At 76.6% G+C, this 56,022-nt stretch carries 53 protein-coding genes and 1 riboswitch (2 of these 54 only partly in view); of the genes, 23 read left to right on the forward strand and 30 right to left on the reverse strand.

Annotated elements, in window-relative coordinates; genetic code table 11:
- Positions 1-91, reverse strand: the start of a protein-coding gene (locus EDC03_RS05580; protein WP_123379186.1) for an Fpg/Nei family DNA glycosylase. The gene continues 734 nt to the left of window position 1, outside the view; 91 of the gene's 825 nt are visible here — the first part of the coding sequence; it begins with the start codon at positions 89-91; its stop codon lies off the left edge, out of view.
- Between the two features lie 123 nt (positions 92-214).
- On the opposite strand from EDC03_RS05580, the gene EDC03_RS17820 reads away from it, so the two are divergent.
- Positions 215-2,083, forward strand: coding sequence for a family 43 glycosylhydrolase (locus EDC03_RS17820; protein WP_199719955.1), 1,869 nt, complete (start codon positions 215-217; stop codon positions 2,081-2,083).
- Positions 2,084-2,208: 125 nt separating this feature from the next.
- On the forward strand, positions 2,209-2,970 hold the full coding sequence (locus EDC03_RS05590) for a phosphatase PAP2 family protein (protein WP_123379187.1): 762 nt from the start codon (positions 2,209-2,211) through the stop codon (positions 2,968-2,970).
- Between the two features lie 22 nt (positions 2,971-2,992).
- Here EDC03_RS05590 and EDC03_RS05595 read toward each other — a convergent pair whose 3' ends face one another.
- From EDC03_RS05595 to EDC03_RS05610, 4 genes are all read right to left on the reverse strand, one after another.
- Complete coding sequence (locus tag EDC03_RS05595; RefSeq protein WP_241967040.1) at positions 2,993-3,490, reverse strand: zinc-binding dehydrogenase; 498 nt, start codon at positions 3,488-3,490, stop codon at positions 2,993-2,995.
- Between the two features lie 55 nt (positions 3,491-3,545).
- Positions 3,546-5,069: an SNIPE associated domain-containing protein gene (locus tag EDC03_RS05600; RefSeq protein WP_199719956.1), complete on the reverse strand. Its 1,524-nt coding sequence runs from the start codon at positions 5,067-5,069 to the stop codon at positions 3,546-3,548.
- Between the two features lie 361 nt (positions 5,070-5,430).
- Positions 5,431-6,099, reverse strand: a complete 669-nt coding sequence (locus tag EDC03_RS05605) for a hypothetical protein (RefSeq protein ID WP_123379189.1) — start codon at positions 6,097-6,099, stop codon at positions 5,431-5,433.
- Complete coding sequence (locus EDC03_RS05610; RefSeq protein ID WP_123379321.1) at positions 6,096-6,743, reverse strand: VOC family protein; 648 nt, start codon at positions 6,741-6,743, stop codon at positions 6,096-6,098. Before EDC03_RS05610 ends, EDC03_RS05605 begins: the two co-directional genes overlap by 4 nt.
- Positions 6,744-6,868: 125 nt before the next feature.
- On the opposite strand from EDC03_RS05610, the gene EDC03_RS05615 reads away from it, so the two are divergent.
- The 3 genes from EDC03_RS05615 to cynS all read left to right on the forward strand — a co-directional run bounded on the left by EDC03_RS05615 (position 6,869) and on the right by cynS (position 9,339).
- Complete coding sequence (locus EDC03_RS05615) at positions 6,869-7,798, forward strand: DUF368 domain-containing protein (protein ID WP_199719957.1); 930 nt, start codon at positions 6,869-6,871, stop codon at positions 7,796-7,798.
- A 137-nt stretch (positions 7,799-7,935) separates the two neighbouring features.
- A complete protein-coding gene (locus tag EDC03_RS05620) occupies positions 7,936-8,826 on the forward strand; it encodes a formate/nitrite transporter family protein (RefSeq protein ID WP_123379190.1) in 891 nt (296 codons plus the stop codon).
- A gap of 63 nt (positions 8,827-8,889) precedes the next feature.
- Positions 8,890-9,339 carry a cyanase gene (gene cynS / locus EDC03_RS05625; protein ID WP_123379191.1) on the forward strand — a complete coding sequence of 150 codons (450 nt, stop codon included), beginning with the start codon at positions 8,890-8,892 and terminating at the stop codon, positions 9,337-9,339.
- A gap of 69 nt (positions 9,340-9,408) precedes the next feature.
- Here the strand turns inward: cynS and EDC03_RS05630 are convergent, their stop codons facing one another.
- Both EDC03_RS05630 and EDC03_RS05635 read right to left on the reverse strand, forming a co-directional pair.
- On the reverse strand, positions 9,409-11,523 hold the full coding sequence (locus EDC03_RS05630; RefSeq protein WP_148058017.1) for a patatin-like phospholipase family protein: 2,115 nt from the start codon (positions 11,521-11,523) through the stop codon (positions 9,409-9,411).
- 127 nt (positions 11,524-11,650) lie between these two features.
- Positions 11,651-12,394, reverse strand: a complete 744-nt coding sequence (locus EDC03_RS05635) for a TetR/AcrR family transcriptional regulator (protein ID WP_123379323.1) — start codon at positions 12,392-12,394, stop codon at positions 11,651-11,653.
- On the opposite strand from EDC03_RS05635, the gene EDC03_RS05640 reads away from it, so the two are divergent.
- Positions 12,393-12,881, forward strand: coding sequence for a DUF4188 domain-containing protein (locus tag EDC03_RS05640; protein ID WP_123379193.1), 489 nt, complete (start codon positions 12,393-12,395; stop codon positions 12,879-12,881). The two genes, EDC03_RS05635 and EDC03_RS05640, sit on opposite strands and share 2 nt — an antisense overlap.
- A gap of 60 nt (positions 12,882-12,941) precedes the next feature.
- Here the strand turns inward: EDC03_RS05640 and EDC03_RS05645 are convergent, their stop codons facing one another.
- From EDC03_RS05645 to EDC03_RS05655, 3 genes are all read right to left on the reverse strand, one after another.
- Complete coding sequence (locus tag EDC03_RS05645; RefSeq protein ID WP_123379324.1) at positions 12,942-14,273, reverse strand: bifunctional o-acetylhomoserine/o-acetylserine sulfhydrylase; 1,332 nt, start codon at positions 14,271-14,273, stop codon at positions 12,942-12,944.
- A gap of 89 nt (positions 14,274-14,362) precedes the next feature.
- A riboswitch (SAM riboswitch) is annotated at positions 14,363-14,477 on the reverse strand.
- A 56-nt stretch (positions 14,478-14,533) separates the two neighbouring features.
- Positions 14,534-16,324: a sensor domain-containing protein gene (locus EDC03_RS05650; protein WP_123379194.1), complete on the reverse strand. Its 1,791-nt coding sequence runs from the start codon at positions 16,322-16,324 to the stop codon at positions 14,534-14,536.
- Positions 16,321-17,148: an alpha/beta fold hydrolase gene (locus EDC03_RS05655; RefSeq protein WP_241967042.1), complete on the reverse strand. Its 828-nt coding sequence runs from the start codon at positions 17,146-17,148 to the stop codon at positions 16,321-16,323. Before EDC03_RS05655 ends, EDC03_RS05650 begins: the two co-directional genes overlap by 4 nt.
- A gap of 253 nt (positions 17,149-17,401) precedes the next feature.
- Here EDC03_RS05655 and EDC03_RS05660 point away from each other — a divergent pair, with 253 nt between their 5' ends.
- Positions 17,402-18,544 carry a ScyD/ScyE family protein gene (locus tag EDC03_RS05660; protein ID WP_158674210.1) on the forward strand — a complete coding sequence of 381 codons (1,143 nt, stop codon included), beginning with the start codon at positions 17,402-17,404 and terminating at the stop codon, positions 18,542-18,544.
- A 47-nt stretch (positions 18,545-18,591) separates the two neighbouring features.
- Here EDC03_RS05660 and EDC03_RS05665 read toward each other — a convergent pair whose 3' ends face one another.
- The gene (locus EDC03_RS05665; RefSeq protein WP_123379196.1) at positions 18,592-19,551 is read right to left on the reverse strand and encodes a hypothetical protein; all 960 of its coding nucleotides are present in this window, start codon (positions 19,549-19,551) and stop codon (positions 18,592-18,594) included.
- A gap of 211 nt (positions 19,552-19,762) precedes the next feature.
- Here EDC03_RS05665 and EDC03_RS05670 point away from each other — a divergent pair, with 211 nt between their 5' ends.
- Both EDC03_RS05670 and EDC03_RS18390 read left to right on the forward strand, forming a co-directional pair.
- The gene (locus tag EDC03_RS05670) at positions 19,763-20,911 is read left to right on the forward strand and encodes a ScyD/ScyE family protein (RefSeq protein ID WP_123379197.1); all 1,149 of its coding nucleotides are present in this window, start codon (positions 19,763-19,765) and stop codon (positions 20,909-20,911) included.
- A 522-nt stretch (positions 20,912-21,433) separates the two neighbouring features.
- Positions 21,434-22,162 (forward strand): LysM peptidoglycan-binding domain-containing protein, encoded by a 729-nt coding sequence (locus EDC03_RS18390; RefSeq protein WP_277872062.1) that lies wholly within the window; start codon positions 21,434-21,436, stop codon positions 22,160-22,162.
- 155 nt (positions 22,163-22,317) lie between these two features.
- Here the strand turns inward: EDC03_RS18390 and EDC03_RS05680 are convergent, their stop codons facing one another.
- Complete coding sequence (locus EDC03_RS05680) at positions 22,318-23,028, reverse strand: CHRD domain-containing protein (protein ID WP_123379198.1); 711 nt, start codon at positions 23,026-23,028, stop codon at positions 22,318-22,320.
- Between the two features lie 251 nt (positions 23,029-23,279).
- Between EDC03_RS05680 and EDC03_RS05685 the strand changes: the two genes are divergently transcribed.
- Together EDC03_RS05685 and EDC03_RS05690 are read left to right on the forward strand one after the other, a co-directional pair.
- On the forward strand, positions 23,280-23,963 hold the full coding sequence (locus EDC03_RS05685) for an RNA polymerase sigma factor (protein WP_123379199.1): 684 nt from the start codon (positions 23,280-23,282) through the stop codon (positions 23,961-23,963).
- Entirely contained in the window at positions 23,953-24,714 is a 762-nt protein-coding gene (locus EDC03_RS05690; protein WP_148058018.1) for a hypothetical protein, read from the forward strand. Before EDC03_RS05685 ends, EDC03_RS05690 begins: the two co-directional genes overlap by 11 nt.
- Before the next feature lie 27 nt (positions 24,715-24,741).
- Here the strand turns inward: EDC03_RS05690 and EDC03_RS05695 are convergent, their stop codons facing one another.
- The 4 genes from EDC03_RS05695 to EDC03_RS05710 all read right to left on the reverse strand — a co-directional run bounded on the left by EDC03_RS05695 (position 24,742) and on the right by EDC03_RS05710 (position 28,371).
- The gene (locus tag EDC03_RS05695; RefSeq protein ID WP_123379201.1) at positions 24,742-25,140 is read right to left on the reverse strand and encodes a universal stress protein; all 399 of its coding nucleotides are present in this window, start codon (positions 25,138-25,140) and stop codon (positions 24,742-24,744) included.
- Positions 25,137-26,666 (reverse strand): tripartite tricarboxylate transporter permease, encoded by a 1,530-nt coding sequence (locus EDC03_RS05700; protein WP_123379202.1) that lies wholly within the window; start codon positions 26,664-26,666, stop codon positions 25,137-25,139. Before EDC03_RS05700 ends, EDC03_RS05695 begins: the two co-directional genes overlap by 4 nt.
- 68 nt (positions 26,667-26,734) lie before the next feature.
- The gene (locus EDC03_RS05705) at positions 26,735-27,298 is read right to left on the reverse strand and encodes a tripartite tricarboxylate transporter TctB family protein (protein ID WP_199719958.1); all 564 of its coding nucleotides are present in this window, start codon (positions 27,296-27,298) and stop codon (positions 26,735-26,737) included.
- A gap of 44 nt (positions 27,299-27,342) precedes the next feature.
- Complete coding sequence (locus tag EDC03_RS05710) at positions 27,343-28,371, reverse strand: Bug family tripartite tricarboxylate transporter substrate binding protein (protein WP_123379204.1); 1,029 nt, start codon at positions 28,369-28,371, stop codon at positions 27,343-27,345.
- 134 nt (positions 28,372-28,505) lie between these two features.
- Between EDC03_RS05710 and EDC03_RS05715 the strand changes: the two genes are divergently transcribed.
- The 5 genes from EDC03_RS05715 (at position 28,506) to EDC03_RS05735 (ending at position 34,809) form a co-directional block, all read left to right on the forward strand.
- On the forward strand, positions 28,506-29,474 hold the full coding sequence (locus EDC03_RS05715; RefSeq protein ID WP_123379205.1) for a LysR family transcriptional regulator: 969 nt from the start codon (positions 28,506-28,508) through the stop codon (positions 29,472-29,474).
- A 171-nt stretch (positions 29,475-29,645) separates the two neighbouring features.
- Complete coding sequence (gene kdgD / locus EDC03_RS05720; RefSeq protein WP_123379326.1) at positions 29,646-30,563, forward strand: 5-dehydro-4-deoxyglucarate dehydratase; 918 nt, start codon at positions 29,646-29,648, stop codon at positions 30,561-30,563.
- Between the two features lie 41 nt (positions 30,564-30,604).
- Positions 30,605-32,233 carry an aldehyde dehydrogenase (NADP(+)) gene (locus EDC03_RS05725; RefSeq protein ID WP_123379206.1) on the forward strand — a complete coding sequence of 543 codons (1,629 nt, stop codon included), beginning with the start codon at positions 30,605-30,607 and terminating at the stop codon, positions 32,231-32,233.
- Positions 32,230-33,555: an enolase C-terminal domain-like protein gene (locus EDC03_RS05730; RefSeq protein WP_123379207.1), complete on the forward strand. Its 1,326-nt coding sequence runs from the start codon at positions 32,230-32,232 to the stop codon at positions 33,553-33,555. The genes EDC03_RS05725 and EDC03_RS05730 overlap by 4 nt, the downstream gene beginning before the upstream one ends.
- Positions 33,556-33,630: 75 nt before the next feature.
- Positions 33,631-34,809, forward strand: coding sequence for an L-talarate/galactarate dehydratase (locus tag EDC03_RS05735; protein WP_123379208.1), 1,179 nt, complete (start codon positions 33,631-33,633; stop codon positions 34,807-34,809).
- Between the two features lie 28 nt (positions 34,810-34,837).
- Here EDC03_RS05735 and EDC03_RS05740 read toward each other — a convergent pair whose 3' ends face one another.
- The gene (locus EDC03_RS05740) at positions 34,838-35,701 is read right to left on the reverse strand and encodes a helix-turn-helix transcriptional regulator (protein ID WP_123379209.1); all 864 of its coding nucleotides are present in this window, start codon (positions 35,699-35,701) and stop codon (positions 34,838-34,840) included.
- A 39-nt stretch (positions 35,702-35,740) separates the two neighbouring features.
- Between EDC03_RS05740 and EDC03_RS05745 the strand changes: the two genes are divergently transcribed.
- Entirely contained in the window at positions 35,741-36,337 is a 597-nt protein-coding gene (locus EDC03_RS05745; RefSeq protein ID WP_123379210.1) for a TIGR03086 family metal-binding protein, read from the forward strand.
- Between the two features lie 13 nt (positions 36,338-36,350).
- Here the strand turns inward: EDC03_RS05745 and EDC03_RS05750 are convergent, their stop codons facing one another.
- Positions 36,351-37,031 carry a nucleoside/nucleotide kinase family protein gene (locus EDC03_RS05750; protein ID WP_123379327.1) on the reverse strand — a complete coding sequence of 227 codons (681 nt, stop codon included), beginning with the start codon at positions 37,029-37,031 and terminating at the stop codon, positions 36,351-36,353.
- A 129-nt stretch (positions 37,032-37,160) separates the two neighbouring features.
- Here EDC03_RS05750 and EDC03_RS05755 point away from each other — a divergent pair, with 129 nt between their 5' ends.
- Entirely contained in the window at positions 37,161-37,922 is a 762-nt protein-coding gene (locus EDC03_RS05755; RefSeq protein ID WP_123379211.1) for an SDR family NAD(P)-dependent oxidoreductase, read from the forward strand.
- A 129-nt stretch (positions 37,923-38,051) separates the two neighbouring features.
- Here EDC03_RS05755 and EDC03_RS05760 read toward each other — a convergent pair whose 3' ends face one another.
- The 3 genes from EDC03_RS05760 to EDC03_RS05770 all read right to left on the reverse strand — a co-directional run bounded on the left by EDC03_RS05760 (position 38,052) and on the right by EDC03_RS05770 (position 42,280).
- Positions 38,052-38,828 (reverse strand): SDR family NAD(P)-dependent oxidoreductase, encoded by a 777-nt coding sequence (locus EDC03_RS05760; protein ID WP_199719987.1) that lies wholly within the window; start codon positions 38,826-38,828, stop codon positions 38,052-38,054.
- 59 nt (positions 38,829-38,887) lie between these two features.
- Complete coding sequence (locus EDC03_RS05765; RefSeq protein ID WP_123379329.1) at positions 38,888-39,907, reverse strand: NAD(P)-dependent alcohol dehydrogenase; 1,020 nt, start codon at positions 39,905-39,907, stop codon at positions 38,888-38,890.
- 90 nt (positions 39,908-39,997) lie between these two features.
- Positions 39,998-42,280, reverse strand: coding sequence for a putative bifunctional diguanylate cyclase/phosphodiesterase (locus tag EDC03_RS05770; RefSeq protein ID WP_148058019.1), 2,283 nt, complete (start codon positions 42,278-42,280; stop codon positions 39,998-40,000).
- Positions 42,281-42,459: 179 nt separating this feature from the next.
- On the opposite strand from EDC03_RS05770, the gene EDC03_RS05775 reads away from it, so the two are divergent.
- A complete protein-coding gene (locus tag EDC03_RS05775) occupies positions 42,460-43,521 on the forward strand; it encodes a D-2-hydroxyacid dehydrogenase (RefSeq protein WP_123379213.1) in 1,062 nt (353 codons plus the stop codon).
- A 104-nt stretch (positions 43,522-43,625) separates the two neighbouring features.
- Here EDC03_RS05775 and EDC03_RS05780 read toward each other — a convergent pair whose 3' ends face one another.
- Positions 43,626-44,018: a PPOX class F420-dependent oxidoreductase gene (locus tag EDC03_RS05780; protein WP_123379214.1), complete on the reverse strand. Its 393-nt coding sequence runs from the start codon at positions 44,016-44,018 to the stop codon at positions 43,626-43,628.
- A 131-nt stretch (positions 44,019-44,149) separates the two neighbouring features.
- On the opposite strand from EDC03_RS05780, the gene EDC03_RS05785 reads away from it, so the two are divergent.
- Positions 44,150-44,821, forward strand: coding sequence for a dihydrofolate reductase family protein (locus tag EDC03_RS05785; RefSeq protein WP_123379215.1), 672 nt, complete (start codon positions 44,150-44,152; stop codon positions 44,819-44,821).
- Between the two features lie 73 nt (positions 44,822-44,894).
- Here the strand turns inward: EDC03_RS05785 and EDC03_RS05790 are convergent, their stop codons facing one another.
- The gene (locus EDC03_RS05790; protein ID WP_123379216.1) at positions 44,895-45,464 is read right to left on the reverse strand and encodes an NADPH-dependent FMN reductase; all 570 of its coding nucleotides are present in this window, start codon (positions 45,462-45,464) and stop codon (positions 44,895-44,897) included.
- A gap of 115 nt (positions 45,465-45,579) precedes the next feature.
- Between EDC03_RS05790 and EDC03_RS05795 the strand changes: the two genes are divergently transcribed.
- Positions 45,580-46,104 carry a MarR family winged helix-turn-helix transcriptional regulator gene (locus tag EDC03_RS05795; RefSeq protein ID WP_123379217.1) on the forward strand — a complete coding sequence of 175 codons (525 nt, stop codon included), beginning with the start codon at positions 45,580-45,582 and terminating at the stop codon, positions 46,102-46,104.
- Here EDC03_RS05795 and EDC03_RS05800 read toward each other — a convergent pair.
- On the reverse strand, positions 46,101-46,970 hold the full coding sequence (locus EDC03_RS05800; RefSeq protein WP_123379218.1) for a PhzF family phenazine biosynthesis protein: 870 nt from the start codon (positions 46,968-46,970) through the stop codon (positions 46,101-46,103). The genes EDC03_RS05795 and EDC03_RS05800 overlap by 4 nt on opposite strands.
- Before the next feature lie 286 nt (positions 46,971-47,256).
- Between EDC03_RS05800 and EDC03_RS05805 the strand changes: the two genes are divergently transcribed.
- The gene (locus tag EDC03_RS05805; RefSeq protein WP_123379219.1) at positions 47,257-47,484 is read left to right on the forward strand and encodes a hypothetical protein; all 228 of its coding nucleotides are present in this window, start codon (positions 47,257-47,259) and stop codon (positions 47,482-47,484) included.
- 27 nt (positions 47,485-47,511) lie between these two features.
- On the opposite strand, the gene EDC03_RS17830 is transcribed toward EDC03_RS05805, so the two are convergent.
- Complete coding sequence (locus EDC03_RS17830; protein WP_422393793.1) at positions 47,512-48,135, reverse strand: class I SAM-dependent methyltransferase; 624 nt, start codon at positions 48,133-48,135, stop codon at positions 47,512-47,514.
- A gap of 83 nt (positions 48,136-48,218) precedes the next feature.
- Positions 48,219-49,208, reverse strand: coding sequence for an NAD(P)/FAD-dependent oxidoreductase (locus EDC03_RS05815; protein ID WP_422393794.1), 990 nt, complete (start codon positions 49,206-49,208; stop codon positions 48,219-48,221).
- Positions 49,209-49,377: 169 nt separating this feature from the next.
- Here EDC03_RS05815 and EDC03_RS05820 point away from each other — a divergent pair, with 169 nt between their 5' ends.
- A complete protein-coding gene (locus EDC03_RS05820) occupies positions 49,378-49,974 on the forward strand; it encodes a helix-turn-helix domain-containing protein (protein WP_123379222.1) in 597 nt (198 codons plus the stop codon).
- Between the two features lie 12 nt (positions 49,975-49,986).
- On the opposite strand, the gene EDC03_RS05825 is transcribed toward EDC03_RS05820, so the two are convergent.
- From EDC03_RS05825 to EDC03_RS05840, 4 genes are all read right to left on the reverse strand, one after another.
- The gene (locus tag EDC03_RS05825) at positions 49,987-51,561 is read right to left on the reverse strand and encodes a GGDEF domain-containing protein (protein ID WP_123379223.1); all 1,575 of its coding nucleotides are present in this window, start codon (positions 51,559-51,561) and stop codon (positions 49,987-49,989) included.
- A gap of 93 nt (positions 51,562-51,654) precedes the next feature.
- Positions 51,655-53,100: an MFS transporter gene (locus EDC03_RS05830; RefSeq protein ID WP_199719963.1), complete on the reverse strand. Its 1,446-nt coding sequence runs from the start codon at positions 53,098-53,100 to the stop codon at positions 51,655-51,657.
- Between the two features lie 109 nt (positions 53,101-53,209).
- On the reverse strand, positions 53,210-54,955 hold the full coding sequence (locus tag EDC03_RS05835; RefSeq protein WP_123379225.1) for a GGDEF domain-containing protein: 1,746 nt from the start codon (positions 54,953-54,955) through the stop codon (positions 53,210-53,212).
- Between the two features lie 170 nt (positions 54,956-55,125).
- A protein-coding gene (locus tag EDC03_RS05840) for a dioxygenase family protein (RefSeq protein WP_123379226.1) crosses the window boundary here: on the reverse strand, positions 55,126-56,022 show its 3' portion. 180 nt of this gene lie beyond the right edge of the window; only the last 897 of its 1,077 coding nucleotides appear in the window; its start codon lies beyond the right edge, outside the window; the stop codon is at positions 55,126-55,128.

A 56,022-nucleotide genomic window follows, 5' to 3' on the forward strand; every position in this document is an offset into this window, starting at 1 on the left:
CGTCGGCGTCGTCGACGTCGGCGATGGTCCGCCCGAGCCCCGCCTCCTCGATGGTGGATCGGGCGAGCTCGACCTCGGGCAGCTCCGGCACCGGCCCAGGCTAGGTCGGGGCCGCCGGGGCGGCCCGCCGTCGCGAGGGCGGACTCGTTGACGCAGACCGGGCACCGGCCAAGGATGTGGACAACTCAGACGACGAAGTCGAGAGGACCCACCTGTGTCATCCCACCCGCGCCGCCTGCTCACCGGGCTCGGGGGCGCCTTGCTCGCCCTCGCCCTCCTGGGCGCCACCCCCACCACCGCCGCACCGTCGGCCTCCGCCGCCGACGCGCGCTCGTCCCTGACCGCGTCCCGCACCGTCCAGCCGGTGGTCGACGCCAACTTCGCCGACCCCGACCTCCTGCTCGTCGACGGCGTCTACCACGCCTACGCGACGAACTCCGGGGGCCAGAACGTCCAGCACCGCACGTCGCGGAACCTCCGCACGTGGACCGAGCAGCCGGACGTCGCGCCGGTGCTCGGCGACTGGGTGGGCGAGTGCAGCTTCGCCCCCGGCGGTGCGACCGACCGGTGCGTCTGGGCGCCCGAGGTCGCCGCCGTGGACGGCGGCTACGCGCTCTACTACACGGCCCGCGACGAGCAGTCCCAGCGCCAGTGCATCGGGGTGTCGACGTCGACGTCGCCCGGCGGCCCCTTCGTGCCCGTCGGCGACGACCCGCTCGTCTGCCCGACGGCGCAGACCCCGCCGGACCTCGGCGGCGCGATCGACGCCGGGACCTTCGTCGAGGACGGGCAGCTCTGGCTGCTGTGGAAGGCCGACGGCAACTGCTGCAGCAAGCCGGCGACGCTCTTCGTCCAGCCGATGTCGCCCGACGGGACCACGTTCACCGGCCCGGCCACCGAGCTGATCGACAACGACCTGCCGTGGGAGGGCGCGGTCGTCGAGGCGCCGACGCTGGCGAAGCACGACGGCACCTACTACCTCTTCTACTCCGCCAACGACTTCGCGGGCGGCAACTACCGGACGTCCTACGCGACGGCGACGAGCATCACCGGCCCGTACACGAAGGCCGGCACCGAGCTGATGACCTCGGAGATGTTCGCGGGCGACGTCCGCGGCTCCGGCGGCCAGGACGTCATCACGACGCGCGACGGCGGCACGGCGATCGTCTTCCACGGGTGGGACCCGGCCTTCAGCTACCGCGGCATGTACGCGAGCCCGCTGGAGTGGGAGGACGGCGTCCCGGTCGTCACCGCCGCGGCCGACCGCTACGAGCTCGAGGACGGCACCGTCACGAACGCCCGCGTCGTCGGCGACGCCAGCGCCTCGGGCGGCGAGAAGGTCGGCGGGCTCGACTTCGCGGACAGCTCCGTGACCGTGCGGGTGCACAGCGACACGGCCGCCCGCGCCACCCTCGGCATCCGGTACGCCAACGGGTCCACCGACGGCGACCGGCGCGTGCTCGCCACCGACACGCTGACGGTCAACGGCCGGGACGCCGGCACGGTGACGTTCCGGCACACCGGCTGGGGCAACTGGCAGCGCGCCGAGGCCCGGGTGAAGCTCCAGGCCGGCTGGAACACGGTGACGCTGACGAAGGCCACGTACTTCGCCGAGCTGGACGCCCTCTACGTCGACGACCGGCGCCTCGAGCCGGCCGTCCCCGTCTACCCGGAGAGCCCCGCCGCGGCGACGCGCTACGAGGCCGAGGCCGGCGTCGTCACCAACGCCCGCGTCGTCGGGGACGCCGGCGCCTCCGCCGGGGCCAAGGTCGGCGGCCTCGACTTCGCCGACAGCTCGGTCGCGGTGCAGATCTACGCCGAGCGAGCGGGCCGGGCGACCCTCGGCATCCGCTTCGCCAACGGCTCGGAGCGCGGCGGGTACTCGCTGGAGGCCACGCACCGGATCAGCGTCGGCGGCGCCGACGCCGGCCTCGTCACCTACCCCCACACCCGGTGGGGCAACTGGCAGACCATCGAGCACGACGTGACGCTCGCGCAGGGCTGGAACACCGTGACGCTCACCCGCGTCAGCTGGTTCGCGGAGATCGACGCCGTCGACGTCCTCGCGCCGCGGGGCCGCTGACCGCCGAGGTGGCAGTCCCTCGTCGTGCTCTTGCGCGACGAGGGGCTGCCACCTCCTGGGCCCCGGCGGGGTCGCTGACGCCGGCAGCGCGCGCGACGCCGGGCCCGGTGGGGTAGAGACGCAGGGTGCGTCCTCACCCCACCGACGACCGGTCCGGCACACCTGCGGACACGGCGGGCGTCGCCCGCTTCGGCGCCCGCGCGCTGCTGAGCGTCGCCACGCTCGCCCTCGGAGCCGCGGCCTTCCTGCTCCTGTGGCTGCTGGTCCGACGCTCGTGGGCGCCGCTGCAGGAGCTGGACGACGGCGTCGCCGAGGACCTCAACGCCCTCGTCAGCGGGTCGCCGGCCGCCGTCGCGGTGCTGCGGGCGATCACCACCCTCGGCAACACGTCGACCCTCGTCGTGGTGTTCGTCGTGCTCACGGTGGTCCTCCTCGTCCGCGGGCAGCGGCGTCTCGCCGTCTTCACCGCGGCCACCGGCCTCGGCGTCGCCGTCCTCGTACCGCTCACGAAGGCGCTCGTCGACCGGGCTCGACCAGCCCTCGACGCCCCCGTGGTGCCGCTGCCCTCCAGCGCCAGCTTCCCCAGCGGGCACTCCCTGGGCTCGCTCGTCGCGGTGACGGTCGTGGCCCTCGTCGTCCTGCCCTCCGTGCGACGTCGCGCGCGGCCCTGGGTCGTCGCGCTCGCCGTGCTCGTCGTCCTGGCCGTCGGGGTGAGCCGCCTGGCGCTCGGTGTCCACTTCGTCAGCGACGTGCTCGCGGGCTGGGCGCTGGGAGCGGTGTGGGTCACCCTGACCGCCGCGGCGTTCCGCGGCTGGCAGCACCGGAGCGGAACCATGTCGCGCGAGCCGCTCGACCCGCTGGACGCGGCACCGGAGCAAGCCCCCTAGCGCCACGGCGGATGCTCCCGCCTCACCCCGGCAGGACGACGACCTTGCCGGCGATCCGCCCCGCGGCGCCCTCGGCGTGGAGCGCGGCTAGCTCGTCGAGCGGGATGCGGCGCGTGACCTCGACGGTGAGCTCGCCGGCGTCGACGAGGCGGACGAGCTCGGCGAGGCGGTCGCGGTCGGGCAGGACGAAGACGGTGGCCGCGGTGACGCCGCGGGCGGCGTCGTCGGGGGTGGCCATGAACGCCGTCGTGCTGACGACCTTCCCGCCGTTGCGGACGAGCGCCACCAGCTCGGCGAAGCGCTCGGGCTCGACGGGCGCGAGGTTGAGCAGGACGTCGACGGGCTCGGCGACGGCCTCGAGGAGGTCCGCCGTGGTGCGGTCGACGACCTCGTCCGCGCCCGCCGCGAGTACGGCGTCCCGGCTGCGAGGGCTGACCGTCGCGACGACGTGGACGCCGACCCGCTTCGCCAGCGCCACGGCGTACTTGCCGACGACGCGCAAGGCGCCGTCGACGCGCAAGGCGCCGTCGACGCGCAGGCGCCGAACAACGCCAACGTGTCGGATAGGGCGTCGCTCACGCCGGACTCGAAGGCATCACCGTTGCACCGCCGGAAGAATCACGGTGACTCTGCCGGTACTCAAGCGCCTCAGCGAGCTCCTCGTACTGCAGAAGGTCGCCGCTGAGAGCAGCCAGGTGCTCCCTCGCCTCTGCCGGCGTTGCGTAGAAGAACTCACGTCGGTGGTTGACGCGGTTGACGCGTCGGTCACCCAAGCGCTTGTGCATGGCGGCCTCGATACCGACGGCATCTTCGGCAAAGAAGAGCGCATGCACGTCGAAGTTGAAGGGCACCGAGGCATCAGACAACTCGCGGACGCGATCCATCGGCTCGAGGCGGCGCGTCATGCCAACCTTGACCATGCCTGGCCCGAAGGCGCCGAGATTTGAGATGACGTACACGTAACCCGCACGGACATTAGCCGCCCGGTAGTCGACGTCGGCGATGGCCTTGTCAAGGTCATCGACCTGCTCTCGCAGGCGTGCGACGCCGTCCAAGTCGCCGCTCGCCTCGAGGGACGCCAGGGCGTTGGCGTAGTGCTGTCTCTCCTTCTGCAGACGGAGGCGCTCGCGCTCGATCTCCTGCTCGACCTTCCGCTCCTCGCGCAGACGCTCCTTCTCCTCGCGCTCGCGCGCCTTCTCCTCCGCGAGCTTCTCCATGTAGTCCGCCGTCAGCGCGAGCTCCTTGAGCCGGAGACGGTGGTAGGCGGGAGCGATGCGGATGTCCATGGTCTTGCCGAGGCGCTCGATGGTGGCGACCACCTTCTCGAGGCGGGCGGTCGAGCTCTCCAACTTGTACGGCTTCAGATTGCGGACCTGCACGTCCGCCTCAGCGTTGTAGGCACGCAGCATCAATTTCGAGAAGTCCCTCACCATGGCCCGCCCCTGGGCGGCGGAACCGTTGACCGTCCACCCGGTGGCGGCCGTGATGGCGCCGCCGTCCTTGCGGGTCATCGCTTTGATGCTGTCCGACACCCTCGCCAGCTCGCTGCGGTAGCCGACGGCATCCGTGAGCGGGTGGCGGTAGGTGTAGACACCCGCCTCCTGCAGGACGGCGAGGTCCTCGGTGACGACCACCTGCTCTCGTGCCCCCGCCAGGCGAGTCTCAGCCTCGTCGAGCTGTCGTCTGACGTCGGCGAGCCGCTCGTCGGAGGTCGCGCGAGCTGCCGTCGTAGCAGCGTCCAACTCAGCCTGGTGAGCGGCGACAGCGTCCCGCTGGCGCCGCTCCTGCTCCACTATTTCACGGGCCAACGCGTCGCGTCGGCGCTCGAGGTCCACGACCTCGAGGACACCGAGACGCCGGAGGTCGCCCCTCAACCTCTCCACGTCCGCTTGCAACGCCGCCCGTTCTTCGAGCAGCGACCGGGCCTGCTTGCGGGCGCCAAAGATCCCGACTTTCGCCTCGTGCGTCGGCGCCTTCACCGTCTTTTCGTCCGGCGGCGTGACCGCAACCGGTCGTGTAGCGCCGTCGACGACAGCGCCGCCTGTGGCAGCCCCGGGGCGGTGGTCGGCACGTCGCGAATCGTCGTCGACGAACAGCACCCAACCCTGCGGCGGTTCCGGCCAGGTCGGGTCGGGCCGCCAACCAGGAGGAGGGGTCCATCCCTCAGGTGGCGGCGGCCAGTTCGGCGGCGGGTTGAAGCGGGACACGGACGGCACCCCCGTGGTCGTCAGAAGTCGATCTGCCGACGCTACGTCCCTGCTCGCGCCGTACGCACGATTTTGAGGTCGAACAGGACGTGTGAGCGCCGCACACCACGCCAACGTCGCCACGGCCCTCGGAAGCGAGGTGTAACGGCCGAAACCGTGACGCCATCGCAGCAGTGGCGGACGAGTCGCGGACTACGTGCCGCCCGGACTCGCCGACGAGTGGAATGCCGGCGATTAGCGCCACTCACCCCAATCAGCCGTCAAGGCTCGACCGTCCGCAGTGCAGCGGCACCGACTCGTAGGAGACCTCCTGCCCAGAAACGCCGCGGACGTCGAGCAGTGCCGTCTCGCCGTCCCATCGCAGGGTGTACGTACCACCGGAGAAGGGCATGTAGCCGTCGTCAGCCCAGTAGGAGCTCACCTCGCGACCTCTTACCTCACCAGCGGACAGCAGGTAGACCTCACCGGCGGCCAGCAGCAGTAGCGAGCCTTCTCGGACGACGACACGGCAGCCGCCGTCGCTCGCCGGTGCCAGGACCGAGTAGCTCGAGATGGTCGCGAGGAGTAGCCCGGCCCCGACCGCCGCCAGTGACACGAGGTAGACGGGCACCGTCGCCACGGCGACGAGGACGGCGTCTCCAGGGCTACGCCGTAGCGACGGGTCGGCTTCCTCCTGATGCCACCTCGCGAACGGCGCGCAGCAGAGCAGGACGAAGCCGGTGACATGCAGAAAAAGGAACGCCCACCACAGACGGGGCACGACGCCGCCGATGACGAAGGGCACCTTGTGGCTGCCGAGGCCTCCGACGACGAGGGCGGTGGCGGCGCAGAGCGACAGCATGCCGAGACCCCAGAGCCATCGCGGAAGAGCGAGGCCGACCTGGCGATCAGGTGCCGCCGTCGTTCCGTCCTCCGCGGTCACCGGTCCAGCGCCGTGCACACGCACACCCGGTTGCCCTCCGGGTCCGCCAGCACGACGAACGACGGCGCGTGTGAGGCGTCGACGACGGTCGCCCCCGCCGCCACCGCGGCGTCGACCCGCTCCTGCGCGACGTCGTGCGGCACCCACACGTCGAGGTGGAAGCGCTGACGTGGCGTCTCGTGGGCGTCGGTGCCCTGGAACCACAGCAGCGGCACGCGGCCGCGGCGGTCGACGACGTCGTCGCCGTCCAACGCGCCGGCGTCGCCCGTCAGCAGCGCCGCCCACACCGGGCCGACGGCGGCGAGGTCGGCCGTGTCGAGGGCTACCTCCAGCTGCGCCAGCACCTCGGGCTGCGCCGTGAGGCCCAGGCCCGCCGCGATGTCGCTCACGCGGCGGGCGAGGCGCAGGTCGCGGCGGGTGACGCGGCCGACGTCGTGGCTGACGAGCGCGAGGTCGACGTGGCTGGGCCGCAGGTCGACGTCGGGGTGGTGGTCGAGCTCCTCGGCGGCGTCGGCGACGGCCGCGACGAAGCGGGCCCCGGTCGGCATGTCGCCGGTGCGGAAGCGGGCGTGGAGGCCGTTGGCGAGGAGCCGCCAGTCGGCGAGGCCGGCGTCGTCGACGTCCTGCACGGTGATGGTCGCCATGGCGAGGAGCATGCTCCGCCGCGTGCGCGACGGGGGCAGAACGGCCGCCCGTCGTCGCGCGCGGGCGCGGCGAGCGGCATCCGGCTCGTCAGGAGCGGCCGCCCGGCGCCCGTACCGTGGAGGCGATGCCTGCACCTGTCGCCCCTCCGCCGACGTCGAGCACCCGGGTCCCGATGGACGTCGGACGAGGGCTCCTCATGGGGACCGCGGAGGTGGTCCCCGGCGTCAGCGGCGGCACCGTCGCTCTCGTCCTCGGGGTCTACGAGCGGCTCATCGACACCGCGCACCACACGGTCACGGCCGCCCGCCGGCTCGTGATCGGCGACGTCGCGGGCGCCCGTGCGGAGATCGCCCGCGGCTCGTGGAAGGTCGTCGTCCCGCTGCTGCTCGGCAACGTCGTCGCGGTGCTCGTGGGCGCGCGGCTCGTCGAGCCCCTCCTCGACGACCACCCCGTCGGCTCGCGGGCCGTCTTCCTCGGCCTCGTGCTCGCGTCGCTCGTCGTGCCCGTGTCGATGGTCGGCCGCCGGTGGACGCCGCGCCTCGGCCTCCTCGCCGCCGCTGCCGCCGTCACCGCGACCGTCCTCACCGGCATCCCGCCCGCCACGGCGGCCGACCCGTCGCTGCCGGTCGTGGCGGCCGCGGCGGCCGTCGCCATCTGCGCGCTCGTCATGCCGGGCGTCTCCGGCTCCTTCCTCCTCGCGACGGTGGGGCTCTACGCACCGACGCTCACGGCGGTCAACGAGCGCGACGTCGCCTACCTCGCCGCCTTCGCCCTCGGCGCCACGGTGGGGCTCGCCCTCTTCGTCCGGCTGCTGCGGCACCTGCTGCACGCGCACCGCGCCGTGACGCTCGCCGTCATGACCGGCCTCATGGTCGGCTCGCTGCGCGCCCTCTGGCCGTGGCAGACCGACACCCGCGACCTCCTCGGCCCCGCGGGCGACGCGCTGCCCGTCCTCGGCCTCGTCGCGGCGGGGGTCGCCGTCGTCCTCGGTCTGCTCCTGCTCGAGCACCTCGTCACCCGACGCACGACGACGCCGCAGCCCCCGGTCGGCTGACGTCACGACCTCACAGGCCCCGAGAGGTGCTGTGAGGAAAGCGCGTCCCCGGCGTCACACGGCGGAAACCACGGGGCGGCGCGCGCGCACCACGCTCCTGCACGACCGCACCTCCCGGGGCCACGCAGGAGCTCGCCATGACGTACGTCAGCCCGCCCGACTTCGTCCAGAAGATGATCGACGCCGGCCACTCGAAGGTGCTCATGAGCACCCGCGACACGATCATCCGGGCCTACATGGCCGGCGCGATCCTCGCCCTCGCCGCCGCCTTCGCGGTGACCGTGACGGTGCAGACGGGCAACGCCCTCGTCGGCGCCCTGCTCTTCCCCGTCGGCTTCGTCCTGCTCTACCTCATGGGCTTCGACCTGCTCACGGGCGTCTTCACGCTCGTCCCGCTCGCCCTGCTGGACCGACGACCGGGCGTCACCGTCCGGTCGATGCTCCGGAACTGGGGCCTGGTCTTCCTCGGCAACCTCGGGGGCGCCGTCACGGTCGCCCTCATGATGTCCGTGATCATGACCTACGCGTTCCAGACGCCGCCCACGGACGTCGGCGCGCGGCTCGGCGAGATCGGCCACGCCCGGACCCTCGGCTACGCCGAGTACGGCGCCGCCGGGATGCTCACGCTGTTCCTGCGCGGCGTCCTCTGCAACTGGATGGTCTCCACCGGCGTCGTCGCCGCGATGATGTCGACGAGCACCTCGGGGAAGATCATGGCGATGTGGCTGCCCATCATCGTGTTCTTCTACATGGGCTTCGAGCACTCGGTCGTCAACATGTTCCTCTTCCCGGCCGGGCTCATGATGGGCGGCGGCTTCTCCCTGGGTGACTACCTCGTGTGGAACGAGATCCCCACGGTCGTGGGCAACCTCGTCGGCGGGCTGCTCTTCGTGGGGCTCGTCCTCTACGCCACCCACGCCCGCACCGGCCGCAGCCGCCGCGCCGTGGAGCTCGAGCGCCTCGAGGCGGCCCGCCGGGCCGGGGACGACCAGGTCGTCCCCGCGCAGGCCGGCGCCCTCGCCCGCTGACCCGTCCGCCCCTCACCACCGGGCCGACGCCGGCCCGCACCCTCACCGGAGGAGCACGCCCCGATGGACCCGATCATGAGCCGCCCCGACGCCGCCGCCCTCGTCCGCACGCAGATGTCCCGCAAGGGCCTGACGTGGACGAAGGTCGCCGAGGCGGTCGACGCGCCCCTCGTGTGGACGACGGCCGCGCTGCTCGGCCAGCACCCCATGACCGCGGCGCAGGCGAGCGCGGCGTGCGAGGTCCTCGACCTCGGCGACGACGTCGGCGAGAGCCTGCAGCAGCAGCCGTCCCGCTCGATCGACCCGACGCTGCTGCAGGACCCGACGATCTACCGCTTCAACGAGGCCCTGGCCGTCTACGGTCCGGCCCTCAAGGCGCTGATCCACGAGGAGTTCGGCGACGGGATCATGAGCGCCATCAACTTCCAGGTGGACATCGCCCGCCGGGCGCACCCGGACGGCGACCGCGTCGTCGTCACCTTCGACGGGAAGTTCCTCGACTACCGCTGGTGACCCCCGGCCGGCCGCAGCGGCAGCCCCTCGTCGCGCTCGTCCGCGACGAGGGGCGGCCGCTCCTCGCCGTCAGGTGCTGTCGCGCGCCACGTACCGCAGCGCCAGCGGCGGCTGCGGCGCCCCGGCGTCGAGCTGCTCCGCGGGCGGCGTCTCCCCCGGCGCCGCCTCGAGCAGCGCCCCGACCGCCGCGAGCGCGCGGCGCCGCTGGTCGTCCGACACCCACGCGTACCCGGGCTGCTCGCCCGTCGGCAGGCGCAGGAGGTCGCGCAGGTCGCGCTCCCCCGGCCGGGCCGTCCCCGGACGCAGCGCCGCCGTCACCTCGCCCGCCGCCTGCTCGAGCAGCGGCAGGTTGGCCCGCAGCCGCGTCCACCGGTGGCGCTCCCAGCCGGTCCAGCCCTCGGCGTCCGCCTCGGCGAAGCGCTCCCGCAGCGCGACGCCGGCCGCCCGGCCCCGCGACGCGAGCCGCGCGATGGCCGCCGGCGGCATCCGCACGTCCCACCCACCGTCGCCCGGGTCGACGTCGACCTGCGCGATCCGGTCGCGGAAGCCCGGCAGCGGCAGCTGGGCGACGTCCGAGCCGTCCTGCAGCGCCCCGAGCACCGCCCGCCCGAAGTGCCACGTGCTCGTCCCTGCGAGCGGGTACCGGACGGGCGGCAGCGCGTCGTCGAGCGGCCCGGGCCCGCCCGGGTCGAGCGGGTCGGCGGGCGCGCCGCCCTGCCGCGCCGGCCGGAGCGTGACGCCGAAGGTCGGCCGGACGGGCGCCGCCGTGTCGAAGAAGTGGATGGGGAAGTTGCTCGTGACCCCGCCGTCGCTCGTCCAGACCCGGCGGGTCGTCGGCGCCGCGCCGGCCACCCGCGCGAGGACGGCGGCCAGCGCGGCGTCGTCGGGCCCGCTGCGTCCGTCGGCCGCCGGCCCGGGCGACGGCAGGACGTCGCCCGCCAGCACCTCGCCCACCACCGCCGCCACCCGCCGCGCGGCGTCCGCCGACGCGAGGACGTCGACCGTCCGGAAGGGCACCGCCGACAGGAGCAGCGGGAAGCTGAGGCTCGCCCGCACCGCGAGGACGACGGGCCAGTCCGACGCCGCCGGCAGCGGTACGAGCGGCCGCAGCTGCGCGTCGCGCACGCGCCGCGCCAGGCGCTCCGCCGGGTCGGCGGGCAGGGGCGGCGGGTGCGCCTCGACCCACGCGACGACGCGCTCGGGCAGCAGCCGCCGGAGCTCGGCCGGGTCGGCGTAGACCGGCGGCACGCCCGGGCGCCGCGGGTCGAGCGGCAGCCGCACCGGCCGCCCGTGCGTCAGCGACGTCGTGACGACCTGCAGCCGGACCGCCGCGCCGGCGGGCGCCTCGTCGAGCCCGGTCAACGGCGTGGCACCGGGACCGGCCCACAGGTGGCCGAAGGTCAGCGGGCCGGCGCCGTCGGGCAGGCCCGCGGCCTCGTCGAGGAGGTCGGTGACCCACGGCGTCAGCGCCGTGCCGTCGTCCGCCGTGCCGTCCGCGGGCATGCCCGTGCAGACGCCGAAGAGGTTGTCCGGCACGGCGACCTGCGCCGCCCGCAGGTGCACCCACGCCGCGCCGAGCACGACGCCGACCACCGTCAGCAGCAGCCCGAGCAGCCCCGCCACGACCCACCCCAGCGCCGGGAACGCCGAGACGGCCGCCGCGAGCAGCAGCACCCCCGGCACCGCGCCCACCGCGACCCTCCACCAGCCGCCGGGCGCCCGCCCCGCCGCGGCGACGCCGGTCAGCACCGCCCGCGGCCACGAGCCGCCGTCCCGCGCCGCGAGCACGGCCAGCACGAGGTCGAGCAGCGGCATCGTCGCCCGGGTCGGCACGAAGAGGTCGGAGAGCCGGGAGCCAGAGGGACGGCGCCCGCGCCGGGCGGTCGGCGTCGCGAGGTCGCCGGGCAGCCGTGCGAGGACGGCGAACCCGCCCCGTCCGGTGGCCCCGCCGTCGCGCCCCAGCTCCGCCGCCGCCGACACCGCCGCGGCGACGGCGCCCGCCGACGTCCCGCCCACCTGGACCAGCCGGTGCTCGCGCGCGATCTCGCAGACGGCCCACGGGTAGACGACGCCGCTCGTCACGCCGCCGCGCATGACGACGTCGCACGTCGCTCGCGGGTCGGCGTAGGCGGCGGTGGAGCCGAGCGGCTCGGGCGGTGGCACGGGCGTCGTCGCAGGGCTCACGCGCGGATGCTCGCAGCCGCCCCCGACGGCGTCCGGCGGCGGGTGGGGGCCACGGCCTCGACCGCTCGAGACCGACGAACGACCGGTTCCCGGGCCCGGGAACCGGCCGTTCGTCGGTCTCGCCGGGTCAGCCCGCCAGCCCCGCTCCCACCGTCGCGAGGGTCCGGACCAGCGCCTGCTCCCGCTCGTCCGGGTCGAGCCCGGCCAGGACCCCGACGAGCAGCTCGGCCAGCCCGTGCACGGCCGCCCACGCGGCGAGGTCCGCCCCCGCGCGCCCCCGCACGCCGAGCCCGCCGGCGGCGTCGAGCTCGTCGAGCCGGTCCTGCAGCATCGACCAGGGGTCCGGCCCGCCCACGCAGCCCGGCGGGCCGCCCGTGGTCGGCGGCCCGTTGAAGACGACGTGGAAGAGCCCCGGCTCGGCGACGGCGTACTCGACGTACCCGCGCCCGACAGCGACGAGGCGCGCCCGCGCCAGGGCCACGGCGTCACCGGACGCCGGCACCGCCGCCAGCCGCTCCGCCATCGCGACGCCCATCGCGCCGCGCGCGTGCTCGGCGACCGTCGCCAGCAGCTCGGCCTTCCCCGCGAAGTGGCGGTAGGCCGCGTTGGGGCTGACGCCGACCTCGCGTGCCACCTCGCGCACCGACAGCCCGGTGGGCCCTGCGGCGCGGACCGCCGTCGAGGCCGCCGCCACGAGGGCGTTCCGCAGGTCGCCGTGGTGGTAGGTCGCGCGCTCCAGGGCCCCTCCCGACGTCGGGCGGCGCGACCCCGCGCCACATGTGGACAGCGTCCACACCGTAGTCCTATGTTGACGGCGTCCACATCGACGCCGACGACCTCGGCCGGTCAGCACCACCGCAGGGGGAGCCATGGGCACCACGGTCCACGCAGGACGCCGCACCGCCGACCTCGACGGGCAGGACGTCGTCGTCTTCGTCATCGGCATGCGCATCAACCGGCTCCGCAGCCCGCGGCAGTGGCTGCCGGTCTTCCGGGCGATGCCGCTCATGCTCGCCGAGCTGGGCCGCCCCGAGCTGGGCCTGCTCCACGCCCGCACCTACTGGTCCGGGCGCACCTTCATGCTCCTGCAGTACTGGCGCAGCTGGGACCTGCTGCAGGCCTACGCCTCTGCGGGTGACGCCGAGCACCTCCCCGCCTGGCGCGCCTTCAACCAGCAGGCCCGCCGCGGCGGCGACGCGGCCGGCATCTTCCACGAGACCTACCTCGTCGGCCCGGGCCGTGCGGAGTCCGTCTACGTCTCGATGCCCGACCACGGGCTCGCCGCGGCGACCCGCTCGGCCCCCGTCCCGCCGCGCCGCCAGCGGGCCGCGGAGCGGATGCGCGGCGTCGACGCCTGAGCCGGGCAGGTGGCTGCACGAGGACGCGCTCTACCGCGTCGTCGTGCAGCCACCTCGACCTCAGACCGCGGAGAACCCGCGCTCGAGGTCCGCCCGGATGTCGTCGAGGTGCTCCAGCCCCACGGACAGCCGCACGAGCCCCGGCGTCACGCCCGCCTTGACCTGGTCCTCGGGCGCCAGCTGGCTGTGCGTCGTCGACGCCGGGTGGATGACGAGGCTGCGCACGTCCCCGATGTTGGCCACGTGGCTGTGGAGCGTCAGCGCGTCGACGAAGCGTCGCCCCGCCTCCAGGCCCCCGCGCAGCTCGAAGGCGAGGACGCCGCCGGCGCCCCGCGGCGCGTACTTCTGCTGCCGCGCGTGCCACGGGCTGGACGGCAGGCCCGCGTACTGGACCCGCTCGACCTCCGGCCGCTGCTCCAGCCACTCGGCGACCGCCTGCGCATTGGCCACGTGCCGCTCCACCCGCAGGCTCAGCGTCTCGATGCCCTGCCCGAGGAGGAAGGCGTTGAACGGCGAGATCGCCGGCCCGAGGTCGCGCAGCAGCTGCACCCTCATCTTGAGGATGTATGCGAGGTTCGCGCCCAGCGCGCTGCCGACGCCGAGGTCCCGCGCGTAGACGAGCCCGTGGTAGCTCTCGTCCGGCTGGTTGAAGCCCGGGAAGCGGTCCGGGTGCTGCGCGTAGTCGAAGGTCCCGCCGTCGACGACGACCCCGCCGATCGCCGTCCCGTGGCCGCCGAGGTACTTCGTCGCCGAGTGCACGACGACGTCCGCGCCCCACTCCAGCGGCCGCAGGAGGTACGGCGTCGCCACCGTCGCGTCGACGACGAGCGGCACGCCCACCTCGTGAGCGACGCCGGCCACGCCCTCGACGTCGAGGACGTCGCCGCGCGGGTTGGGGATGGCCTCCCCGTAGAAGACCTTCGTGTTGGGGCGCACCGCGGCGCGCCAGGAGTCAAGGTCGTCGGGGTCCTCGACGAACGTCGTCGTGACGCCGAGCTTGGGCAGCGTGTAGCGGAGCAGGTTGACCGTGCCGCCGTAGAGGCTGGGGCTCGCGACGACGTGGTCTCCCGCCTCGGCGACGTTGAGGATCGCCAGCGTCTCCGCCGACTGCCCCGACGCGACGAGCAGCGCGCCGACGCCGCCGTCGAGGTCGGCGATGCGCTTCTCGACGGCGTCCGTCGTCGGGTTGGTGATGCGCGTGTAGATGTTGCCGAGCTCGGCCAGCGCGAAGAGGTTCGCCGCCTGCTCGGTGTCGCGGAAGGCGAAGGACGTCGTCTGGTGGATAAGCAGCGCCCGCGAGCCGGTGCTCGGGTCGGGCGCGGCGCCGGCGTGGATCTGGCGGGTCTCGAAGGACCAGGCGGCGGGCGCCTCGTCGGCGACGCCGTGCGTCACCGGCTCCTCGTCGAGGCCGGTCGACGGCGTGGGGTGGTCGGCGGGAGGGGTGGTGGGCACAGGGGTCTCCTCGGCGAGGGGCTCGTGCGAGCCCGCGCTTGCCGCGCCCGGACGGGTGGCGGCCCGGTCTTCACCCGGGGCACCCCGCCGCAGGAGGAGGGTTGCCGGCCAGCGAGCCGGGGCTTGTCGCTGGCGCTCTTGACCTGCCTCGACCCTAGGAGCGTCCGTCCGTCGAGCGGGACCCGTGTCTCACGGACCGGTCAGCGCGCCGCGCACCACCGGTCGAGCTCGTCCACGGGCAGCGGCCGTGCGTAGTGGTAGCCCTGCGCCATGTCGCAGTCGAGGTCCTCGAGGGCGCGGCGCTGGTCCGGCGTCTCGACGCCCTCCGCGACGGCCCGCAGCCCGAGGGAGTGCGCGAGGTGGACGCACGTGGCGACGATGGCCGCGTCACCGCGGCTCTCGGTGAGCCCCGCGACGAAGGACCGGTCGATCTTCAGCTCGTCGAGCGGGAACCGCTGGAGGTACGTGAGGCTCGCGTAACCGGTGCCGAAGTCGTCGACCGCGAGGGTGACGCCGAGCGCCTTGAGCGCCCGCAGCGTCGCGGCGGCCGCGTCCGGGTCCTCCATGAGCGCCGTCTCGGTCACCTCGAGCGTGAGCAGCGCCGGGTCGAGCCCGTGCCGGTCCAGCACCTCGGCGACGAGCGGCACGAGGTCCGGGTCGCCGAGCTGGCGCGTCGAGAGGTTGACGGCGATCTCCGTCGTCGGGCCGCCTCCCGCCGTCCGCGCCCACGCCGCCCCCTGGGCCACGGCGGAGTCCAGCACCCACGCCCCGAGGCGGCGCACGAGGCCCGACTCCTCGGCGACGTCGATGAAGTCGCCGGGCTGGAGCAGCCCGCGCTCGGGGTGCTGCCACCGCACGAGCGCCTCGACGCCGGCCACACGGTCGCCCCGCAGGTCCATGCGGGGCTGGTAGTGCACGCGCAGCTCGCCCTCGGCGATGCCGCGGCGCAGCTCGCCGATGAGCCGGAGACGTCCGACGGCCGGGTCGACGACGTCCGGGTCGTGCAGCTCGACACGGGCGCGGCCGCGTGCCTTCGCCCGGTGCATCGCGACGTCGGCGTGGTGGAGCAGCCGCTCCGGCGTCTCGTCGGGCGTGGCCCGGACGACCCCGACGCTCGCCGTGACGACGATCTCGACGTCCTGCAGGAGCACGGGCGCCGTGACGACGTCGAGCACCCGCTCGGCCACCGCCCGCGCGGCGCCGTCGTCCCCGACGTCGGCCACGACGACGAACTCGTCGCCGGACAGGCGCGCGACGACGCCGTCCGCGCGGACGGTCGCGGTGAGGCGCTGCGCGACGACGCGGAGCAGCTCGTCGCCGGCCTCCCGACCGAGGCTGTCGTTGACCGCCTTGAAGTGGTCGAGGCCGACGAAGAGCAGCGCCGTCCCGGCGGACGCCGGCCGGCCGCCCTCCGGCGCACCGGCGAGTCGGGCCAGCAGGCCGGCGCGGTTGGGCAGGCCCGTGAGGTCGTCCCGCAGCGCCCGCTGCCGCATCTCCTCCTCGACGGCGACCCGCTGCCGCTCGGCTTCCTGGGCACGGCGCAGCGCGTCGACGAGGTCACGCTCGTGCCGGCGCCGCTCGTGGGCGGCGAGGACGATGACGCGGATCTCGGCCGGCACCCCGTCGGCCGCCGGCCGGAGGGTCGCCGACAGCAGGACCGCCCGGCGGGAGCGGTCCGCGGCGATGACCTCGACCATCGTCTCGGCCACGGCACCGGTGGCCCGCAGCCGCGGCAGGCAGGAGGCGCTCCAGAGGATGCGGTCGCCCACGGGCAGCAGCCGCGGCAGGCGCGTCCCGAGGAGCTCCTCCGCGGTGTAGCCGGCCCAGGCGCAGAAGGTCGCGTTGACCCGGGTGATGGTGCCGTCGTCCGCCGTCGTGAGGTAGCCGCAGGGGGCGTCGTCGTAGAGCTCCCGGAGCCGGTCCGCCTCGTCGGCCCGCGGCGGGCGCCCCTCCGGGGACGCGTCGGCGGAGGGCTCGAGCGTCGTCGTCATCGGTCGAGGTACGCGAGGACGGCCGCCGCGGTCTCGGCGGGCGCGGACAGGTGCGGGCAGTGCCCGCTCGCGTCGAGGTGGACCAGGGTGCTGCCCGCCAGCCGGGCGAGGAGGTGGTCCCCGACCTCGGGCGGGGCGAGGACGTCGTCGACGCACTGCAGGACGAGCGCGGGCACGGTGACGCGGGCGAGCAGGTGCCGGACGTCGGAGTGGAAGGTCACGCGGGCGAAGTGCCGGGCGATGTCCGGGTCGGTGGCCTGGAAGCTGCCCGTCAGCCGCTCGCCGAGCTCGGGGGTGCCGGGGTTGCCCATGACCATCGGCGCGATGGTCGCGGCCCAGGCGGAGTAGTTCGCGTCGAGGGACTCGAGCAGCTCGTCGACGTCCTCCCGCGAGAACCCGCCGACGTACCCCGTGGCCGGGTCGTCGATGTAGCAGGGCGAGGGCGCGACGAGCACGAGGCGCGAGAACCGCTCGGGCTCACGGACGGACGCGAGCAGCGCCATCATCGCGCTGATGCTGTGGGCCACGACGACGACGTCGCGCAGGTCGAGCTCCTCGCAGACCTCGAGCAGGTCGTCCACGTAGCCGTCGAGGGACCCGTACTTCTCCCGGTCGTACGCGGACAGGTCCGACCCGCCCGCACCGACGTGGTCGACGAGGACGACCCGGTGCTCGGCGGCGAGCGCGGGCAGCATCGCCTGCCAGGCGCCCTGCTCGGAGCCGAAGCCGTGCAGGAGCAGCAGCGCGGGTCCGTCGGGGCGTCCGACCTCCGTGACGTTGTTGCGGCTGACGGCGGTGCGCCGGGGGGCGCGGATGGCGGGCACGACGGTCCTCCTCGGGCACGAGGTCCACGCAGCGGGTTGCACGTCGCCTCGGCGGTGCATCGGCAGCGGCGGCCGTCACCTTGAGCCGACGCCGGACGCTGTCTCACCCGTCCGCCCGTGCTGCCCGGGGCTGTCGACCTGCGCCGTTCCCCGTACGCCCGCCCCACCAAGCCGCTATCCCTGTGTCACCGGTCGCGACCGAGCGTCCGGACGCCGCGCCCGACGGTCGGGCCTGCGCCCCAGGGAGGCCCCCGTGGTCACCACCCGCCCCATCCGCCGATCCCCCGCCCCGTCGCGCCGCCGTCGCACCGCCCTCGCCGGCGGCGTCGCCGCCCTCGCGCTGCTCCCCGCGAGCGCCGTCACCGCGAGCGCCGACCACCTCCCCGACGACGAGGTCGTCGCCCGCGACCTCAGCGGCGCCCTCTCGATCGCCGCGACGCGCGGCGGCGACCTGCTCGCCACCCGTTCCTTCGAGGGCGCCGTCGAGCGGATCGGCCACCACGGCGCGCGGACCGACGTCCTGTCCCGCCCCGGCGAGGAGGTCGCCGGGCTCACCGCCACGGCCGACGGCTTCGTCAGCACCCGGTCCGCCGGGCTCGGCCCGGACGCGACCGCGCTCGTCGAGCGCACCGACCGCCGGGGCCGGACGACGACGGTCGTCGACCTCGCCGCCCACGAGCGCGCGACCAACCCCGACGGCGACGCCCGCTACGGCTTGCTCGGCCTCGACGAAGGGTGCGCGGCCCAGGTGCCCGACGGCGTCCCGGTGGACGAGCCCGGCGAGGTCTACTCCCACCCCTACGCGACCGCGGACCTCGGCGCCGGCCGGCTGGCCGTCGCGGACGCCGGCGGCAACGCCGTCCACGTCGTCGACGCGCGCGGGCGCGTCCGGGCCAGCGTCGCGCTCCCGCCCCAGCTCATGGCCGCGGACGACTACCGCCTCGCCGACCTCGGCATCCCCGCCTGCGCGGCGGGCGCCACCTTCGCCGTCGAGCCGGTGCCCACGGACGTCGAGGTGGGTCCGGGCGGGGACCTCTACGTCAGCCTCCTGCCGGGCGGGCCGCTGGACGGCTTCGGCGGCGAGCGCGGGTCGGTGGTGCGGGTGGACGTCGACCCTGTGCTGGCGGGGACCGGTCCGGCGGTCGTCACGACGGTCGTCCGCTACCTCGACGGACCGACGGGCATCGCGGTCGGCCCCGACGGCAGCGTCTTCGTCAGCCAGGAGACGGGGTACGTCAAGGCCTTCTACCGCCCGACGCCGGACGCCGTCGGCACCGACCTGTACTGGGGCGGCGACGGCGGGGACGTCGAGCTCGTCGGCAAGCACGTGTGGTTCTCGACCGGCGTGCTGCGGCCGGGCACCGGCGAGGTGCGCTCCGTCCGCGTCTACCGCTAGGCCGGCGTCGGGGCCGTCGGCGAGGACGGCCCCGACCCGCCGTCACATCAGCCGACGACCGCCACCCGCTGCCCGCGCCGCCCGGGCAGGCAGGCGACGAGGGCGAGGACCACGGACACCCCGTCCTCGACGAGGGCCGCGGGCAGGTCGCCCGCGAAGGGACCGCGGCGGCTCGAGGCGTACCGGCGCCAGGCCAGCCCGCCGAAGGACGACGCCAGCGCCCCCAGCGCACCGGCGGCGGCGGGCGCCGTCGGGGCGCTGCCGTCCCGCGCGGCGAGCGTGGCCGCGCCGGCGAAGCCACCGACGACCCGCCCGCCGAGCGGACCGGGAGCGGTGCGGTCCGGGGTCGCGGGCTGCTTGTCCATGACGACCTCCCCCACCACGGCGGCGGCCGCCGCGAGCTTCGCGGCCGTCCCGGCGCCGTCGGGACGGGCGTCCGTGAGGACGGGCGCGAGGGCGAGCGAGCTGCGGCCGCCGGTCGCGAGCCCGAGGAGGAAGGAGCGGCCGACCAGCCCCGCGGAGGCAGGCGTGCGCCGGACGTCGCCCGCCTGCGGGGAGAGCGCCTCGACGGTCGCGTGCGTCGCGAGGCCGTACGAGAGGTGCGGGACGGCGTCGGCCACCCAGTCGCCGGCCGCCCAGTCGCGCGGGTCGCTGACGCCGAGGGCGGCCATGGAGCCGTCGGTGGCCGCCATGGCGAGCGCCCCGGTGGCCGCCCCGCCCAGGAGGCCGGGCACCCGGTAGCCCCGGCGGTGCAGGACGCTCGTGACGACGCCGACCGCCAGCCCCGTGGCCGTCCCCGACAGCGCGCCCAGGGCCGTCCGCCGGTTCCCGCGCTCGGCCCGCGAGCCGGGGATCTCCGTCCCGAGGCGGTCGACGAGCGCGTCGACCGTCTGCCCCGGCGCCTCGCTCTCGGGGCGGCCGCGCAGGAGCATGTCGGCGTAGGTGACGGCGTTGAGGACGGTCGTGCCGACGGCTCCGGCCGCGAGGCCACGGGTGAGTGCGCTCATGGGTTCACGCTGGGCGCCGGTGCTCGGCCCGGCAACCGCAGACGGGACCGCTGCGGCCGTTGTTGTGACCCGGGTCACGGCAGGTGTGCACCCGAACGGGTGACAGCCGGCCGCCGGACGGAGTAGACCATTCGCGGCAGCGGGAGCAACGGCGCTCCCGCCGCCCCCGCGCCCGGTCGGCGGGTGCGGGCCTCCTGCCCAGGAGCACCGCATGGACCACTCCACCCCGGCGCACTGCTGCGCCACCGACCCCACCGCCGGCCCGACCGGCTCCCGCACCCCTCGGCCACGACGACGTCGGGCCGTCGCGGCGGGCGCGCTGCTCGCCACCGCGCTCGCCGGGACGCCCGCCGCCGCCACCGCCGCGGACGCCCCGGAGGTGCACGTCGTCGCGGAGGGCCTCGTCGGCCCGCTCTCGCTCGACGTCCAGGGCAACGGCGACGTCGTCGTCGCCCAGTCGTTCGCCGGGCTGCTCACCCGCGTCGGCGCGGACGGCACCCGGGCCGACCTCGTGACCCTGCCCGGCGCCGAGGTGGCCGGCGTCTCCGGCGCCTCCAAGGGGGGTGCCGTCTACACGCACAGCGAGGGCCAGGGCCCGGACGCCGTCGCCCGGGTCGAACGCGTGGACCGGCGGGGGCGCGTCACCGTCCTCGCCGACCTCGCCGCCCACGAGCGGGAGACCAACCCCGACGGCGCGACGACGTACGGCTTCCGCGACCTCGCGGCCTCCTGCCTCGACCAGCTGCCCGAGGAGTTCCCGGGTCGCTACACCGGCGAGGTCTACTCCCACCCCTACGCGACGGCGGCGCGCAGCGGCGACCGGACGGTCGTCGCCGACGCCGGCGGCAACGCGCTGCTCCAGGTCGGGCCGACGGGCCGGGCCCGGACCCTCGCCGTCCTGCCCGCCCAGCCGGCGACGGTGACGGCGGACCTCGCGGCCGGCAACGGCCTGCCCGACTGCGTCGTGGGGTCGCAGTACTGGTTCGAGCCCGTGCCCACGGACGTCGAGGTGGGCCCCGACGGCAGCCTCTACGTGAGCCTCCTGCCCGGCGGGCCCGAGGACCCGAGCCTCGGGGCGCGCGGGTCGGTCGTCCGGGTCGACGGCAGCGGCCGCACGACGACCGTGCTGACCGGCCTGCTCGGCGCGACCGGCGTGGCCGTCGACGGGCGCGGCCGCGTCTACGCGACCGAGCTCTTCGGCGGCCGTGTCGTCCGTGCCGTACCGGGCAGCACGACGGGCGAGACGGTCGTCGACCTCCCGCTGCCCGCGGCCGTCGAGGCCTCGCGGGGCGACCTGTGGGTGAGCACCGACGTCCTCAGCGAGACCGGTGGGGCTCAGGTGGTCCGCGTCGACCTGTAGGCGCCCGACGGCGCCGACGGCGCACGCGCAGGGGTGGTCCGGGCTCGTCCGGGCCACCCCTGCGGCGTCCCGAGGCGTGGGACGGCTGAGCCGGACGGGGCTGGTGGGACGAGGGCCTCGTCGACGACGTCGGCCCCGCCTTCCGCGGGATCCTGCGGAACAACACCGTTGTCATTCGACAACCGCTCCCGCGCAGCCCTTTTCGACCACCCGGACGTCTTGTCACCGTCCTGTGACATGACTTACGGTCGCGCGCGTCCTCACCGCCGCCCTCCGGGGCGTCGCGGTCCCCGGCACGGACGTGCCGGGGCGGACGGGGCCCGGACGCCGAGACGGCGGCCGTGGTCCGACCGACGACGCGACCGCCCGCGCCCCTCCGCCCGGCGGTCGTCCACCTGACCGAGCGCAGGGCGGAGCCGCGACGACGTCGCGGGAGGTGCGTGCGCGAGAGGCCCCGTCATCCGTTCCCTGCGCTCTCCCCGCTCCGCCACGCGACCGGCCGCCCCCCGTCGTGCCCGCACCGTGGGCCTCGGCGCCGTCGCCGCCCTCGTCGTCGCGCCCCTCGTCGGGCTCGGCACCGCGTCGTCCGCGGCCGCCGCGACGGACGCCACCTGGGACCGCCTCGCGCAGTGCGAGAGCAGCGGTCGCTGGGACATCAACACCGGCAACGGCTACTACGGCGGCCTGCAGTTCTACCAGCCCACCTGGGCCAGCTTCGGCGGCGGCGCCTACGCCTCCCGGGCCGACCTCGCCACGCGCGAGGAGCAGATCGCCATCGCCGAGAAGGTCCTCGCCCGCCAGGGCTGGGGCGCGTGGCCGGCCTGCACGAAGAAGCTCGGCTTCACCGAGGCGCACAAGGCCGGGACCCCCACGCCCCCCGGCGGCACCACGGCGCCCGTGCGGCCGACGACGCCCGCGCCCGCCGCGGGCGGCACGTACACGGTCAAGGCCGGCGACACGCTCGCCAGCATCGGCCGCGCGACCGGGACCACGTGGCAGAAGCTCTACGAGGTCAACCGCGACCGCCTCGCCACGCCGCACTCGCTGAAGGTCGGCCAGCAGATCCGGCTCGTCGCCGGCACGGCGGTCAAGCCCGCCGCCGGCAAGACCTACGTCGTCCGCAGCGGCGACACCCTGTCGAAGATCGCGCGGGCCAACCGCACGACGTGGCAGAAGGTCTACGAGGTCAACCGCGACCGCCTGGCCACGCCGCACTCGCTCAAGGTCGGGCAGACGCTGCGCCTGCCCTGACGCAGAGGTGACGAGAGGGGGGCGACCGGTCGGTCGCCCCCCTCTCGTCGTCCGCGCCACCCCCGCACCTGCCCCCCGACGTGCGACCTCGTCGGGCTCCCCGGTGACGGGAGCGCCCGAGGAGGTCGCAGGTCGGGAGGAGGGGTGGGTCGGCGTCAGCCCTGCTGCGCCCCCCGACGCCGCAGGAGGACGACGCCGGCCGCACCGGCCGCGGCGACGGCGACGCCGCCGGCCACGAGCGCCGCGCTGCCGCCGTCGGCCACCGCACCGGCGCCGGTGTCCGCGCCGCCGACCGGGACGCGCACGAGCTGGCCGCGGACGGCGCCCGGCACGTACTCGGCGGTGTGGGTGTCGGCCGAGAAGGACGCCGGGTCCTCCTCGAGCTGGGCCAGCGTGAAGCCCTCGCCCGTGTCGTTCCCGTCGGGGCCCTCGATGCCCGTGGTGAACGGCCCCTGGAGGCAGCCGCTGCTCGTCAGCACGTCGCCGTCGCCCTCGGGGTTCGGGAAGGCGATGCGGGGCGGGCCGCCCTCGCCGGCGGGGGCCGCGTGGATGTGCGTGGCCGTGCGGGCCGGGCTCTCGTAGGGCGGCTCGACACCGTCGAGCGTGATGTCGTAGCAGATGACGTCCTCGTCGGCGTTGACGCGGAACATGAACTCGCCCGTCGCGTCGGGGTCGCCGGGGGCCGGGTTGCCCTCGGCGTCGACGACGTTGCTCCCCACCGCGTCGACCACGAACGCGCTGGTGAAGGAGTCCGGCTCGGCCACCTGCGTGGCGGAGGCCGGGACGGCGGTGGCGGTGGCGGCCAGCGCGAGGGCGGCGAGAGAGCCACCCGTGGCGGCCAGGCGGCGGGTCGTCCGTGCGTCCATGGGGCACCTTCCGACGGGGCGGCCCTCGGTGGCCGCCGTGCACGAGGGGGTACGTCGCCCACCGCCCCCGCGTTCACGCCGGGCGACCACCACTGCTGTGACCCTCGTCACACCAGCCGACGTGAACGTCGGCGCACCCGCCGACGTACTCCTCCCCGGCGCGTACGGTGCTGGGCGCGCCCGACCCCCGCCCGGGGGCCCGTCCCCACGGGAGGAGGCGCCGACGTGGCCGAGACGACGACGGAGGTGCCGTGGCCTCGCCCTGGCGCCTCGGCGCGGCCCGTCCCGCGGCCGACGTCCCCGACGCCGCGGCGTCCCGTGCCCCCGCACCGCCGGCCGGCGACGGGCTCGACGTCGCCGCCGCCTTCGACGCCCACGCGGGCGAGCTCCTCGGCTTCGCCACGTCCGCCCTGGGCGACCGGGCCGCCGCCGAGGACGCCGTCCAGGAGGTCTTCGTCCGGGCCTGGCGCTCGCGCGAGCGGTACGGCCCCGAGGGCGGCTCCGTGCGCACGTGGCTCTTCGCCATCGCGCGCAACGTCGTCGTCGACGTCCACCGGGCCCGCGCCCGGCGGCCGCGCCTCGTCGCGGACCCCGACCCGGACCACGGCCCGCTCGCCGACCACGGCGTCGCGCCGGGGGCCGACCCGGCGGCCGCGAGCGTCGACCGCCTGACCGTGCTCGACGCGCTGGGGGACCTGTCCGCCGCGCACCGCGAGGTGGTGGTCGAGGTCCACCTCGCCGGGACGCCCTACGCGGACCTCGCGGCGCGGACGGGCGTCCCCGTCGCGACGCTGCGGACGCGCATGTTCCACGCGCTCCGGGCGCTGCGGCGGGCGCTCGACGACCCGCCGGCGGACGACGACGACGGCACCGCAGCACCGCACGACCGCAGCAGCACGACGACGCAGGGAGGAGGTGGCCGCCGTGGCCGGTGACCCGCACGACGACGCGCACGACCCGCACGACCGGGACGACGTCGACGAGCGCTCGGCGCTCCTCGCCGCCGCGGCCACCGGCGACCTCGAGCCCGACGAGGCGGAGGCGCTCGAGGAGCTCCTCCGCACCGACCCCACGGCGTCCGACGAGCTGGCCGGGCTCCTGCGTGTCGCGGCCGCCCTGCCCGCCGCCGGCGCCGGCTGGAGCGCCGTCGAGCCGCCCGCCGCGCTGCGGGCCTCGGTCCTCGCGGCGACCTCGGGCCGCCGCGACGACGACGAGGCCCTCCCGGACCGCCGCGGCCGGGGCGCGTTGCCCCGCCCCCGGGCCCGGCGCACGGCCACCCTCCTCGCGGTGGCGGCGGTCGGCGTCGTGCTGGGCGCGGCCGGCGCCGTCGGCGTCGGCGCGGTCCTCGACGCCCCGCCGGAGGGCCCGCCCGGCACCCTCGGCGCGGTCGAGGCCGTCACGTGGCGGGGCGAGCCCGAGGGCGTCGACGCGCAGGCGTCCGTCGTCGCGCACACCTGGGGCACCGAGACCGTCGTCGACGTCACGGGCCTCGACCTGGGCGCGGGCTACGAGCTCGTCGTGCTCGACGCCACCGGTACGGAGGTCGCCTCGGGCGGCTTCGTCGGCGCCGAGGACGTGCAGGAGTGCCGCCTCAACGCGCCCGTCCTCCGCGAGGCGGCCGACCGCCTCGAGGTGCGCGACGACGACGGCGCCCTCGTCATGGCGGCGGACCTGCCGGCGGTCTGAGTCCCGCCGGCCGGCCTCCCGGCCGGCTCAGACCTCGCCCGGCTTCACCGCGAGCACGGGCCTCGTCGAGCCGAGCAGGACCCGCTGCGCCGTGCTGCCGAGCAGCAGCTTCCCCACGGGGGACCGGCGGCGCAGCGCGATGACGACGACGGACGCCGCCACCTCGTCGGCCACCCGCAGCAGCTCCTCCGCGGCGTCGCCCTCGTGGGCGGCGCGCCGCACCTCCATCGTCACGCCGGCCTCGGCGGCCGCGGCGGCGAGCCGCGCGAGGTCGGCGTCGTCGGCCGCGTCGGCGCTGACGGGCGCCCCGGCGCGCGGGGTGTTGAGCAGGACGAGCGGCTCGTCGCGCCGGCGGGCCTCGCCGAGGGCGGCGGCGACGGCGGCCTCGCCCTCGGCGGTCGGCAGGTACCCCACGAGGACGGTCACACGTGCTCCTTGACGTCGGGACGACCGGACCGGTCGTCGGAGGGGCGCAGCCGACGGCGCGCCGCGGTGAGGACCGGCAGCAGCACCACGACGAGGAACGCCACGAGCAGCACCCCGGAGATGGGGCGGGTGAAGAAGCCCGTCGGGTCGCCGTCGAAGAGCAGCAGCGACCGGCGGAGGTTGCTCTCGAGCAGCGAGCCGAGGACGAAGGCGAGCACCAGCGGCCCGGGCTCGAAGCCGGCCTTCTTCATGAGGTACCCGAGGACGCCGAAGGCGACGACGAGGCCGATGTCGAAGACGCTGTTGCGCACCGTGTAGACGCCGATCAGCGTGACCATGACGGTGATCGGCGCGAGCAGGGTGCCGCGCACCCGCAGCACACGGACGAAGATCCCGACCATGGGGATGCTCATGACGAGCAGGAGCACGTTCCCCAGGTACATCGAGTTGACGACGCCCCAGAACAGCTCGGGGTCCTCGGCGACCAGCCGCGGGCCCGGGGTGACGCCCTGGATGAGCAGCGCGCCGAAGATGACGGCCATCGTCGCGTTGGCGGGGATGCCGAGCGTCAGCAGCGGGATGAACGACGACGTGGCGGCGGCGTTGTTGGCGGTCTCCGGGCCGGCGACGCCCTCGACCGCCCCCTTGCCGAAGCGCTCGGGGGTCTTGCTGCGCCGCTTCTCCAGCGCGTAGGCCGCCATCGAGGCGAGCACGGCCCCGCCGCCGGGCAGCAGGCCGAGGACGAAGCCGACGACCGAGCCGCGGCCGATGGCCCCGCGCGAGGCGCGCAGGTCCTCGCGGCCGGGCCACACCTTCTTCAGCTTCGGCGGCGCCTGGACGCCGCGGTGCCGCTGCTCGAGCGTGTGGAGGATCTCCCCGAGGCCGAACAGGCCCATGGCGATCGGCACGAAGTCGAGCCCGTCGGCGAGGCTGAGGCTGTCGAAGGTGAAGCGCTCGGCGCCCGTGAAGCCGTCGCGGCCCACGGTCGCCAGCAGCAGCCCGACGCACGCCGCCACGAGCGCCTTGACCTTGCCGCCGCCGCTGACCGTCGCCACGAGGAGGATGCCGAGCATCGCGAGCGCGGTGTACTCCGGCGGCCCGAAGTCGAGGGCGACGGACGCCACGACCGGCGCGAGGAAGGACAGCGCGACGATGGAGATCGTCCCGCCGACGAAGCTGCCGACGGCGGCGATGCCGAGGGCCGTGCCGGCGCGGCCCTGCCGGGCCATCGCGTAGCCGTCGAAGACGGTGACGACGGAGGACGCCTCGCCGGGCAGCCGCAGCAGCACCGAGGTGATGGTCCCGCCGTACTGGGCGCCGTAGAAGATGCCCGCCAGCATGATGATCGCGGTGACCGGCTCGAGGCCGATGGTCAGCGGCAGGAGCACGGCGATCGTCGCGGCCGGCCCGAGGCCCGGCAGGACGCCGATGAGCATGCCGACGACGACGCCGACGAGGCAGTAGAGCAGGTTCTGCGGCTCGGCCACGACGGCGAAGCCGTCGAGGACGGGGGCGAGGGAGTCCACCGGACCTCCGGGGGGACGGGTGGCCGGTCGCGGGGGCGACCGGGCACGGGCGGCGGGCGGGGCCCGGCTCAGAAGAGGTGGGGCACGGGGACCGAGAGCGCCCCGACGAAGATCGCGTAGAAGGCGGCGACGACGGCCAGGCTGGCCACGACCGACGTCCGCCAACCCTCGCGCCCGAGGACCCGCATCCACACGAGGCAGAGCAGGACGCCGGGGATCTCGAAGCCGATGCGCCCCACGAGGAGGGCGAAGGCGACCATCGTCCCCACGCCGAGGAGGACGCCGGTCGAGTGCCGCGTGAAGGCCTCGGCGTCGTGCGTCCGGCGGGCGCCGACGACGAGCAGGACGCCGAGGACCGTCACGAGGACGCCGAGGACGAGCGGCCAGGTGCCCGCGTCCGGCTCCTGCGCGCTGCCGGCCCCGAGCCCCCACGACGCCACGACGGTGGCGACGCCGAGGGCGACGACGACGAGCGCGGCCACGAGGTGGGCCAGCGGCCCGGCCGTCGGCGGCCCCTCCTCCTCGACGGGGAGGGGGGCTGCCGGCGAGGCGAGCTCCACGGGGTCCGGGACGGGCCCGGGCGCGGCGTCGGGGACGCCCTCGGGGGTGCGGTCGTGCGACGGGGCGCCCACGGGCGTCACCTCCTGCCGGCCGTCGTCGGCCGTCCGGGACGGGCTCACTGCTCGCCGAGCTGGATGCCGTACTCCTCCACGAGCCCGCGGTAGCGCTCGAGGTTGTCCGTCCACTGGGTCACGACCTCGTCGCCGGCCACCTCGTTGGGCACGAGGAGGCGGCTGTCGTTGAACTCCTGGTACCCGCTGTCGGCGAAGGCGGCGTCGAAGGCCTCCTGCAGGCGGGTGACGACCTCGTCCGGCGTCCCGCCCGGCGCGACGACGGCCCGCGACTGCTGCACCTCGGCGCCGTCGTAGCCGGACTCGACGGCCGTGGGCACGTCGGGGAGGAACTCGTTGCGCTCGGCGGCGAAGGTGACGAGCGGCACGAGGTCGCCCGCCTCGATCTGCTCGGCGGCCTCGCCGACCTGGATGGCGGCGACGTCGACCTGGCCGCCGAGGACGGCCGTGAGGGTCGGGGAGCCGCCGTCGAAGGGGACGGCCGTCGCGTCGACGCCGGCCTCGCCCATGAGGAGGGCGGTCGCGAGCTGGCTGCCCGTGCCGACGCCCGTGGTGCCGTAGTCGACCTGCGGCTGCGCGACGAGGTCCTCGACCGTGGCGATGCCCGAGTCCGGGGAGGTGACGAGCACGTAGTCGTCCTGCGAGATGCCCGTGACGACGCTGTAGTCGGCGATGTCGACGGCCTCCTCGTCGCCGACGGCGATCGGGGTGATGTAGGCCAGGGTGCCGACGAAGGTCATGATCGTCGTGCCGTCGGGGTCCTCGCCGGCGAGCTGGCGGGCCGCGATCGCGCCGTTGGCGCCCGGCACGTTCTCCACGGAGATCGGCACGCCGAGGTCCTCGGACGCCAGGTCGGCGATCGCGCGGGCGATGACGTCGGTGCTGCCGCCCGGGTCCTGGCCGACGAGCATCGTGATGGGGCCGTCGGGGAAGGCCGCCGCGTCGCCGTCGCCGGAGCCGCCCGTCCCCCCACCGGTGCTCCCGCCGACGTTGCCGCCGCAGGCGCTCAGGGTGATGGCCAGGGCCGAGACCGCGGCGGTCACGGCGGCACGGCGGGCCAGGGTGCGGGTCATGTCGTCCTCCTCGTCGAGAGCGTCACGCGGTGCACGTCGGGAGACGTCGTCGAGCTCCTGGCGCAGGAGGTTAGGCAGCCGCGGCGATGCCGGTCCATGTGCGAAACGGCATCGCACGATACCGTCCGCGCATCATGCTGAGCCTGGACCAGGTCCGCTGCTTCGTCGCCGTCGCCGAGGAGCTGCACTTCGGCCGCGCCGCGGAGCGCCTGCGGATGACGCAGCCGCCGCTGAGCCGTGCGGTGCAGAAGCTCGAGCGGTCCGTCGGCGCGCTGCTGCTGGACCGGGACAACCGCGGCGTCCGCCTCACGGCCGCGGGCGAGGTCTTCCTCGTGGAGGCGCGCCGGCTCCTGGACCTCGCGGACGCCGCTCCCGTGCAGGCCCGCCGGGTCGCCGACGGCAGCCGCGGCACGCTCCGCGTCGGCTTCACCGCGGCGTCGGCGTACAAGGTGCTCGGGGACCTGCTCGACCGGCTCTCCACGGGCCTGCCGGACCTCGACCTGGAGCTCGTCGAGCTGGTCACCCGCGAGCAGGTGGCCGCCCTCGCGGGCGGCGAGCTCGACCTCGGGCTCGCCCGTCCGCCCTTCGACCGGACCGCCTTCGCCTCGCGGCTGCTGCGCCGCGAGCGCGTCCTCGTGGCCCTGCCGCCCGGGCACCCCCTCGCCGCCCCGACGGAGGACGCCGCCCCGGCCGCCCGTCGGGCGCCGGACGGCCCGCCGCTGGAGCCGGAGCTGCTCGCCGACGAGCGGCTCGTCCTCTACTCGCCGACGCAGGCGCGCTACTTCTACGACCTCGTCGTGGGCCTGGCGCCCGTGCGGCACGAGAACGTCGTCCACACGGTCAGCCAGGTCCACTCGATGCTCCTGCTCGTGCAGGCCGGGCGCGGCGTCGCGCTCGTCCCCGAGTCGGCCCTGGCCCTCGGCCTCGAGGGCGTCACGTACCGCGTCCTGCGCACGCGGCGCCCGGAGCCCGTCGAGCTCCACCTCCTGTGGTCGCGCGACGCCACGAATCCGGCGCTGCCGCGCGCCCTCGAGGTGCTGGCCGGGCCCGCCGCGACCCGACGGGCGTCCGCGACGGCGGCAGGTGGGACGCCTCCGGCGTGATGCCCTCCGGGTATCACGTCATGCACATCTCCTCATGGACAGGCATCGTCGGACGTTCCTACGGTGCTCGGACCACGCCGTCGTGAGGCGTGGCACCGACGCCTGGAGGCCCCCGTGACCGTGCCCGACGCCGCCCCGCCGGCCGTCCGCCCCTCGGCCCGCCGGCCGGCCATGTCGCCGCAGGAGCTCAAGGAGCAGCTGCCGACCGGCCTGCTCTCCTTCCCGGTGACGCACTTCGACGACGACCTCCAGGTGGACGAGCGCCGCTACCGCGAGCACCTCGCGTGGCTGTCGGAGTTCCCCGTCGCCGGCCTCTTCGCCGCCGGCGGCACGGGCGAGGGCTTCTCGCTGTCCCTGCCCGAGGTGGACCGGGTCGTCCGCGCGGCCGTCGACGAGGCCGCCGGCCGGGTGCCCGTGCTCGCCCCCGCCGCGGGCAGCACCGTCAACGCCGTCGCGATGGCGCGCGCCGCGCAGGAGGCGGGGGCCGACGGGCTCCTGCTCATGCCGCCCTACCTCACCGAGGCCAGCCAGGAGGGCCTCGTCGAGCACGTCAGCGCCGTCTGCGCCGCGAGCGACCTGGGCGTCGTCGTCTACAGCCGCGCCAACGCCGTGCTGGGCGACCTCACGGTCGACGTCGTCGCCGACCGCAACCCCACGCTCATCGGCCTCAAGGACGGCGTCGGCGACGTCGAGCGCATGACCCGCACCTACGCGCGGCTCGGCGACCGCCTCGTCTACGTCGGGGGCCTGCCGACGGCGGAGACCTTCGCGCTCCCGCTGCTCGAGCTCGGCGTCAGCACCTACTCGTCGGCCATCTTCAACTTCGCGCCGGCCTGGGCGCTCGACTTCTTCGCCGCCGTCCGCGCCCACGACCGGGCGGGCGTCTACCAGCGGCTCAACGACTTCGTCATCCCCTACCTCGACATCCGGGACCGCCGCCGCGGCTACGCGGTCTCGATCATCAAGGCCGGCCTCACGGCCGTGGGCCGCCACGGCGGGCGGGTGCGACCGCCGCTCACCGACCTCGCCGAGCACGAGGTGGCCGAGCTGGCCGCGCTCGTCGGCCGCCTGGCACCCGCCCCCGCCTGACCGGCCCGCCGGCCACCGACCGCACCCCCCGAGGAGCCCCCGTGACGACCGCCTCCCCCACCACCTCCGCCCCCGCCGTGACCGGCGTGTCCCTCGTGGCCGGGGAGGAGGTGCGCGGCGACGCCGGCGAGCTGCGCGCCGTCGACCCGCGCACGGGCGAGGCGACCGGCCCGATCTTCGCGCTCGTCGGCCCCGACGCCGTGGAGCGGGCGTGCCGCGCGGCCGCCGAGGCGTTCCCCGTCTACCGCGACCTCGCCCCCGCCGACCGCGCCGCCTTCCTGCGGCGCGCGGCCGACGAGGTCGACGCCCTCGGGGACCTCCTCACCCGGACCGGCTCCCTCGAGACTGGCCTCCCCGAGGCCCGCCTCGAGGGCGAGCGCGCCCGCACCGTGGGCCAGCTGCGGCTCCTGGCCGACGTCGTCGAGCAGGGCGACCACCTGGGGGCCCGCCTCGACACCGCGCTGCCCGACCGCACGCCGCTGCCCCGCCCCGACCTGCGGCTGGTCAAGGTGCCGGTCGGGCCGGTCGCCGTCTTCGGAGCCAGCAACTTCCCTCTCGCCTTCTCCGTCGGGGGCGGCGACACGGCGGCCGCGCTGGCCGCCGGCTGCCCCGTCGTCGTCAAGGCGCACGGCGCGCACCCGGGGACCTCCGAGCTCGTCGGCCGGGCGATCACCCGGGCCGTCGCGGCCTCGGGCCTGCCGGCCGGGGTGTTCTCGCTCGTCTTCGGGCCCGGGAGCCAGGTCGGGCAGGCGCTCGTGGCCGACCCCCGCATCGCGTCGGTCGGCTTCACCGGCTCGCGCGCCGGGGGCCGCGCGCTGATGGGGACGGCGGCGGCGCGGCCCGTGCCGATCCCCGTCCACGCGGAGATGTCGGCGGTCAACCCGGTCGTCGTCCTGCCCGGCGCGCTCGACGAGCCCGCGGCGCTGGCCACCGCCTTCGTCGGGTCGCTCACGCTCGGCGCGGGGCAGTTCTGCACGAACCCCGGCGTCCTGCTGCTCCCGGCCGGCGGGGCGGGCGACGCCTTCGTCGCGGCCGCGGCGGCCGCGGTGGCCGACGCCACCGGCCAGCCGATGCTCACCGGCGGCATCGCGGACGCGTGCCGCCGCGGCACCGCCGCGCTCGTCGACCACGACGACGTCGAGGAGGTGGCGGCGGGCGGCACCGGCGCCGGGCCCAACGCCCCCGGTCCCCGGCTGCTCAGCACCACGGCGGCCGCGTACCGCGACCGGCCCGAGCTGCAGGAGGAGGTCTTCGGCGCCGTCGCCCTCCTCGTCCGCTACGGCTCGGACGACGAGCTGCTCGACGCGCTGCGCGCCACACAGGGGCAGCTGACCGCCACCCTCCACGCGGGTCCGGCGGACGGCGCGGACGCGGCCCTCGTCGAGCAGGTCGTGCCCCTGCTCGTCGAGCGCGCCGGCCGCGTGCTCTTCGGGGGCTGGCCGACGGGTGTCGAGGTCTCGCACGCGATGGTCCACGGCGGGCCCTGGCCCGCGACGTCGGACGGCCGCACGACGTCGGTCGGCACCCTCGCCGTCGACCGGTTCCTCCGCCCCGTCTGCTACCAGTCGGCCCCGCAGGACGTCCTCCCGCCGTCGCTGCGCGACGACAACCCCTGGCACCTGACGCGCCGTGTCGACGGCGTGCTGCGCCGCCCGGAGGAGCAGGCATGAGCACGCCCACCGTCGCCCGCGTCGAGGTCGTCCCCGTCGCCGGGCACGACTCCATGCTGCTCAACCTCTCCGGCGCGCACGCCCCCTTCTTCACCCGCAACGTCGTGGTCCTCACCGACTCCTCCGGCGCGACCGGCCTCGGCGAGGTCCCCGGCGGGGAGGCCATCCGCCGCACGGTCGAGGACGCCGCCGAGCTGCTCCTCGGGGAGCCCGTGGGGCGCGCCGGCTCGCTGCTGCGGCAGGTGGCCACCGCCTTCGCCGGGCGCGACGCCGGCGGCCGCGGCCTGCAGACCTTCGACCTCCGCACCACCGTCCACGCGGTGACCGGGCTCGAGTCGGCGCTGCTCGACCTGCTGGGGCAGCACCTCGGCGTCCCCGTGGCCGAGCTCCTCGGCGAGGGGCAGCAGCGCCGCGAGGTCCCGGTGCTGGGCTACCTCTTCTACGTCGGCGACCACGCGGGCAGCGGGCTGCCCTACGTCGTCGAGGACGCCCCGGCCGACGACTGGGAGCGCCTGCGCCGGCAGCCGGCCCTGACCCCGGACGCCGTCGTCGCGCTCGCCCGTGCGGCGCAGGAGCGCTACGGCTTCGCGGACTTCAAGCTCAAGGGCGGCGTGCTCCCGGGCGAGCAGGAGGTCGAGGCCGTCCGCGCCCTCGCCGCGGCCTTCCCCGACGCCCGCGTCACCCTCGACCCCAACGGCGGGTGGCTGCTCGAGGACGCCGTCCGCCTGCTGGGCGACCTGCACGGCGTCCTCGCCTACGCCGAGGACCCGGTGGGCGCCGAGGGCGGCTTCTCCGGCCGCGAGGTCATGGCCGAGTTCCGCCGCCGCACCGGCCTGCCGACGGCGACGAACATGGTCGCGACCGACTGGCGCCAGATGGCGCACGCGGTGCGCTCGGCCGCCGTCGACATCCCGCTCGCGGACCCGCACTTCTGGACGATGCGCGGCTCCGTGCGCGTCGCCCAGCTGTGCCAGGACTTCGGCCTGACGTGGGGGTCGCACTCCAACAACCACTTCGACATCTCGCTGGCGATGTTCGCCCACGTGGGAGCCGCGGCGCCGGGCGACATCACCGCGCTCGACACCCACTGGGTCTGGCAGGACGGCCAGGCCCTCACGACGGCACCGATGCCGATCACCGACGGGCACCTCACGGTGACCGACGCGCCGGGCCTCGGCCTCGAGCTCGACCGCGAGGCGCTCGCCGCCGCGCACGAGACCTACCGCGAGCACGGGCTCGGCGCGCGCGACGACGCCGTCGCCATGCAGCACCTCGTGCCCGGCTGGTCCTTCGACCCGAAGCGGCCCGCGCTCGTCCGCTGACCGGCCGGCCCGCACCACCGGCCCGCCCCGCACCACCGCTCGCGCCCGCCCCGCCCACCGCCGCCCGGAGGACCCGTGACCACGTCGACCGCCCCCACCGTCCCCGACACCCGCCCGTCGCGGGCCGCCGCCGTCGTCGACCGGATCACCGGCGTGACGCTGTCGTCGGTGACGCTGCCGCTGGCGAACCCCATCAGCGACGCGAAGGTCTTCACCGGCCGGCAGAAGCCGATGACCGAGGTCGTCGTCCTCGTGGCGGAGATCCGCACCGAGTCCGGCCTCGAGGGCTTCGGCTTCGGGTACTCCAAGCGCGCCGGCGGCCCCGCCCAGCTCGCCCACGCCGTCGAGGTGGCGCCGGAGCTGATCGGCGAGGACCCCAGCGACATCGCCCGGCTGTGGACGAAGCTCGTCTGGGCCGGCGCGTCCGTCGGCCGCAGCGGCGCGTCGACGCAGGCCGTCGCCGCGATCGACGTGGCCCTGTGGGACCTCAAGGCCAAGCGGGCGGGGCTGCCGCTGGCCAAGCTGCTCGGCGCCCACCGGGACTCGGTCCGCTGCTACGACACCTCGGGCGGCTTCCTCCACGAGACGATCGAGCAGGTGTGCGACAACGCGACCCGCACGCTCGAGGCCGGCATCGGCGCCCTGAAGATCAAGGTCGGGCTGCCCGACACCGCCGAGGACGTCCGTCGCGTCACGGCGCTGCGCGAGCACGTCGGCCCCGACGTGCCGCTCATGGTCGACGCCAACCAGCAGTGGGACCGGGCCCGCGCCGTCCGCGCCGTCCGCGCCCTCGAGCCGCTCGACCTCGTGTGGGTCGAGGAGCCGCTCGACGCGTACGACGCCGAGGGCCACGCCGACCTCGCGCGCACCTTCGACACCCCCATCGCCTCCGGCGAGATGCTCACGAGCGTCGCCGAGCACCTCGAGCTCGTGCGGCACCGCGCGGTCGACGTCATCCAGCCGGACGCGCCGCGGATCGGCGGCATCACGCAGTTCCTCAAGCTGGCGACCGTCGCGGAGCAGCACCACCTCACGCTCGCCCCGCACTTCGCGATGGAGATCCACCTCCACCTCGCCGCGGCGTACGCGCACGAGCCGTGGGTCGAGCACTTCGACTGGTTCGCACCGCTCTTCCACGAGGAGCTGGAGACCTCCGGCGGCCGCATGCACCTGTCCGACCGCCCGGGCCTCGGCGTCACGCCCACCGACCGGCTGCGGGCGTGGACGACGCGGTCGGTGACCGTCGGGGCCTGAGCCCTGCCGGCGGCGCGGCCGGCCCTGCTCACCCGGGGCCGGCCGCGCCCGCCCGCTGCTGGGCCGCGAACCGTCCCGGAGTCTGCCCGGTGACGCGGGAGAAGTCCCGCACGAGGTGCGCCTGGTCCGCGTAGCCCAGTGCGGCGGCCACCTCGGCCTGCGTCGTCCGCCCGTCGCGCAGCAGGCCGACGGCCTCGTGGAGCCGCCGGCGCTGGACGAGCCACTTCGGCGTCAGCCCCACCCGGCGGTGCACGAGCCGCTGCAGGGCCCGCTCGGACAGCCCCGTCCCCGCGCACACCTGCGCGACGCGGGTGATGTCGGTCCGCCCCTCGACGAGGGCGACCACCCGGTCGACGAGCTCGCCCTCCGCGTCCACGGGCAGCAGGGGGCGCAGGAGGTCGCCGTACGCGGCCCGCACCTCGGCGTGCGCCGCGTCGCCGTGCGGGTCGGCGGCCATCGCCGTCCGGACGCGGTCGACGAGCCGCGCGCCGTCGGCGCCCAGCACGTCGACGAGGTCGGCCGTCCGGTCGACGAGCCCGGCGAGCGGCTGCCGGGCGACGAGGAGCCCCGCCGCGGGCGTGAGCATGACGCCGGCCGCCCACCCGTCGCCCGCGAGGACCGTCGTCGACATCCCCGACGTCACGCCGACGAGGTGGGCGTACGTCGGCGTGACGACGAGGAGGCACACCGGGTGCTGCAGGACCCGCTGCGGCGCCTCGCGGTCGGGCGGCACCGACCAGACAGGCAGCCAGAACCGCCGGACGAGCGGCGCGAGGTCGGGCGCGGGCGGGTAGCGGTGGATGCGGTGGGACGTGTCGCCGGGCTCGCGCAGGTGCGCCCGCTCGACGTCGTCGGGCCGCCCGCCCGCGGGGCCGCTGGTGTCGGGTTCCATCAAGACCCAGCCTGCCGCGCCTCCCTAGCGTCCGGCGGCATGACGACCCCCTCGGCTCCCTCCGCCGTCCCGACCGGCTCCCCGAGCGACGTCCGGGCGGACTACCTCGCCGCCGACCGCCGGCTGACGGCCCTGCTCGACGGCGTCGACGACGCCGGGTGGGCGTCGCCCTCGCCGTGCGAGGGCTGGGCCGCCCGCGACGTCGTGGCGCACCTCGTGGAGACCCAGCGCTCCTTCTGCGCCGAGCACGGCGTCGACCTCGGCGCCGCGGCGGACGTGCGGGCCGACCCGGCGGGCGCCTGGCGGGCGCACGCGGACGCGGTGGCGACGGCGCTCGAGGACCCCGCCGTCCCGGCCACGCCCTTCGACGGCTTCTTCGGCCCGACGACGCTCGGCGAGGCGCTCGGCCGCTTCTACGTGTGGGACATGGTCGTCCACCGCTGGGACGTCGCCCGCGCCGTCGGCGACCCGGCCGGCGCCACCTTCACGCCGGACGAGCTGCTGACGCTCGAGGTGGGCGCCGACTCCTTCGGCCCGGCCCTGCACCTGGACGGCATCTGCCGCGCCGGGGTCGAGGCGCCCGCGGGCGCGTCCCGCGAGGTGCGCCTGCTCGCCCGGCTGGGCCGGACCGCCTGACCCGGCCCGCGCGTCAGCGCACGAGCGCGCTGACCACCGACGGCGGGACGACGAGGTCGGCGCGCTCGCGGCTGCCGGCCGCGAGCGCGGCGTCGGGGTCGTCGACGGCGGCCATCCACGCGGTGGCCTCCTCGCGGCTCTTGCCGAACTCGACGTGGCGGGCGAGCAGGCGCTCCTCGCGGGCGCCCTCCTCGGCGTCGACGTACCAGACCTCGTCGAGGAGCTCCCCGCACGCGGACCAGGGCCCCTCCTCGAGCAGGAGGTAGTTGCCCTCCGTGACGACGAGGCGCGCGCCCGCCGGGACGGGCACCGCGCCGGCGAGCGCCTGCTCGAGGTCGCGCTCGAAGGCGGGCGCGTAGACGACGTCCTCGTCGGCCGCGCGCAGCCGTCGCAGGAGGGCCACGTAGCCGCCGGCGTCGAAGGTCGGCGGCGTGCCCTTGCGGTCCCGCAGCCCCAGGCGCTCGAGCTCGACGTCGGCGAGGTGGAAGCCGTCCATGGGCACCTGCACGGCGGCCGGCCCCTCGACGGTGCCCGTGCCGCGCAGCCGCGCGTCGGCCGCGGCCACGAGCGCCTGCGCGAGCGTCGTCTTCCCGGCGGCGGGGGCTCCCGCGACCCCGACGAGGACGCGCCCGCCGCCGGCGGCGTCGACGAGCGCGACCACCCGCTCGACGAGGTCGTCCAGCGTCGACGGCACCGCCGGCGCCTCCCCGGCGACGACCCCCGCGGCCGTGCCCCGGCCGTCCTCGTCGACCTCGTGCATGCGTCCTCCTCGACGTCCGGTGCGCCCGCCGGGCGCGGGCGAGGACGACCGTAGGGTGCCGGGATGTCGCAGCACCTCCGGGGATCGGTCGTCGTCGTCACGGGCGGCGGGCGGGGCATCGGCCTCGCCTGCGCCGAGCGGGTCGCACGGGCGGGCGCCGACGTCGCCCTGCTCGACCTCCTGCCCGAGGTGGAGTCCGTCGCAGCGGCTCTCCCGACGCCGTCGCCCGCCGTGGGCGTCGCCGCGGACGTCACCGACCCGGCGTCCGTCGCCGCCGCGCTCGACGAGGTCTCCGCCCGCCTCGGCCGCCCCACCGCCCTCGTCCACGCGGCCGGCACGGCGCTCGTCGGCGACGCGCTGACGACGTCGGTCGAGGACTTCGAGCGCGTCCTGCGCGTCAACCTCACGGGCACCTTCGTCACGGCCCAGGCCTTCGCCCGGCTCTGCGTGGCGGCGGGGCAGCCGGGCGACGTCGTCGCCATCGCCTCGATGTCCGCCCGCGTCGTCAACGTGCCGCAGCGCCAGAGCGCCTACAACGCGTCGAAGGCGGGCGTCGAGGCGCTCGTCCGCTCGCTCGCCGTCGAGTGGGCCGACCTCGGGGTCCGCGTCAACGGCGTCTCCCCCGGCTACGTCGCCACGGAGCAGACGCTCGGCGTCCTCGAGGGCGACCCGGCGACGGCGGACGCCTGGCGCTCGCGGATCCCGCTGGGCGACGTCGCGCAGCCCGACGACGTCGCGGGCGTGGTCGAGTTCCTGCTGTCCCCGGCCTCGCGGTACGTGCTCGGGCAGTGCCTGCTCGTCGACGGCGGCTACACCGCCCTCTGACCCCGGCCCTTCCCGCCGCAGCCCCTTTCCGGCCTGCCGTCCCCACCCGCGACGTGTGGCCATGACGCGGCCCGGGGCCCGCCCTTCCCGCGACGTGTGGCCATGTCGCGGGAGAGGGCGGGCGGGGTGTCAGTGGAGCGTGTACCCGCCGTCGGTGACGAGGACCGTGCCGGTGCAGAAGGACGACGCGTCGCTGGCGAGGTAGACGACGCTGGCCGCCACCTCCTCGGGCGTCGCGTAGCGCTGCATCGGCGCGTCCTCGATCCACATGCGGCGGAAGCGCGGCTCGTCGACCGGCGCCATCTCCGTCTTGACGTAGCCCGGGGCGAGCGCGTTGACGCGGATGCCCATCGGCGCCCACTCCGCCGCCAGCGACTTCGTCAGCTGGTGCACCGCCGCCTTGCTCGCGTTGTAGACGGGCTGCATCTGCGGGCGGTTGACGATCTGCGCGCTGATGGAGCCGATGTTGACGACCGTGCCGCGCACGCCGTCCGGGCCCTGCTGCGCGAGGAACGGCGCCGCCACCTGCGACGGCAGCCAGACGCCGGTGACGTTGGTCTGCAGCACTTGCTGGAAGTGCTCGTCGCTCACCTCGAGCGCCGGCTCGTGGATGCACGTGCCCGCGTTGTTGACGAGGACCTGCAGCCCGCCGAGCTCGGCGACGACGCGCTCGACGCCGGCCTGCACCTCGGCGCGGTCGGTGACGTCCATCCGCAGCCCCAGCGTGCGCCGGCCGGTGGACGCGGCGATCTCCGCCGCGGCCTCGACGGAGGCCGCCTCGTCCCGCGCCGCCACGGCGACGTCGGCGCCCGCCTCCGCGAGCGCCTGGGCGAAGGCGCGGCCGAGGCCGCGGTAGCCACCGGTGACGAGCGCGACCCGCCCGTCGAGCCGGAAGCGGTCCAGCACACCGCTCGCCGCGCGGGGGCCGTGGCCCTCGGTCTGCACCGCGCCGCTCGTCCCCTCGCTCACGCCGGGCCGCCCGCGACGTCGACGACGGCCTTCATGCTCAGCGGGTCGCCGTCGGCCTCGAGCGCGTCGGCGACGTGGTCGAGGTCGTAGCGGGCGGTCACCATCCCGTCGAGGTCGACGGCGCCCGTGCGGGCGAGCTCGATGGCGCGGGGCCACGTGTCGACGTAGCGGAAGACGCCGGTGAGGGTGATCTCGCGGGTGGCGATGAGCTGGACCGGCAGCTCGATCTCCTCGGCACCGAGGCCCACGAGGACGACGGCGCCGCCGCCGCGGACGGAGCGGATGCCCGACTGCACGGCCGGGGTGGCGCCGGTGCAGTCGACGAAGGCGTCGGCCTCGAGCGTCTCGAGCTCGGCGGCCGCCTCGCGCGGGTCGAGGGCGCGCGTGGCGCCGAACTGCAGGATCCGCTCGCGGCGGGACTCGACGAGGTCGGTGACGACGACCTCGGACGCCCCGCGGGCACGGGCGGCCATGGCGACCATCGCGCCGATGGGGCCGGCGCCGGCCACGAGGACGCGGTCGCCGAGGCTGACCTGCGCCTTGTGCATCGCCCAGATGCCGACCGACAGCGGCTCGAGCAGGCCGACGGCCGCGTCGGACAGGCTGTCCGGCACCGGGTGCGCGAAGTCCGCGGGGGCGGTGACGTACTCGCAGAACGCGCCGTCGACCGGCGGCGTCGCGTAGAAGATCATGTTGGGGCACAGGTTCATCCGGCCCGCGTGGCACTGCCGGCAGCGCCGGCACGGCTTCTGGGGCTCGAGGGCGACGCGCTGGCCGACCCGCGCCTCGGGGACGTCGCGGCCGACGCCGACGACGGTGCCGCCGACCTCGTGCCCGAGCACGAGGGGCCCGGTGACGACCATGTCGCCGATCCGGCCCTCCTTGTAGTAGTGGACGTCCGAGCCGCAGACGCCCACGGACCCGACGCGCACGAGCACCTCGTCGTCGGCGGGCACCGGCACCGGGCGCTCCTGCACCTCGACGGCGCCCACGCCGGTCATGACGCTGGCGCGCATGGTGCGGGGCACGGCCCCGACGTCGCTGCTGGCTGTGGTGGTCACGCTGGCCGCCTCTCGTCTCCGGCGGCGCTCCGGCGCACCGCCGGGTCAGATCATGCCCGCCCGGGTCCGGTCGCCGTCGGGGCGCCCGGTGGCCGGGCCCGCGGGTGCCGCCGCGAGGGGGAGCCGCGGCGCGGGCACGGGCGGCACGGGCGGCACGGGCGGCGGGTCGCCGAGGACGCCCGCCGCGTAGTCCGCCGCCGCGAGCGGCCGGGAGAACAGCCAGCCCTGGCCGTAGCGGACGCCGAGCTCGACGAGCCGGGCCCGCTGCTCCGGCGTCTCGACGCCCTCGGCGAGGACGTCCAGGCGCATGGTCCGCGAGAGCGCCGCGAGCCCCGCGACGACCTGGCTGCGGCCGGGCAGCGCCTGGACGACGGAGCGGTCCACCTTGAGCAGCGTGACGGGGAAGCGCTCGAGGTAGTCCAGCGACGTGTAGCCGGTGCCGTAGTCGTCGAGGTGCACCTCCACGCCGAGCCCGCGCAGCCGCTGCAGCGTCGCCGCGAGGCCGTCGTCGTCGGGCAGGGGCTCGTGCTCGGTGATCTCCACGCGCAGCTGGCGGCCGGGGACGCCGGCACGGGCGAGGCCGTCGGCCACCCGGTCGGCGAGCGCCGGGTCGAGCAGGCTCGAGCGGGTGAGGTTGACGCTGACGGGCAGCACGCGGCGGCGCTGGTCGCGCCAGCGGCCCATCTGCTCGAGCACCTCGGCGAGGACGGCGGCGTCGAGCTCGGCGTCCAGGCCCGTCGTCGCGACGTGGCCGAGGAACGCGTCGGGCGCGAGCAGGCCCTGCTCGGGGTGGCGCCAGCGGACGAGCGCCTCCGCGCCGACGACCTCGCCCGTCCGCAGCTCGACGAGCGGCTGGTAGTGCATCTCGAGGCGGCCGACCGCGGGCGACCGCCCGCCGAGGAGCTGGCGGACCTGGCTCGTGAGGGTGAGCCGCTCGACGACGGCCTCCCGCTGCTCCGGGGCGTAGACCCGCGCCCGGTCGCGGCCGTCGCCCTTCGCCGCGTAGAGCGCGACGTCGGCGCGCGTCAGCAGCTCCGACAGGCCGAGGCCCGGGACGGGGGGCGTGACGCCGACGCTCGCGGTGCAGCGCACCGAGACCCCGCCGGCGCCGTCCACGACGACCGACGCGCGCATGGCCGCGACGACGCGCTCGGCGACGGCGACCTCGCGGCCCGGGTGGACGAGGACGGCGAACTCGTCGCCGCCGAAGCGCGCGACGACGCCGTCGTCCGCGACGGCCTCGAGGAGGCGGGCGCGCACGACGAGGAGGAGCTGGTCGCCGGCGTCGTGGCCGTAGCTGTCGTTGACGTCCTTGAAGTCGTCGAGGTCGACGAGCAGGAGCGCCCACGGGTGCTCGGCCTGGTCGTGGACGCGGGCGAGGCCGCGCCGGTTGCGGAGGTCGGTGAGGGGGTCGTGCTCGGCCTGGTGCTCGAGCCGCCGGGTCGCGGCGAAGGCGCGCAGCACCGCCGTGGCGGCGGAGAGGGTGCCGACGGCGATGTGGAGGGCCTCGGGCAGCGCGCCGGTGCCGAGCTGGCGGTCGACGGCCCAGAGCCCGGCGGGGGCCAGCACGAGCGGCAGCGCCGCGAGGACGACCTTCGAGCCGGCGGCGCGCTCCACGAGCGCCTCGGCGACGAGGGCGGAGCGGGAGCTCGGCAGCAGCGCCGCGACGGCGAAGAGGAGGCTGCCGGCGCCGAGCGCGAGGGCGGGGAGGTCGCCGGCACCGGCCGCGAGCGGCTCGGCCAGGCCGCCGGTCGACATGAGGACGGCACCCAGCAGGAGCGTCACCCACGCCGGCTGGAGGCGGCGGCGCGAGAGGGCGAGCCGGCCGAGGAAGGCGGTGATGACGACCTGGACGCTCGCGAGGGCGGCGACCGGGCGCTCCTCTCCGAGGAGCTGCGCCACCTGCACGACGGCCAGCACGACGACGACGAGGACGGTCACGGTGTCGAAGAGGTCCGGCCGCCGACGGGCCCGCGCGACCCACCGCATGACGACGACGACGAGGACCCCGGCCATGACGAGGCAGAGCGCGTCGCAGACCTGCTGGGCGACGACGACGTCGTGCGCCTGGGCGAGCCGGCCGACGCCCCACGTGGCCATGACGGCGGCGACGAGGAGCCAGAGCCACGCGTTGGTCTGCCGGTGCACGAGGACGCCGACGACCATGACCGCCGCGGTCGCGACGCCGCACACGAGCAGGGGCGTGACGCCCGCCGCGAGCGCGGCGAGGGCCACGAGGAGGAGCACCACGACGGCAGCCGTCGGCAGCGCGGGCGGCCGGGCCCCACGGGCCGGCGCCCGACGACGTCGTGCCGGCGTCTCGCTCACGTGCCCCTGGTCGGCAGCCCGGCGTGCGCGACGCACCGGCCGCGGCGGAGGGCACCCGGTCGGGCGCACCGCTGACGCCGTGGTCACCCGGACGGCGCACCGCGGGGTGGTAGACCGGGGCGGGCCGCCGCCCGGCGGCCGCGCCCGCGCGCCCGACGACCGCCCGCCCGAGGAGCCCCGTGACCGACCGAGAGCCCGGGCGGCTGCGCCTGGCCGTCGCCACCGCCCTGGACGACGGCGCCCGCGCCCTGCTCACCGAGCGCGAGCCCCGCGTCGACCTCGTCGTCGGGCCGGAGCTGCACGCCCCGGTCCGCTTCCCCGGCGACCAGGGGGGCGACCCGGACTTCCGCCGCACGCCCGAGCAGCAGGCCGAGTTCGAGCGCCTCCTCGACGGCGCCGACGCCGTCCTCGGCGTCCCCGACGACTCCCCCGCGGCGCTCGCCCGGCTCGTCCGCGCCAACCCCGGGCTGCGCTGGGTCCACACCCCCGCGGCGGGCGGCGGGCAGTCGGTGCGCGCGGCTCGGCTGACGCCCGAGGAGCTGGAGCGGGTCGCCGTCACGACGTCGGCCGGCGTGCACGCGCAGGCGCTGACGGAGTTCGCGCTGCTCGGGCTCCTCGCGGGCGCCAAGCGGCTGCCGCGGCTGCAGGCCGACTCGGCCGCGCACCGGTGGGCCGGCTCGTGGCTCATGGGCCAGCTCGCGGGCTCCACCGTCCTCGTCGTCGGGCTCGGCGGCATCGGCACGGAGGTCGCCCGGGTGCTCTCCGCGCTCGGGGCGCGCGTCGTCGGCTCGAGCCGGCGCGGCCGCCCGGTCGAGGGCGTCGACGAGATGGTCCCCGCCGACCGGCTGGCCGAGGCCGCCGGGCGGGTCGACGCCGTCGTCGTCACGCTGCCCGGCACGCCCGCGACCAAGGGCCTCGTCGGCGCCGACGTCTTCGCCGCGCTGCGCCCCGGGACGACCTTCGTCAACGTCGGCCGCGGCACCGCCGTCGACGAGGAGGCCCTCGTCCGCGCCCTCGACGACGGCCGCGTCGGCTTCGCGGCGCTCGACGTCGTCGCCCGCGAGCCGCTGGACGAGGGCAGCCCGCTGTGGGACCGGCCCGACGTCCTCCTCAGCCCGCACACCGCCGCGCAGACGACGACGCTCGACCACCGCATCGCCGAGCTCGCCGCCGACAACGCCGGCCGCCTGCTCGACGGCCGGGAGCTCCGCAACCGCGTGGACGTCGTCGAGTTCTACTGACGCCGGCGCCCGTCCACCGGCACAGGGGCACCCACGTGCCCACGAGTCGCCCACCCACCGGCACAAGGGCACCGATGTGCCGGAGACGGACGGGGGCGCGCTCGTCAGCCCATGCCGTGGACCTTGTCGGCCTCCACGACGAGCACCACCCGCTGCTGGTCGCGGCCGCCGTACCAGGCGTAGGGGCGGCCGGTGTAGCGCTGCGCCAGCGCGTCGATGTGCTCGGCGGCGCCGTCCGTCGTCGTGCGGACGACGCGGCCGCGCACGGAGATGTAGCGGAACGGGTTCTCGGGGTCCTGGACGGCGACGCTGACCCGCGGGTCCCGCTCGACGTTCCGCGTCTTCTGGTAGCCGACGACGGTGTTGACGAGCACGTGCTCGCCGTCGGTGTCCACCCACGTCTGGGTCGTCTGCGGCGAGCCGTCCGGCATGAGCGTCGTGACGAAGGCGGGGCTCGGCGCACGCAGCAGGGCGAGCAGGTCCTCGGGCAGGTCCACGGTTCCTCCGGTGCTCGCGGCACCCGGGCGGTCCCGCTCCGCCCACCCTGCGCCGCGCCCGCCGCCCCCGCGCGCCGACCCGCCGCGCGTCCGACGGGTCCGCCCGCCGCCGCTCGGGCAGGCTGGTCCCCATGAGCGCCGCAGCCGGCCCGACCGCCCACCACGGGGGGCCCGGCGGGGCCCCCGCCGCCCACGACGAGGCACCCGCCCACGCCGTCGCGCCCGCCCTCGAGGGGTGCGTCTTCATCGGCATGTCGGTGGACGGCTTCATCGCCCGCCTCGACGGCGACCTCGACTGGCTGACCGAGCGCGGCGAGGCCGCCGGGGACGCCGGCTTCCGCGACTTCGTCTCGAGCGTGGACGCCGTCCTCATGGGCCGGGGCACCTACGAGGTCATCGCCGGCTTCGACAGCTGGCCGTACCAGGACAAGCCCGTGCACGTGCTCTCCTCGTCGCTGCGCGACGGCGACGACGCCCGCGTCGTCGTGCACGCCGACCTCGAGGACGCCGTCGCGGCGCTGTCCGAGGCGGGCGTCGTGCGCGTCTACGTCGACGGCGGCCGGGCCGTGCAGGCGTGCCTCGCCGCGGGCCTGGTCACCGAGCTGACCCTCTCCCGCGTGCCCGTGCTCATCGGCTCCGGCGCCCCGCTGTTCGGCCCGCTGCCCGCGGACGTCGACCTGGAGCACCGCCGTACCGAGGTCCTGCCCGGCGGGATGGTGCAGACGACGTACGGCGTCGTCCCGGCGCCGACCGCCGCGCCCGCGGTGGACGACCTCGCCGCCGACGAGTGGGGCGACGGCTGACCCACCCGGCGCCGGACGCACGACGAGGGGGACGCCCGGGCGGGCGTCCCCCTCGTCGTGGGTGGTGCGGGCGTCAGGCGCCGGCGCGCACCGTCCGCAGCGCGGCGGACCACTTCTCGAGCTGGCCGAAGAGCGCCTGGGCGGCGTCGGCGTGCTGCGGGCCCGGCGTGAACGTCGAGAAGTTCTCGAAGTCGGTGAAGAGGTTGAAGCCGAGCTGGCCGCGGACGTGCGCGACCTGCAGCTCGGAGAGCACGAGGCGCAGCTGCTCGACGGCGCGGGCGCCCTGGAAGGAGCCGTAGGAGACGAGGGCCGCGGCCTTGTCGTTCCACTCGCCGTAGATGCTGTCGAGGGCGTTCTTCAGCACCGCGGAGAAGGAGTGGTTGTACTCCGGCGTGACGATGACGTAGCCGTCGTAGCGGCCGATCGTCTCGGCGAAGCGGACGACCTCGGGACGCTCGGAGGCCTTCATCGACGGGCCCATCGGCTCGTCGAAGAACGGGAGCGGGTGGTCGCGGAGGTCGACGAGCTCGTAGGTGGCGCCCTCGCGCCCCTTCGCCTGCTCGAGGACCCAGTCGGCGACGGCGCCGCCGTTGCGGCCCTCGCGGGTGCTGCCGAGGATGACGGCGATCTTCAGGTCGGACATGGGGGACTCCCTCGCGTCGGGGCGTGCCCGTCGTCGACGGCGCCCGGTCGGGTGCGGAAACTTGCTCGCGCAAGCAACCTAGCACGGTGCTTCAGCGCACAAGTACTCTGGCCGGGTGACGGAGGAGCCGGAGGGGGTCGTCCCCCTCGACGCGGAGGAGGAGGCGTTCCTCCGCGCCCTCGCGCGGCTCCTCGTCACGCTGCCCCGGGTGCTCGAGGAGGACCTCCTCCGCGACGGCCGGATGTCGACGAGCGAGTACTTCGTCCTCGTCCACCTCTCCGAGGCGGCGGGCCGCCGCCTGCGGATGAGCGACCTCGCGCGGGCCGCGGCGCTGTCGCTGTCCGGCATCACCCGTGTCGTCCAGCGCCTCGAAGCGGCCGACCTCGTGCGCCGCGAGCGCTCGCCCGAGGACGGGCGCGGGTGGTTCGCCGTCCTCACCGCCGGGGGCCTCGCCCGCCTGGAGGAGACCTGGCCCGCGCACCTCGGCAGCACCCGGCGGCGGCTCTTCGACCACCTCGCGGGCGTCGACCTCGCGCCGGTCACGGCGGCCCTCGACGCCGTCGTCCGCTCCGCCGTCGAGGGGCCCTGCGCCGCCGAGGAGCCCGGGGCGTGCGACGGCCCGCCCGCCGGTCGCGGCTAGAGCGCGACCTCGCCCGTCACGCCGAGCAGCGTCCCGCCGCCGACGCGGACCTCCCGGCCGCCGTCGCCGTCCACGACGTCGACGTGCACCCGTCCACGACGCCCGAGCGCCGTGCCCTGCGCGGCGACGTAGGGCGCCGAGAGCCGGCCGGAGCCGAGCAGCCACTGCGCGAGACCGGCGTTGAGGCTCCCGGTGACGGGGTCCTCGACGCCGACGGCCCCGAAGGCGAAGGCGCGGACCTCGACGTCGACGCCCTCCGCCGCGCCCGCCGGGTGGGGCCCGACGACGCCGACCTCGAGGCCGGCGAGCTCGGCCGGGTCGGGCTCGAGGGCGAGCACCGCGGCGGCGTCGCGCAGCAGGAGGCTCACCCAGCCGGGTCCGTTGTCCGTCCAGGCGGCGTCCACGACGTCGCCCTCCGCCAGCCCGAGCCCGCGCCGGAGCTGGGCGAGCAGGCCCTCGTCCACGGCGCCGCTGCGGACGAGGGGCGGCGCGGTGAAGGCGAGCCGCTCACCCCCGCCCGGCGTCGTGCCCCCGCGGTGGACGGCGACGAGGCCGGCCCCGCACTCCTGCACGAGGTGCCCGGCCCGCGGCTCGCCGCCGGCCGCGAGCCATGCCCGCGCCGAGCCGAGCGTCGGGTGCCCGGCGAAGGGGAGCTCGCGCCCGGGCGTGAAGATCCGCAGCCGGTAGTCGGCCGACGGGTCGCGCGGCGGGAGCAGGAAGGTGGTCTCCGAGAGGTTGGTCCAGCGCGCGAAGGCCTGCATCGCGGCGTCGTCGAGGCCCTCGGCGTCGTGGACGACGGCCACGGGGTTGCCGAGGCCGGGCCCGGGGGCCTCGGTGAAGACGTCGACCTGGGAGAAGCGGCGCACCCGGGCATCCTGCCCGCCCTCACCACGGGCGGCCGCCGTACGGCAGGAGATGGTCGGCCCTCGCGGACCGACCGGACCGCTGACCTGCGACGACGCCGGGGCGTCCCGAACGACGCCTGTCGCGCGGCGGCGCACCGGGTGGTCCACCGCCGGGGCACCTCATCCCCTGGTAGGAGGTCGGGTCCCACCCCCGGGCTGACGACGGCGCCCCGCCCCGCGCGGGAGGGTCGGACCACGAGGCCGCCCGGCGGCGGCCACCGACGACGGCACGACGGGGGCGACGGCGATGAGCGGCGCGACGGCGGTACGGGTCGACCTGCCCGAGGAGGCCACCGGCCCCGCGCTGGCGGCCGCCGTGCGGCGCATCCGCCTCACGCTCGCCCGGGGCGACGACGTCGTCGTCGACCCCGCCCGCGCCGCGTCCTGGCCGCCCGGGCCCCGGCTCGTGCTCGACGGCCTGCGCGACGCCGCCCGCCGCCGCGGCCGCTCGTGGGAGGAGCGCCCGACGCCCTGACGGACGTCGGGCGCCCTTCCCCCGGCCCTACGCCGGCCGGCGCAGGAGGACGACGGCGTCGCTGACCGTCCCCACCTGCCCGTCGGGCCCGGTGGCCTCGCGCTCGGGGTCGTCGACGCGGACGTCCTCCCAGTCGTCGAGCCCGACCGACGCCCGCAGCTGCCGCGCGGTCGGCACCTCGCCCTCGTCGTGCCAGCCCCACGGCGGCCGCACGGCCCCGTGGTCGACGACGAGCAGCAGCCCGCCCGGCTCCACGGCCGTGGCGACCCGCCGCAGCAGCGCCCCGCGGTCCCACTCCAGCGGCGACTGGAGGAAGCAGGCGCTGACGAGGTCGAACGAGCCGGACGGCAGCGTCGCCGTGAGGTCGTGCTGCTCCGTCGTCACCGCCACGCCCCGCTCCGCGGCCAGCTCCTGCGTGCGGGCGAGCGCCGTCGTCGCGACGTCGACGGCCGTGACCGTCCAGCCGCGGCCGGCCAGCCAGACGGCGTCGCCGCCCTCCCCGCACCCGAGGTCGAGGGCGCGGCCCGCCGCCAGGTCCTCCGCCACCTCGACGAGCCGGGCGTTGGGCCGGCCCGACCAGAGCCGCGGGGACTGCCGGTAGAAGTCGTCCCACGCCTCGGCCGCCGGACGACCGGGCGTGAACGCGGCCAGCCGGTCGTCGCCCCCGCCGTGCCCGCCGTGGCCGTGGCCGTGGCCCCCGTGGCCCCCGTGGCTCCCGTGGCCGCCGTGGCCGCTCACGCCGGCACCCGCTCGCGGCGGGCGGCGACGGCCGCGTCGGTGTCGTCGGCGACGAGGTCGCGCACCGCGAGGGAGCCGACCATCATCCCGCCGGACGCGGCCAGGGGGACGGGCGCCATCGGCGCCGTGACGTTGCCGGCGAGGTACAGGCCCGGCACGGCCGTGGCGCCCGTCGGGTCGGCCGGCACGTGCTCGCCGAGCACCAACCCGCCCGGCCCGAGCAGCGGCTCCGGCCGCAGCCCCAGCCCCTCGAGCACGCCGCCGCCGCGGACGACGACCTGCGTCATGGTGACGAGGGCGCCGAGACGCACGACCCGCCCGTCGGCCAGGCGCACGCCCGTCAGCCGGTCGTCGTCGACCTCCGTGCCGACGACCTGCCCCTCGACCCATTCGACGTCGCGGGCCGCGAGGCGCTCCGCCAGCTCCTCCGACGGCGCCGGGCCCGTGTGCTGGAGGTAGACGACGCGGTCGGACCAGCCGCGCCACATGAGCGCCTGCTCGGCGCCGTGCGCGCTCGTCGACAGGACGCCGACCACCTCGTCCGCGACCTCGCGGCCGTGGCAGAAGGGGCAGTGCAGGAGGTCCAGGCCCCACCGCTCGGCGAGCCCCGGGACGTCCGGCAGGTCGTCGCCCACCCCCGTCGTCACGACGAGCCGCCGCGCCCGCACCGTGCGCCCGTCCTCGAGGGCGACCTCGAAGCGCGCTGCCCCCGGCAGCTCGGCGCCGTCGAGGCGGCGGGCCGACACGGCCGTCCCCGCGACGACCCGGCCCCCGTACGCCTCGACCTCGGCACGCCCCGTCGCCACGAGCTCGAGCGGCGGCACGCCCTCGCGCCCGAGGAAGCCGTGGACCCCGTGCGCCGGCGCGTTGCGCGGCTGCCCGGCGTCGACGACGAGCGTGCTCCGCAGCGCCCGCGCGCTCGTCAGCGCCGCCGCGAGGCCGGCGACGCCGCCCCCCACGACGACGACGTCGTAGGTGCCCCCCAGGTCGACGTCCGCACCCGGCCGCCCCGCCCCTGCTGCTCCTGCTGCTGCCACCACGTGCTCCTCCGTCGGTCCCGGTCCCCGCGTCCACCGGTGGTGGACGCCTGCGGCAAGCCTGCGCCCACGCCTCGCCGGCTGGCAAACCTCCTTGCTGATCTGGCAAGGTGCGCGCATGTCCGCCGACCCCGACGACGACGCGACCGTCCTCGACGCCGTGGGCCCGCGGCTCAAGGCCCTGCGGGTCTCCGGAGACCGCACGCTGGCCGAGCTCTCGGCCACCACCGGCATCTCCGTGAGCACGCTGTCGCGCCTGGAGTCCGGGCAGCGGCGCCCCACGCTGGAGCTCCTGCTGCCGCTGGCCCGGGCGCACGACGTCCCCCTCGACGAGCTCGTCGGCGCGCCCGAGACGGGCGACCCGCGCATCCGCGCCCGGCCGGTCCAGCGCGGCGGCATGACGATGGTCCCGCTGACGCGGCGGCCCGGCGGCATCCAGGCGGTCAAGCTCCTCCTGCCCGTCGGCTACGGCCGCGGCCACGAGCAGCAGAGCCACGAGGGGTACGAGTGGATGTACGTCCTCGACGGCCGGGTCCGGCTGCGCCTGGGCCCGCACGAGCTCGTCATGGGTCCCGGCGAGGCGGCGGAGTTCGACACGCGGACGCCGCACGCCACGAGCAACGAGGGCGACGACGTGGCCGAGCTCCTCGTCCTCATGGGCCCGCAGGGGCAGAAGGCGCACCTGCGGGCACGGCCCGCCCGGCCCGCCGGCTGACGGCGCGGCGCGTCAGCGCGGCTCGGGGACCGCGAGGAGGACGGCCCGGCCGGGCAGCGGGGGCGGCAGCACGGCGCCCGGGCGGGGCGCCGTCGAGCCGTCGCCGTGGGCGACGACGCCGCCGCCGCGCTGCTTGGCGCGGTACATCGCCGCGTCGGCCCGCCGCAGCAGCGCCTCGCCGCCCGCGCCCTGCCCGGGCGCCGCGCTGACGCCGACGCTCGCGCCCACGACGACCCGTCCCGGGCCGAGCTCGTGCGGGACGGCGAGCGCGGCGTGGAGACGGCGGGCCAGCTCCTCGGCCTCCGGGAGCGAGCCCTCGGGCACGACGACGGCGAACTCGTCGCCGCCGAGGCGGACGGCGTGGCCGCCGCCGACCGCGCGCAGCCGGTCCGCGACCTGCCGCAGGAGGGCGTCGCCGGCGGCGTGGCCGTGGGTGTCGTTGACGGCCTTGAAGCCGTCGAGGTCGAGGAGCAGGACGGCGGTCGGCTCGTCGACCGACCGGGCCAGGTGCTCCAGCAGCGCCCGCCGGTTGCCGAGCCCGGTCAGCTCGTCGGTCTCGGCGTCGCGCCGCGCCCGCTGGTAGGCCGTCAGCGTCCGCAGCACGACGACGACCTTGCCGACGACGACGAGGACGGAGGCCGTCGCCGCGACGGACGCCGCGAGCGGCACGGGGGCGACCTGCGCGGCGAGCAGGACGCCGGTGCCGACGACGGTGAGGACGAGCGGGCCGATGACGGCCACGCGCTGGTCCTCGTCCCGCTTCACCACGCCGCGCGGGCGCGGCAGCACGGCCGCGAGCGCGAGCAGCCCGACGACGACGGCGGCGCAGGCGGCGAGGACCGAGCGCAGGTGGAGCAGCCCGACCCCCGCGGCGGTGAGGAGCGCCACGGCGCCGGTGCCGCCCGACAGCACGGTGCTCGAGACGACGACCACCCGGACGCGGACGTCGGCCCACCCGCCGCTGACGGACGTGCTGACGACCATGAAGCTCCACGACAGGAGCGCCACCGCCGTGGGGACGAGCGCGACGGTGGCGTCCGTCGTCGTCCACCCCGGGACGGCCTCGCGGACCGGGGCCACGAGCAGCGCCCACACGACCGCGAGGCCCGAGAGGCCGCCGCCGACGACGTCGAACCAGCCGTACGGGCCGGCGCTGCGCATCCGCGTGGCCAGCAGGCGCATCTGCGCCCCGACGAGGAGGAGCGATCCGCCCATGAGCCCGCCGACGGCGAGGAGCTGCCCGGCGGGGTGGAAGGTGCCGATCCCGGCCGCCGGGACGACCGTGAGCGCCAGCGCCGCGGCGGCCGCGGCGACCAGCCGCCACGTGCGGCGCTCGGGGCCGCGCACCGCCCGCCGGGCGACGACGGCCACGGCCACCAGCGCGGCCACGAGGAGCGCCCCGCCCGCGACCGTGCCCGTCGGCGGCCGCGCGGCGACGACGGGGACGCCCGCCACGAGAGCCACGAGCGGGAGCACGACGACCGTCCACGCGACGGCGGCGGGGCGGGCCGCCCGGTGCCCCCGGGCCGGCCGCGGCACGGCACCGGCCCGGCCCGACCCGTGCGGCACGGCCGTGGTCGTCGTCATGCCCGGGGATCCTGCCGCGCGGCGCGCCGGGCCGGGCGGCTTCTCGCGAAGAGCCCGACGACGGGGCCGCCGCCGACCCGCCGTGGGCCGGCGTCAGCCGCCGGTGCGCCCCTCGGGGCGGGCGCCCTCCCCCGCGACGGGCGCCGTCCCCGTGGCCGCCGGCCCCGGGGGCGACGGCACGACGCCCGGCGGCTCCGCCGGGACGTCGAGGGGGTGCTCGAGCTCGTCGACGTGGAGCCGGGCCCACCGGATCGCGACGACGGCGACGACGGGAGGCACGAGGCCGGCGACGAGGAAGACCGGCGTGAGGCCGACCGCCTCGCTGACCGGGCCGGCCAGCGCCATCGACACCGGCATGAGCGACAGCGAGACGAAGAAGTCGAGGCTCGAGACGCGCCCGAGGAGGGCGGGCGGCACGCGGCGCTGGAGCAACGTGCCCCAGATGACGGTGGCGCCCTGGAACGTCGCGCCGACGACGGCGGCGGCGAGCGCCATGACGAGGAGCGACGTCGTGAGGCCGAAGAGCACGAAGGGCACGCACCCGACGCCCCAGAGCAGGTTCATCCACGTGAGGTAGCGCCGCGGCAGGCGGCGCGACGCGACGACGACGGAGGCGACGGCGCCGCCCACGCCGAAGGCGGCGAGCACGAGGGCGTGCTCGGCCGGGCCCCCGCCGGCGCGGTCGCGGACGGCGAAGGGCGTCAGCACCTCGAGCGGGCCCATGACGACGAGCACGAGCAGCGACGCGAAGAGCAGGGTCGCCAGCAGCCAGGGCGTGCGGACCATGTAGCGGAAGCCCTCGACGACGTCGGCGAGGAGCCCGGCGACGGGGGACCGCCCGCCCGCGGCGGCGGCCTCGGCGGCGAGGTCGCGGCGCAGCGGGGTCGGCGGCACCCCGGCCACGCCCACGACGGCCCCCGCGCAGGCGACGGCGGCGAGCAGCAGCGCGGCGCCGGGCGACCACGCGGCGACGACGAGCCCCGCGACCGCCGGTCCGCCGGCGTTGACGAGCAGCGGCCGCAGCACGCCCTCGAGGCCGTTGGCGGCGAGCAGCCGGTCCGCGGGCAGCAGCGACGGCAGCAGGGCCGAGTACGCGGGGTAGGCCAGCCCCTGCGCGACGCCGATGGCGAGCGAGGCGACGCCGAGGTGCCACACCGCCACGACGCCGAGGAGCGCGAGCGCGGCGGCCGTCCCGACGGCGACGAGCTCGGTGAGCGCGACGACGAGGAGGATCCGCCGCTGCGGCACCCGGTCGGCCAGCACGCCGCCGAGGAGGGCGGTCGCGAGCATCCCGACGGCGAAGCCGGTGCTGACGAGCGAGACGGCCGTCGGCCCGCCGCCGAGCGCCACGACCTGCCAGACCACCGAGAGCATCCACAGGCCCGCCGCGGCGAGCGAGCAGGTGAGCATGAGCAGGAGCCACCGGTAGGCGGGGGTGGCCAGCGGGGCGAGGGCCCGCGGCAGGCGCGTCGGCGGCGCGGTCGGGCCGGTCGGTGCGCCCGCCCCGGGTGCCGGCCCGCCGGGCTCGGTGGTGCTCACGGCACGGTCCCCCTCGACGTCCGGGCGGCCCGTGCGACCGCCCGGCCCCATCCGACACCCGGCCGGGCGCCGGGTCCAGCGGGTTCCCGGCCCGGTGCGCGAGCGGGCGTCAGCGCCGGCGCGGGCGCGGCACCCCGAGCAGGGCGCCCGCCGGCGGTGCGGCGGGCAGGTCGTCGACGTGGCGCGAGCGGTCGCGGCCCGCGGACTTCGCCGCGTACAGCGCGGTGTCGGCGGCCTGCAGGAGCACCTGCGCCGACAGCGTCGAGTCGAGGACCGTCGTCGCCGTGTCGCCCGCCGGGGCCGCGCCCGCGCCCGACCCCGCGGGGTGGGCGCCCGAGGGCGGGTGCGGCGTCGTCACCGTCGCCGCGCCGACGCTGATGGTGACGCGGCTGTCCGGCCCGCGGCCCGCGTGCGGCAGCCCGAGGGCCCGGACCGCCTCGACGAGGCGCTGCCCGACGACGGCGGCGCCGGCCGCGTCCGTGTCCGCGAGGACCACGGCGAACTCCTCGCCGCCGTAGCGGGCGACGAGGTCGCCACCGCGCTCGCAGACCTCGGCGAGGCAGCTCGCCACCTGGCGCAGGCACTCGTCGCCGGCGAGGTGGCCGTTGGTGTCGTTGTAGGCCTTGAAGTGGTCGACGTCGACCATGAGGACCGAGAGCGCGCCGCCGCGGCGGCGGGAGGCGCGCCACGCGCGGCCGAGGTGGTCGTCGAGGCAGGGCCGGTTGGCAAGCCCCGTCAGCCCGTCGAGCAGGAGCATCCGCTGCAGCTCGCCGTTGAGGGCGGCCAGCTGGTCCTGGGTGGCGCGGCGCCCGGCGACCTCCCGCTCCAGGGCCCGGCCGCGTCGCTCCAGCTCCGCGTGCACCCGCTCCATCTCGGCGCGGTGGGCGCGGTCGGCCGTGACGTCGGCCTGGACGACGACGGCGCCGAGCGGCCGTCCGTCCGGCGACGTCATCCGCCGGCCGGAGACGACGACCCGGCGGGACGGCCGGTCGTCGGGGGCGATCACGATCTCGACGCCCTCCACCGGGTCGCCCGCGAGGGCCGCGTGCAGCGGGACGACGGCGAGCGGCGTCCGCCCGTCGGCCTCGAAGAGCTGGTAGCGGGCCGCGTGGTCGCGCGGGTCCATGGCGGGGTCGAGCGTCAGGCCGTGCCACTCGCGGGACGCGCGGTTGAAGAGGGTGAGGTGCCCCTCGGCGTCGGCCGCGACGACCGAGACGTCGATGGTGTCGAGCACCGTCTGCAGGAGCTCCGAGCGCACCTCCATCTCCTCGGTGCGACTCGTCAGCTCGGCGAGGAGCAGCTCGGTGAGCTCGCGCTGCTCGTCGGCGGCGTCGGCCGTGGCGGCCGCGGCCGTGGCGGCGCGCCGGCGCTCGAGCATGGCGACGACCGCCACGGCGACGTCCTCCAGCCGGGCGAGCTGGTCCTCGGTCAGCGTCCGCGGGACGACGTCGAGGACGCACAGCGTCCCTAGCGGCTCGGCCGCACCCGGCGGGACGAGGGGCACGGAGGCGTAGAAGCGCAGGGCGCCGCGGCGGCCGTCCACCCACGCGTTGGTGCGGAAGTCCTCCTCGAGGAGCGTGTCGGGCACGTGCACGGTGCCGCCCTGCGCGAGCCGGACGGTGCACGGCGCCTCGGCGGCGGGGCTCGGGGCGGCCGCGAAGCCGACCGGGCCGAGGTGGCACATCTGGCCGCTGTCGAAGACGTTGACGGTGGCCATCGCCGCCCCGGTGAGGGCCGCCGCGACGCGCACCAGCGCCTCGAGCTCGGGGTCGCCCCCCGCGGCCAGCCACTCGCGGGCCACCGGGCGGCGGACGCCGTGGGGCGGGGTCGGCAGGGCGTGCACGAGGTCGTCCATGCCCCGGGTATCGGCGTCACCCGGTCGGCGCTGCTCCGCCGCGGGGGAGGCCGCGCCGATGCTCCCCCGTTCGGCCCACCGGCGGCAGAAGGGGCGCGCGCGACCGACCGGCCTCCCGGATGTCGCTGCAGCAGTGCAGTACCCCACGTCCTCGCAGGTGCCGCACCGGCTCACGCCGCCGCCGTGGGCGGGGCGCCGCCGCCGGGACCGCCCTCCGGCGGCGGGCCGCCGCGGCCGCCGGCCGGGCCGCCGGAGCCCCCCGGCACGCCGCCGCCCACCGGCTCCGTCGTCGTGTCGACGGCCACCCGGAGGGCGAGCGTGTACCCGGACGCCACGTCGCCGGACGCGGTCGCGAGCTGCAGCTCGCCGCCGTCGTCGCCGAAGATCCCGTCGCTGCCGAGGGAGACCCCGGCGTACGGCTGCACCGACGCGGCGTAGGCGGCCTCGGCGTACACGGCCTCGCAGACGTCGGCCGGCACGGCCAGCTGCGAGGTGGCGATGCAGCTCTCGACGTCGGTCACCGAGGACTCGTCGGGGTAGACCTCGAAGTGGATGTGGGGGTAGCGCCCGGTGTAACAGCCGGGGACGACGCTCGTGAAGCGCACGACGCCGTCCGCGTCGGCGACCTGGACGCCGCGGAGCCAGTTCTCCTCCGTGACGCCCTCGCTGTACATCGAGTAGCGGCCCTGCCCGTCGCAGTGCCAGACGTAGACGGCGGCGCCCGCGAAGGGGACGTCACCGCCGGCCAGGTCGACGACGGTCAGCTCCAGCTCGACCGGCACGCCCTCGGCCGTCCCGGTCGCGCCGCCGAAGCTGCTCCGCAGGTCGCCGCGCACGACGCCGCTCTGCTCGAGGACGTCGGGGCCGTTGGACCCGTCGCCGGGGTAGGGGCCGGCGGTCTCGTCGGGGATCTCGCCGGTGGACGTGCCCGCGGCGGCGGTCGTCGTCGTGGTCGTCGGCGCGCAGGCCGCGAGGCCGAGGCCGACGACGCCGGCCCCCACGGCGCGCAGCACCTGCCGCCGGCGCAGCGTCGTGAGGTCGAAGCCGAGGCCCTGGTCGACGACCTC

It is taken from the genome of Pseudokineococcus lusitanus, from assembly GCF_003751265.1.
GTDB lineage: Bacteria > Actinomycetota > Actinomycetes > Actinomycetales > Quadrisphaeraceae > Pseudokineococcus > Pseudokineococcus lusitanus.

What these genes read in the sequence shown, in the direction of transcription:
- EDC03_RS05610 (WP_123379321.1), bottom strand. Translation starts at nt 6,743, where the DNA reads ATGGCGACCATCACCGTGCAGGACGTCGACGACGCCGGCCTCGCCGAC.
- EDC03_RS05615 (WP_199719957.1), top strand. Translation starts at nt 6,869, where the DNA reads ATGCCTGCACCTGTCGCCCCTCCGCCGACGTCGAGCACCCGGGTCCCG.
- EDC03_RS05620 (WP_123379190.1), top strand. Translation starts at nt 7,936, where the DNA reads ATGACGTACGTCAGCCCGCCCGACTTCGTCCAGAAGATGATCGACGCC.
- cynS (WP_123379191.1), top strand. Translation starts at nt 8,890, where the DNA reads ATGGACCCGATCATGAGCCGCCCCGACGCCGCCGCCCTCGTCCGCACG.
- EDC03_RS05640 (WP_123379193.1), top strand. Translation starts at nt 12,393, where the DNA reads ATGGGCACCACGGTCCACGCAGGACGCCGCACCGCCGACCTCGACGGG.
- EDC03_RS05635 (WP_123379323.1), bottom strand. Translation starts at nt 12,394, where the DNA reads ATGGCTCCCCCTGCGGTGGTGCTGACCGGCCGAGGTCGTCGGCGTCGA.
- EDC03_RS05650 (WP_123379194.1), bottom strand. Translation starts at nt 16,324, where the DNA reads ATGACGACGACGCTCGAGCCCTCCGCCGACGCGTCCCCGGAGGGGCGC.
- EDC03_RS05665 (WP_123379196.1), bottom strand. Translation starts at nt 19,551, where the DNA reads ATGAGCGCACTCACCCGTGGCCTCGCGGCCGGAGCCGTCGGCACGACC.
- EDC03_RS05670 (WP_123379197.1), top strand. Translation starts at nt 19,763, where the DNA reads ATGGACCACTCCACCCCGGCGCACTGCTGCGCCACCGACCCCACCGCC.
- EDC03_RS05680 (WP_123379198.1), bottom strand. Translation starts at nt 23,028, where the DNA reads ATGGACGCACGGACGACCCGCCGCCTGGCCGCCACGGGTGGCTCTCTC.
- EDC03_RS05710 (WP_123379204.1), bottom strand. Translation starts at nt 28,371, where the DNA reads ATGACCCGCACCCTGGCCCGCCGTGCCGCCGTGACCGCCGCGGTCTCG.
- EDC03_RS05715 (WP_123379205.1), top strand. Translation starts at nt 28,506, where the DNA reads ATGCTGAGCCTGGACCAGGTCCGCTGCTTCGTCGCCGTCGCCGAGGAG.
- kdgD (WP_123379326.1), top strand. Translation starts at nt 29,646, where the DNA reads ATGTCGCCGCAGGAGCTCAAGGAGCAGCTGCCGACCGGCCTGCTCTCC.
- EDC03_RS05730 (WP_123379207.1), top strand. Translation starts at nt 32,230, where the DNA reads ATGAGCACGCCCACCGTCGCCCGCGTCGAGGTCGTCCCCGTCGCCGGG.
- EDC03_RS05740 (WP_123379209.1), bottom strand. Translation starts at nt 35,701, where the DNA reads ATGGAACCCGACACCAGCGGCCCCGCGGGCGGGCGGCCCGACGACGTC.
- EDC03_RS05745 (WP_123379210.1), top strand. Translation starts at nt 35,741, where the DNA reads ATGACGACCCCCTCGGCTCCCTCCGCCGTCCCGACCGGCTCCCCGAGC.
- EDC03_RS05755 (WP_123379211.1), top strand. Translation starts at nt 37,161, where the DNA reads ATGTCGCAGCACCTCCGGGGATCGGTCGTCGTCGTCACGGGCGGCGGG.
- EDC03_RS05765 (WP_123379329.1), bottom strand. Translation starts at nt 39,907, where the DNA reads ATGCGCGCCAGCGTCATGACCGGCGTGGGCGCCGTCGAGGTGCAGGAG.
- EDC03_RS05785 (WP_123379215.1), top strand. Translation starts at nt 44,150, where the DNA reads ATGAGCGCCGCAGCCGGCCCGACCGCCCACCACGGGGGGCCCGGCGGG.
- EDC03_RS05790 (WP_123379216.1), bottom strand. Translation starts at nt 45,464, where the DNA reads ATGTCCGACCTGAAGATCGCCGTCATCCTCGGCAGCACCCGCGAGGGC.
- EDC03_RS05805 (WP_123379219.1), top strand. Translation starts at nt 47,257, where the DNA reads ATGAGCGGCGCGACGGCGGTACGGGTCGACCTGCCCGAGGAGGCCACC.
- EDC03_RS05820 (WP_123379222.1), top strand. Translation starts at nt 49,378, where the DNA reads ATGTCCGCCGACCCCGACGACGACGCGACCGTCCTCGACGCCGTGGGC.
- EDC03_RS05825 (WP_123379223.1), bottom strand. Translation starts at nt 51,561, where the DNA reads ATGACGACGACCACGGCCGTGCCGCACGGGTCGGGCCGGGCCGGTGCC.
- EDC03_RS05835 (WP_123379225.1), bottom strand. Translation starts at nt 54,955, where the DNA reads ATGGACGACCTCGTGCACGCCCTGCCGACCCCGCCCCACGGCGTCCGC.